This is a genomic window from Chloroflexus islandicus (assembly GCF_001650695.1).
GTDB classification, from domain to species: Bacteria; Chloroflexota; Chloroflexia; order Chloroflexales; family Chloroflexaceae; genus Chloroflexus; species Chloroflexus islandicus.
The window spans coordinates 57,672-103,579 of sequence record NZ_LWQS01000034.1 but is presented as its reverse complement, the minus strand read 5'-3'; the positions used below and the strand labels follow the sequence as shown (position 1 = coordinate 103,579).

Below are 45,908 nucleotides of genomic sequence, written 5' to 3'. Positions count from 1 at the left end.
TCTGGCGCAGTTCGATGATCTGGTCGCGCAACGAGGCCGCTTTCTCAAAGGCTAGATCTTTCGCGGCCTGCTTCATCTGCTTCTCAAGGTCTTTGATCAGTTTCAGCACCTCATCACGCGGCAGGCTCACCGGCACCGCCGTGGTGGGGGTGGTCACGTACTCACCGCGCTCTTCGGCCATCTTGCGGATGCGGTCGGTGAGGTCGCGCACGCCTTTGGCGATGCCTTGCGGCGTGATGCCGTGACGTAGGTTGTGGGCCATCTGAATGTCGCGGCGGCGCTGCGTTTCGCGGATAGCGGCCTCCATCGAGCGGGTGATGGTGTCGGCGTACATAATCACCTTGCCTTCGATGTGGCGCGCCGCCCGCCCGATGATCTGGATGAGCGACGTTTCCGAGCGCAAATAGCCCTCTTTGTCGGCATCGAGGATCGCCACCAGACTGACTTCGGGCAAGTCAAGCCCTTCGCGCAGCAGATTGATCCCCACCACCACATCGTACACGCCGAGACGCAGATCGCGCAGAATCTCCACCCGCTCGATCGTGTCGATGTCGGCGTGGAGGTACATCGTGCGCACCCCCATCTCTTTCAGATAGTCGGCCAAGTCCTCGGCCATGCGCTTGGTCAAGGTGGTGACCAGCACGCGCTGCTTACGCTCAACCCGGCGCCGGATCTCACCGAGCAGGTCGTCGATCTGGCCTCTGGTCGGGCGCACCTCGATTTCGGGATCGAGCAGGCCGGTGGGACGGATGATCTGCTCGACGATCTGCTCACTCTTTTCCCGCTCGTAAGGGCCGGGAGTGGCCGAGACGTAGATCACCTGATAGACGTGCTGCTCAAACTCTTCAAACTTGAGCGGGCGGTTATCGAGGGCCGACGGCAAGCGAAAGCCGTAATCCACTAGCGTCTGCTTGCGCTGGCGGTCGCCGTTGTACATGCCGCGCAACTGCGGAATGGTAATGTGGCTCTCGTCAATAAAGATCAGCAAATCATCGGGAAAATAGTCCAGCAGCGTCCACGGCGTCTGGCCGGCGGCGCGCCCGTCGAGATGGCGCGAATAGTTCTCAATTCCGCTACAATACCCCACCTCGCTCAGCATTTCGAGGTCGTAGAGCGTGCGTTGCTTCAGCCGCTGCGCCTCAAGCAGCTTACCAGCGGCTTCCAATTCGCGCACCCGCTCGTTCAGCTCGTCTTGAATCGCGATGATCGCCTGCTGCAACTTCTCTTTGGTGGTAACGAAGTGCTTGGCGGGATAGATTTCGACTGCGGTATGTTTGAGCAACACCTCGCCGGTGAGCGGGTCAAGCTCGACAATCCGCTCAATCTCATCGCCCCAAAACTCAACTCGAATGGCAGTTTCAGCGTTGGCAGGAATAATATCGAGCGTATCGCCACGGACGCGGAACGTACCGCGTTGGAAATCCATGTCCTTGCGCTCGAACTGGAGGTCGATCAACTGGCGCAGCAGCTTATCGCGATTACGCACCTCGCCGACGCGGAGCAGAATCTTCTCTTGGCCGTAATCGTGCGGCGAACCAAGACCGTAAATCGCCGAAACTGACGCCACAATCAGGACATCGCGGCGGGTGAAGAGAGCTTGGGTTGCGGCGTGGCGCAGCCGGTCGATCTCCTCGTTGATACTGGCCTCTTTCTCGATATAGAGGTCTTTCGAGGGGACGTAAGCTTCCGGCGTATACTCATCGTAATACGAGATAAACATCTCGACCGCCGCGTCAGGCAAAAACTCGCGGAACTCGGCCCACAACTGCGAGACGAGGGTCTTGTTGTGAGCGAGGACGAGGGTGGGGCGTTGGGTCTGGGCAAAGATATGGGCCATCACGAAGGTCTTGCCGGTGCCGGTGGCACCGAGCAAGGTCTGATGGCGGTAGCCGGCGCGCAAACCGGCCACCAACTTCTCGATGGCTTGTGGTTGATCGCCGGTTGGCTGATACGGCGCTTCGATCCGGAACGGCATACGGTGCTCGCGAGTTCTGGCACTGAAGAGATAGCAACAGCGCGGGTTGCGCCGTCCGCGTCGAGGCGGGAGGGGCAACAACGCCGCGCTGCTGGTTGGGCTAGAGGTATTATACCAGAATGGCGGCGGGAGAGGGGCACAGCGCGCTGTGCCCTGCCGGGTGGTTCATAGGCGGACAGAACATCTGATCCGGCGCCCGGCCCTGAAGGGCCGGGCTAGAGTTACGAAGCCCGCTGCGCGGGCTGCTGGCCCGCACCCCCGGCCCCTCTCCCACTAGCGTTCAAGGGGGGACAGACATCCGTCCGGCGCCCGGCCCTGAAGGGCCGGGCTAGAGTTACGAAGCCCGCTGCGCGGGCTGCTGGCCCGCACCCCCGGCCCCTCTCCCACTGGCGTTCAAGGGGGGGGACAGGACATCCGTCCGGCACCCGGCCCTGAAGGGCCGGGCTAGAGTTACGAAGCCCGCTGCTCGAGCTGCTGACCCGCACCCCCCGGCCCCTCTCCCACTGGCGTTCAAGGGGGGGACAGGACATCCGTTCGGCACCCGGCCCTGAAGGGCCGGGCTAGGCTTACAAAGCCCGCTGCGCGGGCTGCTAGCCCTCACCCCTAGCCCCTCTCCCACTGGCGTTCAAGGGGGGGACAGGACATCCGTTCGGCACCCGGCCCTGAAGGGCCGGGCTAGAGTTACGAAGCCCGCTGCGCGGGCTGCTGGCCCTCACCACCAGCCCCTCTCCCACTGGCGTTCAAGGGGGGGACAGGACATCCGTTCGGCACCCGGCCCTGAAGGGCCGGGCTAGAGTTACGAAGCCCGCTGCGCGGGCTGCTGGCCCTCACCACCAGCCCCTCTCCCACTGGCGTTCAAGGGGGGACAGACATCCGTCCGGCGCCCGGCCCTGAAGGGCCGGGCTAGAGTTACGAAGCCCGCTGCGCGGGCTGCTGGCCCGCACCCCCGGCCCCTCTCCCACTGGCGTTCAAGGGGGGGACAGGACATCCGTTCGGCACCCGGCCCTGAAGGGCCGGGCTAGCGTTACGAAGCCCGCTGCGCGGGCTGCTGGCCTCACCCCCGGCCCCTCTCCCACTGGCGTTCAAGGGGGGGACAGGACATCCGTTTGGCACCCGGCCCTGAAGGGCCGGGCTAGGCTTACAAAGCCCGCTGCGCGGGCTGCTGGCCCTCACCACCAGCCCCTCTCCCACTGGCGTTCAAGGGGGGACAGACATCCGTCCGGCGCCCGGCCCTGAAGGGCCGGGCTAGAGTTACGAAGCCCGCTGCTCGAGCTGCTGGCCCGCACCACCAGCCCCTCTCCCACTGGCGTTCAAGGGGGGACAGACATCCGTTCGGCACCCGGCCCTTCAGGGCCGGGCTAGAGTTACGAAGCCCGCTGCGCGGGCTGCTGGCCCTCACCCCCGGCCCCTCTCCCACTAGCGTTCAAGGGGGGACAGACATCCGTCCGGCGCCCGGCCCTTCAGGGCCGGGCTAGGCTTACGAAGCCCGCTGCGCGGGCTGCTGGCCCTCACCACCAGCCCCTCTCCCACTGGCGTTCAAGGGGGGGACAGACATCCGTCCGGCACCCGGCCCTGAAGGGCCGGGCTAGGCTTACAAAGCCCGCTGCGCGGGCTGCTGGCCCGTACCCCCGGCCCCTCTCCCACTGGCGTTCAAGAGGGGGACAGACATCCGTCCGGCACCCGGCCCTGAAGGGCCGGGCTAGAGTTACGAAGCCCGCTGCGCGGGCTGCTGGCCCGCACCCCCGGCCCCTCTCCCACTGGCGTTCAAGGGGGGACAGACATCCGTCCGGCGCCCGGCCCTTCAGGGCCGGGCTAGGCTTACAAAGCCCGCTGCGCGGGCTGCTGGCCCTCACCACCAGCCCCTCTCCCACTGGCGTTCAAGGGGGGACAGACATCCGTCCGGCACCCGGCCCTGAAGGGCCGGGCTAGAGTTACGAAGCCCGCTGCGCGGGCTGCTGGCCCTCACCCCCGGCCCCTCTCCCACTGGCGTTCAAGGGGGGACAGACATCCGTCCGGCGCCCGGCCCTGAAGGGCCGGGCTAGGCTTACAAAGCCCGCTGCGCGGGCTGCTGGCCCTCACCACCAGCCCCTCTCCCACTGGCGCGGGAGAGGGGAGCGGAGGGTCAAGCGTCGAGGCATCGCATTGCGATCAACGATTACAATCGATCACTTGTTCTGCCCTTCCCTCAACGCCGAGCGGGGGGCACAGCGCGCTGTGCCCCCACGTGAGACCGTTTACCGCAACTCGAAGGTGATTTGGACGGTGGCGCTGTAGGTTTGCTGGCCGGGTTGCACCGGCGGCGCCGAGCGGGAGGCAGGTGCGCCGTAGGCGTCAGCCATCATCGGCACCGGGATAGGGCTAGCGCCAAAGTTCTCGGTGATGAACAGCACCCGGCCCAGCGACGTGCCGCTCGCGCGCGCCATTTGCTCGGCCCGTGCCCGCGCATTGGCGACCGCCGCCTCGCGCGCCTGCGCCATCACCGCTTCCGTGTCGCTCACACCGAAGCTCACGCCGTACAGCCGGTTCGCGCCCACTTGTACCACTTGATCGATCAGATCACCGGCCTGCGCGATATTGCGGATGGTCACGTTGACCATATTGCTGACGGTGTAGCCGATAATATTCTGGCCTTGCTCATCGTAGAACGGATAGATGTTAATGCCGGTAGTCTGAATGTCTTTCGCCTCGACGCCCAACTGGCGGATGCGATCGATGATCGCCTGCGCCTGCGCGCTATTCTGGGCCAACGCCTCTTGGGTCGTCGGCGCTTTGGTCTCGACGCCGATCGTGATAATGGCGATGTCCGGTTCCACCTTCACTTCGCCGGTGCCGATGACCACAATCTGCGGCATATTGCTCACGCCGGGTTGGGCTGTAGCGGTTTGGGTAGGGCGGAGCAGACCGACGGCGGCCAAGGCCAACACAGCAATCAAAGCTGTAAAGGCGAGAATGGTAGTGAGAAGACGGTTTTCCATAGTGGTATCTCCTTAGGCATTTGTTTTACGTCTCAGTAGAGAGACGGCGATGCCGGGAAAATGGTTCCGCGACATGTAGCGCCGCACAGCGGTGGGTCGCTAGAGCCGCACGGCAGTGCAGTTGGACAGTTCAAGGGCGGACAGAACACATGAGCGTAGATGTAGGTTATAGCTTTGCGATGAGCTGGTTTGCCCTCACCCCCAGCCCCTCTCCCACTGGCGTTGAGGGATAGACAGAACATGTGTGCGGCTACTTCCATTGATCGCTGTGCGATGCTTCAAAGCCCGGCGCTCCGCTCCCCTCTCCCGCCGTTAGGTGGGAGAGGGGCCGGCGGTGAGAGCCAGCAGCCCGCGCAGTGGGCTTCGTAACCATAGCCCGGCCCTTTAGGGCCGGGTACCGGACTGAACCTGCTGGCGCGGGAGAGGGGAGCAGAGCTACACTTTGAGGCGATCAACGGGTGTCATCGACAACATTTCTGTCCGCCCCGCAAGGTTGGACAGAGGGTGGTGCGTTCAGCGGGTGAGAATCGTGAACCTCCGGCGCCACACCCGCCAGAACATAGCCGCTTCAAACGGGCCAACAATGAGGAAGGCGAGCCACACGCCCCACAACGCTGGCGCCCACCACGTCACAATGACCAGCGCCAGCGCGACGCAGACCCAGATCGCAGTGCCGCTAATGGCGAGCGGCGAGAGAGTATCGCCCAACCCGCGCAGCGCGCCGCCGATGGCAAAGGTCAAGGCCCACGCCGGTTGGGTGAGAGCAACTACACGCACCGCCGCCGCGCCATCGGCGACCAACTGCGGATCGCGGTTGAAGATGCTGACCAGCCCTTCGGCAAAGATAAGGAACAACACCCCGAGACCACCCATCCAGATGATCGTCCAGCGCAACGCGATCATCGCTACCGCATTGGCTTCAGCGGGACGCTGCGCGCCGATAGCTTGGCCGACCAGCGCGGTCGCCGCTAGCCCAAAGCCGATACCGGGCAAAAACGAGAGCGAGAGGACATTGATGGCGACCCGGTGGGCGGCCAACGGCACCGTGCCCAGCGTCGCCACCACCGGCGTCAGCGAAGCGATCGCACCGATCACCAACACCTCTTCGAGCGCCGCCGGCATCCCGATCCGCAACACATCGCGCAAGACGCCGATCCGCGGCCACCACATGCCGCCGCCGCCAGCGCGCACGCCATTGCGTCCATACCAGAGCACCCCTACCAGCAGTGCGGCGCCGATCAAGCGGGCAATGACCGATCCCCACGCACTGCCCACTGCGCCGAGCGCCGGCAGGCCGAGCCAGCCGAAGATCAGTGCTGCACTGGCAATCACATTGACCACATTGGCGAAGGCAGTGACCAGCATCGGCGTGCGCGAATCACCCACCCCGCGCAAGACGCCGCCGATCAGATACATCATAGTCAGGGTGGTGATGGTGCTCATCGTCACCGCTAGATAATCGATCCCGACTTGGCTCACATCGGGCGCCAGCCCAAACAGGTCGATCAAGGCGGGGGTGAGCGGCAGGCCGATAGCGGTGAGCGGCAGGCCGATCAAGATGCTCCAGAGCAACCCTTGGCGGGCCACCGCGCTCGCCTCAGCGAGCTTCCCGCCGCCGTAGGCTTGGGCAACCAGCACGGCCACCCCGACCGATAACGCGCTAAGGGCGGCGGTGGTGACGAAGATGACCTGCAAAGCGGCGCCGACGCCGGCCAGCGCCACTGCGCCAAGCGACGCGACGAGGATGGTGTCAACCACACCGAGCATGGTTTGCAGCAAGTTTTCGCCGATCACCGGCCATGCCAGCCGCAACACCCGCTTTTCGAGCTGCGAGCGTGAAGGAGGCGGGGTGAGCGTTTCAGCGGTAAGGGTGTCTGAGTGCATAAGGTAGAGAGCGACGCATGCGCCGCGCTGATGGGTGTTGGCCACGTGTATTCTAACCGAAGTTGGGGGAGGTGTGGGGAGAAAACTGCCGCACTCTATGATTGCGGAATAACGTGCTTAGCTCAGCTCATGCCAGTTTTATCATCTGCTGCAATTGGGCCATACACACGCGCCGCTCCTTCCTTTCCCAGCCAACGCTCAGCAAGGCGGCGCTGCAATTCGCTTTCTGAAGCATGTGGATAACGACGGCGGAGATCACTCAACGCAAGGAGCTTGAGCGTTTCGTTTAGTTCATCAATTGCTTTGAGCTTCTGCCAAGGTGGTGCGGTGCGCCAATATTCAATTTATCGATGAGTGGCGTAGGGTCATTAGAATCGGTTATAACCTATGATCCTTGATTTCATGCTTGATCGTGAGCATAGCTAAGCATTTCAGGCAACAGCGACCTAGAACTGCACCGTTTGTTGCTCGACGTGAGCGTACAACTGGTCAATAATCGCCTGCACATTGATCGTAGCCGCTAGGGCGTGAGCGATGTGAATATACCGTACTGGATCGTTCATCGTGCGTCCCTTGCGATCCTTGAGATACTTTTCTAACACTTGATAACCGCCGATCCGATATTCCCATACCTCTGGTTTGATGCCTTCAAAGTATTTATCACGATTAATGGCAACACGCTGTTGCGACGGATCATAGCGCACAAACTCTATCTGGTCGCTGCCTTGACCTTGATACTTCACGCCTTGCGCTGGCGGTGGCGTGCGCAGCAAGTGCAGTTCAATCAACGTTTGCCCTTGCGCGGCTATGGCCTGAAAGAGCTTACCGTCGGATGTAAAAGGGATGCGCGGAAAATCCGTTCGCAGTTCTTCAGCGTAGTTCTGCCGGTAGGTTGGACTGTAGCAGATAGCATAGACATACGCCAGCACCTGCTCTGGCGCCGGTGTGAAGCCGTAGGCGGCGGTTAGTGTAGGCAAGAGCCAATCGGCGAAGTTGGCCTGCTTGGCGGTGTGGAACATCGCTGGGTTCGTTGCTGAGGGGTAGAGGTAGAGGGGGAAACAGTAGTCAATCGTCTTAAGCGAGACTGCAACATGCTCAATAGGAGTCCTTGCAAGAAAAACGTGTTGCCACGAGCCGGTATGCTCAACTCGACGCGGTAATACCAATGCCACATTCTCCCCTGCCAGCATGTGCCGCATCACTTCAGCGCGGGGGCGTTCAATCACTGCTTCGTGGTAAAAGATAGAGCGCACATCAAATGGACGGTAGAGGATGGGATGGATTTTGGTTTGCCAGTGGGGATCGGCTTGCACACGCTTGCGCGCCGTCGCCAATGACCATCCAGCCTTGTCTTTCAAACCATACGCCTGCGCCAAGATATCGTCCGGCAGCCCCTGTATGTTTTGGAATTGCAGTATCCGACTCTTAAGCTCCGTTTCATCGAAGGCAATCGCAAAAGCATCTCGCGCCGTGACAATCCCCACGCTATTGACGGGAAATAGCTCATTGATGCGCGGCCACGAAAGATAGGCTTGGAGATTGGCTGTTTGGCGCGGGACAAAGAAATAGTAAGGAGCTTGCGGCGTAATACATCGGTAATCTGTGGTATCGAGGGTATGCGTTTCTAACCATTCGTATTTCTGTTCACGCAGGCCGTAGAGGTCGGCATGGTAGACCCCACCCCCTTGCCCCCTCCCCGTCGACGGGGAGGGGGGAATGCTCGTCCCCGTCGACGGAGAGGGTGCGTGCCCCTCCCCCGTTAACGGGGGAGGGGTTAGGGGTGGGGGTTCCTCCGCAATCGCCTCACTAATCACCTGAATGACTCCCTCGACGTTTGCCAGCACATCATCGTTAGTAAAGCGCAGCACGCGATAACCCAGATGTTCAAGCACAGACTGCCGCCACGCATCGTATTCCTGCTGCGTCTCGTGAATTGGGCCATCTACTTCAATAATAAGACGCGGCTCACGGGCGTAGAAATCGACGATGAAACGGTCAATGCAGTGCTGGCGGCGAAATTTGACGCCCAATTGCCCATGGCGCAGACGCTGCCAGAGCGTATCTTCAGCAAGAGTGGGATTCTTGCGCAACTCACGCGCGTGGGGGCCAGTGTATCGCCATACCTCAGCCGGAGTTTGCCACTGATACTGTTGCTGGTTGGAAGGAGTACGGCGGTCGTATTTCACGAAGATACCGATAGCCACTCCTTGCCGGATGTCGAAGACATTTTCATCGGGGCCGCCATCAGGTGCGGTTTCACGCTTCAGACTGTTGCCGTGCAGATCGAGCAGGTAGATTTCATCGAAGGTGGTGAGCAGACTCTGGCGCATGCCGCGAAAGGTGGGATTATCAAGATAGCCGTGATTGGTAATCATCGCAACGATGCCGCGGCCAGCTTTGTGGATCTTCCATTGGGCGAAACGCAGAAACTTAACGTAATCATCTTGCAGCCACTTGGGATTCTTCTCGCCAAGCGGCTGACCGTCTACCGTATAGTAGCTTGGAGCGCCATCGAGGTCGGTTTTGAGCAGTTGTTCAGTCCAATCATTCTGATTGGCGGAAATGCCGGAGTAGGGCGGGTTGCCAAGAATCACAAGAATCGTATCGTCATTCTTCACCTGCGCGGCTTGGTGACTCTCTTCAGAGAGTGAAGAGAGACCGGGGATCTGGGTTTGTTGCAGGTCTTCCATCTCAAGCGTGTTGGTGAGAAAGAATTGGAAGCGTTGGTCGGATTGTAATGGCATGCCTAGCGCATCGAGTAAAAAGCCGATTTTCATGTGGCCAATGGCGTATGGCGCCATAAGTAACTCAAAGGCAAAAAAATGGGGCAAAATATGGTTACGAAGCAAGTTGGCTTTGACCCCTGCGCCGTATTTCGCCACAAACTCGTTTACAGCAAGCTGGATAGCTGCGGCAGGAAAGGTAAGCGTGCCGGCGGCAGGGTCGAGCAGCTTGACATTCTCGTCGGCAAGGCCATCGACGAAGCCGAAGCGCGTCTGCAGCAGTTCGTGAACTGCGCGCACGATATAATTCACTACAGGTTGGGGTGTGTAATAGACGCCGCGCCGTTCGCGGGTGGCGGGATCGTATTCAGCCAAAAAGGTCTCATAGAAGTGTAGGATCGGATCGGCGCCTTTCCCTTGGTTATAGTAAGTTGCTAAGATTTTTTGTACATTAGCAGCGTTCAAAACGGCAGCGATGTCATCAATAATAACCTGCATTTGCAGCGGGGGGGTCTTTAGCGAGATGTAATTGAAAACATCGAGCAGAATGCCAATCGTAGCGGGGATGTATGAGTGAGCCAATTTACGGTTGAAACCACTTTGATCGCGAGACCAAGCAGCAAACAGCCCGTAGGTGATCGTTTGCGCATAGAGATCGGCAAACTGCTCTTCGGTCAGTCCAGCTATCAGGTATTGCTGAAACGCAGTGTAGAAGCCATACAAAACACCCTTTTTCTGTGATAATTGTGCGGCCAGTTCAGGACGGATCACTTCATCACGCAGAAAACGGGTGCGCCGCGCAAGCTCCTTTGCAAGCGCTTCAGGTGTCTCAATAGACGGCAAAGCAAAAGCAAAAAAATTTGTCAGCAGGCGATCGAGAGCTGCACCCTGTTGCGCGGGTGTAACGGGGTGCTCCAGTGTAGCTTCCTCTATCGAGCTGCCGTTGCGGTACAGGTGAAACTTATAGAAATCAGTGAGGATAAGGTTGGGAAAGGTGTGCAAGTAGCGTTGGAGTTGCGTCGATCTCTCTGCCTGTTTAAGGTTAGTGCCCGGCGCTTTTGCTTCGATATACCCGATAACCTTATACGAATCGTCCCAGACTCGAAAATCGGGATTGCCACCCTCGGTAGGCTTGGGTAGGATGGTTACATGAATGGGGCGTTGTATCTCCTTGGCAGTATCGAGCAGTAACTTTTCAAGGATAGTATAGTAGCTCTCTTCACGCGCATCACTGCGTTGCGTTAGCTGGGCAATATCGCTTACGTATGAAGCAAGCCTGTTTGATTGGGTTGTCACGATGAACTCCTTTGTGGTCGCTTGCTACGGTCTGCGCGCGTTGATCGCGACAAAAGAATATCTCTATAACATTCTGCAAGTGGAAACTCTTTCCGCTGCAGATCAGATTCTTATAGTGTGTTCTTGGATGTATCGCTAGTCGAGTAGCTGAAGATGCGTCACAAGCGTAGCACGCAGACCTTAACCTGTCAATGCGGCACAGTAAGTTCCTTTTCACTGCCAGCCTCCTCTCACCCCGTCGCTCTACCGCTCAATCAGCATTCCGGCGGATCGCATGTTTGGCCGCTTTCCCGTACAATACTCAGAAGACAGCGAATGGGTTGAGGAGGTTTGCATGGAGCATGTTGATACCCTGCTCACCGGCGGCACCGTCGTGACGATGGATGAGGAGTGGCGAATCTTTGCCGACGGCGCCGTCGCGATTCGCGATGGGGTGATCGTGGCGGTGGGGCCGAGCGCCGAGCTGGCCGCCCGGTACACCGCCGCAGAGACGATCGATTGCCGGGATTGTGCGATTATTCCCGGTCTGATCAACGGTCACGCTCACGTGCCGATGAGTCTTTTACGCGGGTTGGTGGCCGACCAGCAGCTTGATGTCTGGCTGTTTGGCTATATGTTTCCGGTGGAAAGCCAGTTTGTCGATCCCGACTTCAGCTATACTGGCACGCTGCTCAGTTGCGCCGAGATGATCCGCGGCGGCACGACGACCTTCGTCGATATGTACTATTTCGAGGAAGAAGTTGCCCGCGCCGCCGATGAGGCCGGGATGCGAGCGATTTGCGGGCAGACGGTGATGCGCTTGCCGACGCCTGATGCCGATTCGTTCGATGCCGGGATCGAGCGGGCGCGCCGGTTTATGGCCGAGTGGCGCGGCCACCCACGGATTATCGCCACGGTAGCGCCTCACGCGCCGTACACCTGCACCGACGACATCTATCGCCAAGCCTCGGCGCTTTGCGCTGAGTTTGGCGCGCCGCTGATCACCCACTTGTCTGAGACGGCGCGGGAAGTGGAGGAGAGCATTCGCGACCGCGAAGTGACGCCGATCCGCTACGCCAAGCGGGTCGGCGCATTTGATGTGCCCTGCATCGCTGCCCACTGCGTCCATGCTACCGAAGACGACATGCGGCTCTTGCGCGAAGCGCGCGCCGGCGCGGTGCCCTGCCCGACCAGCAACCTCAAACTGGCCAGCGGCGTCGCGCCCTTCCGCCGTATGATCGAGACTGGGGTGCGGGTGGGGTTAGGCACCGATGGCCCGGCCAGCAACGACGATCAAGATATGTTTACCGAGATTCAGTTGGCGGCGCTGCTGCCGAAAGGCTTGAGCGGCGATCCGACGGCGGTGCCGGCCCGCGAAGCCTTTGCGCTAGCGACCTGCTGGGGTGCGCGCGCTGTCCATCTCGATCACCTGATCGGCTCGCTGGTGGTGGGCAAACGGGCCGATATTGCCGTGGTCGAACTGCGCCGGCTGCACAGCGCGCCGCGCTACACCTACGCTGCCGACGCAATCTATTCGCACCTTGTCTACAGCAGCCGGGCCGCCGATGTGCGCGATGTGCTGGTTGACGGCAAACTGCTGCTGCGCGATCGCCACCTGCAGACGCTCGATGAAGAGGCGATCATTGCCCGTGCGCAGGCGATTGCCGCCCGTATCAACGAGTTTCTCGCCACTCGCGAGCGCAATCTGCTGGCCAAGATTCTGGCGCTGGGAGGCGTGCAGCAGGCCGAGATCTTCGAGATTCAGGTCAAGGCCCGCCTGCAACCGGCGGATGTCGAGCGGGTGCTGGCCCTTTTGCGCAATCCGGCGATCACGATCACCAAGACCAGCGAGCGCACCCAGTACGATACCTACTTTGTCTTTGCCAACGGCGAACGGATCCGCATCCGCGAAGATCACCGCACCGATCCGGGGGCGCGCCCGCAACCCAAGTACACGCTCACGCTGATGGCCGAAGCGCGGCGGGTCGATCATCCCAAGGCGATGATGCTCTCGCGGGCGCGCTATACGGCTCCCGCCGACCACACCGTGCGCTTCTACCGCGAATACTTCCAGCCCGACCGGATCGAAGAGATCGAGAAGCGGCGGCGGCGCTGGCGCATTCTCTACAAAGACCACGACTTCGCGATCAACCTCGATACGCTGGCCGGCCAGCCCGATCCCGGCCCCTTCCTCGAAATCAAGAGCCGGACGTGGAGCCGGCGCGATGCCGAGCGACGCGCCGAGTTGATCAGCGAATTGCTCGAATTGGCCGGCATTTCCGATGAGGCGCTGGTGTTGCAAGAGTATGTGGAGCTGGCGGCATGAAACATCCCGGCATCTACTTGATCGGGCTGACCGGCGGCATTGCCTGTGGCAAGAGCACGGTGCTGGCGATGCTGGCAGCGCTAGGTGCGCGCACGATTGACGCCGACCGCGTGACCCACCGGTTGCAACAACCGGGCACGCCGGTCTATCAGGCGATTGTCAACACCTTCGGCCCGCAGATTGTGACCACCCCCGGCGGCGCGATCGACCGGCGCAAACTTGGCGCGGTCGTCTTCAACGATCCAGAGGCGCTCAAACGGCTGGAAGCGATTGTCCATCCGGCAGTGCGGGCTGAAATCCGCCGGTTTCTCGACGAAGTGGCCGGGGCGGGCAAGTATGCCACGCGCCTGCGCCCGGTCGAACGCCCGATTGTGGTGATCGACGCGATTAAGCTGATCGAGTCGGGTTGGGCCGATGAGTGTGATCAGGTGTGGGTAGTGACATGCCCGCCCGAACAACAGATTGACCGGCTGATGACGACCCGGGGTATGTCGTTGGCCGAAGCCCAAGCCCGTGTGGCGGCTCAGCCGCCGCAAGAGAGCCGGTTTAGCCGGGCGCACGTGATCATCGACAACAGCGGTTCGCAAGCGCAGACGCGGGCGCAGGTCGAAGCGGCGTGGCAACAGGCGTTGATCGCCAGTCACGGCGCATAGCGAATCCGGCGCCGCTCTTCGATTACGCCGCCGTCGGCCATAGTCACACGCAGGCGAATTGTGTAATCGCCTGCCGGCCAGCCGCCGGCATTCCACATCCCCAATAAGCCATCCTCGACCGGCTGGCTGCTCTGGCCGAGCACCTGCCAGCCGGTCGGGTCGGCGCCTTGGCCGATATCGAGAATGAACGGGCCGCGCGCAGTGCCCTTGACGAAGAGCAACGTGTTCGTGACAACACTGCTCTCAGCGAGATCGAGCAGGGCGATCGCGCGATCCGGTTCGCGCGGCGGCGGGCAGTACTCGGTGGGCGCGGTGCGACCATTGCGCTTCGCCCATTCAGCTACCTCGGTCGGGTAAACCGGGAAGCTTACCGTCCGCACCTCTTCCGGCGGCGTGTAGGGTGCGGCCAGACACGAACCATCACCGCCAACGCGATACGTTTCGTATGTCATCGCGCTCACCGGTCCGGTACCGGCCATAAAGCGTTCGCTAATCACCTGCGAGCATTCCGGAACCGGCGACCCACCTGTCTCAGCGCAAACTGGCAGCTCGACGATCCCTTGCGGCGGGGTAAAGGGTTGGGCCGGGCGGTTGGCGTGGTAGCGCAGCATCAACTCGCGCCAGATCAAGCCGGCCCCATTCGCGCCGGCCACCTCGGCCATTGGCCGGCTATCGTTATTGCCGACCCAGACGCCGATGACCACCGCATCGGTATAGCCAACCGCCCACGAATCGCGGTAATCGTTGCTGGTACCGGTCTTGACCGCTGCCGGAATGTTGGGTAGCTCCATCACATTATTGCGCCCGAACACCAGCCGGCGAGCGGCATTGTCGCTCAGGATATCGGTAATGAGAAAGGCAACCTGCTCGCTCTGCGGGCCGAGCAATGGCTTGCCGGGTTGGGGCTGCCACGACTCAATCATCTCGCCACGACTGTTGGTGACGCGCAAGATGGCTACCGGACGCACCTGCCTGCCGCCGGCGCGCAAGCCGGCATACGCACCGGTCAATTCGAGCAGGCGCACCTCGTTGCTGCCCAACGCCATCGCCAAACTATAGCGGTTGGGGTCGGTAAACGTCGTAATCCCAAACTCGCTCATCAGATTGACAAAGTTCTCAACCCCAACAAACTCCAGCGCCCTCACCGCCGGAATATTGAGCGAATTGGCCAGCGCCAAGCGCAACCGCACCGGCCCGCGAAAGCGGCCATCGTAATTGCGCGGCTGGTAGGTTGTGCCATTCACCTGCCAGCTTGATGGCACATCCCACAATATGGTCGCCGGCGTCCATCCGCGCTGCAAGGCCGCAGCGTAGACAAACGGCTTCAGCGCCGAACCGGGTTGGCGAGGCGACATCGTCACGTTGACCTGACCATCGGGCGCGTTGTAATCAACGCTGCCCACCATCGCCAAAATCCGGCCATCGGGCGACAGCATCACCACGCCGGCGTTGCTAGCATCGCGCGCGCGCAGCTCAGCGATCTTGGCCCGCGCCACCTCCTCGGCTTGGGTCTGCCAGTACGGATCGAGGGTGGTAATCACCCGCAACCCACCCCGGTTGACCATCTCCTCGCCGAACCGCTGCACCAACAAGTCATAGACATAAAAGGTAAAATGCGGCGCTTGAATGGTCGTCGCCGGCGGCACCAACCGGATCGGCTCGGCAAAGATCGAATCGGCTTCGGCGGCGCTGATAAAACCGGCGGCCACCATCTGATTGAGCACAATGCGTTGGCGGGCGCGAGCCAGCGGCAAATTCTCGAACGGATTGTAGTTAGAGGGCGATTGGGGCAAGCCAGCCAACAACGTTGCCTCGCCGCGGGTCAGTTGCCAGACATGCTTGCCGAAATACCGCTGCGCCGCCGCTTCCACTCCATAGGCCTGCGCGCCGTAGTAGACCTCGTTGAGGTAGAGGGACAAAATCTGATCTTTGCTATACTCCTGCCCAACCCGAATTGCCAAAATCGCCTCGCGAATCTTGCGTTCAATCGACTGCTGCTGTGCCTCTTCGGGGGTGAGCAAAATGGCCCGCACCAACTGCATGGTTATCGTACTCGCACCAGAGACGGTCTGGCCAGCGGTGACATTCTGCCAAAACGCGCGGGCAATGCTAGGCAGATCGACGCCGGGGTTAGTATAGAAATTCGCATCTTCCACCGCCACCGTCGCATCGCGCAAGATTTGGGGAATGCGGTCAAGCGCCACCGGCACGCGCACACCGGGGCCAATCACCTCGTAGAGCAGGGTACTGCCGTCGCGGGCATAGATGCGCGTATTCTCAAAGCTGCGGTGCTGGTCGATCAACTCAGGCGGCGGCAGATCGCGGCCATAGTAGAGGTAGAGCGCGATCACACCGGCAACTCCCAACACGATCAGCATGAGTAGACTGAATACGAGCCGGTTCAGCCAGCGCCACAGCGCCGATAGGCGACGGCGCGGCGATGGTGGCGGTGCAGGGCGGCGAAAGCGAGGCAATGGCGGGCGTGGACGGCGGGACATAGGCGATGGATGATGTAAGCGCCAAAAGAGTCACGTGTTCGTTGCTATCCATACTATAGCGCGTTTTAGGGCGGGATGGATATCACAAAATTGTTGTAAAACGGTTGATATTACGTCCGTTCGCGGAAAAAACCGGTCGCGTTCCCACCGGGTGGGATGCATCCGTTGATCGGCCACGATGCAGGGGGTGGCCGATGAACCAGATGTGGACGGGCGAATGATGGGTTTGTGATCCGGCGACGTATTTGTAGAGACGCACGGCCGTGCGTCTCTACGATAACGTTAATCGGGGATTATTACCGTTCACGGTAAAACCGGTCGCGTTCCCACCGGGCGGGATTATTGCGGATATACGCCATAATTCGTTGATACGCTATATCGTGGCGAATAATGTGATCGTGAAACCGGGGTTGCCAAACGGGCACGCCGGGGGTGTGGCGGTAGGCGTTGATGCGGGTGGTGGTGGCCGATTTGAAACCGGCCACGAATGATGAAACGGATTTGGGTGGGCGGGTTGCGGGGGAATTACCATTCGGCGGCGACGCACGGCCGTGGGGTAGAGACGCGCGGCTGTGCGGGGGAGACGCACGGCCGTGCGTCTCTACGGGTTCGATAATGCGTATGATGGCGTGGATGTGGTTTGGCATAATGACGTACACGTCACACGCCAATTCGGCGCGGATGGTAAACGATCGTTCCCATTCTGCGCAGGCGATTTCACCTAACGGCGACAAGTGCATCTGGCCGCGCTGTACACAACCGAACAGATGCTGGCGGTGCGCCGTGCAGAAGGTGATGAAGTAGCTCCCCGGCGCGGCGTAATCCCACCACACGGCGCGAGCTGATGGGATGCGGTAGCGGTTTTGGTAAAGAATGTCGGTTTGCGCTGGCATGGTTGTGGTTTGATCGAAAACGAGTCCTCTATAGATCAAACTGTTTGACCAGCGCAAAAGATGCGCAGCTTTTCTAATTAATCGCTCGTAAGGTGTTATTCCATTCCTCACCCCATCTCCCTTATCGCCGCCATCACCGCCGGCCATGCCGCGCTATGCGGCGTGGTCAGCTCAAAGTGGCCGCATTGCGGCAGGATGGTCAGATGGGCAGGGTCGCCAGCTTGGCGGGCCGCGGCCACGAAGGCGGTGACGTAGGCTGCCGGTACGATCAGGTCGTCACTCCCTACGAGGTGATAGTGAGGGACGCCGAGCGGCAAGCGCATGTGCGGCGAGGCTTCGGCGTAGCGGTGCGGATCGTGATCGACCAGTTCGGCGCAGGCCGTGCCGCAGGCGGTGGCGGTTACGCCTTGGGCGAGATCGGCGACGGCGGCGAGCGCAACCACGCCGTGGATCGGTAACGGGTTGGCGGCGGCGAGGGGACTGGTAGCCGGCAGCGTGGGTCGTGCTGCTAGCCAGAGGGCGAGATGGCCGCCAGCGGAATGGCCAACCGCAATCACCCGCGCGAGGTTCAGGGGGTACGTGCCGGCTAACACTCGCAGATGGTCAACCCCGGCGGCGACATCGTGAAACGTCTGTGGCCAGCCGCCGCCGTTGCCCAACCGGCGATACTCAAGGCTCCACACGGCATAGCCGGCGGCGCGCAACGCGGCGCAGCACTCGCCGAGCGGCGCAAGGTCGTAGGCGGCTTGCCAGCAGCCGCCGTGGATCAGCACAATCACCGGCGCCGGCTGCGGTGAGTTGGGCAGATAGAGATCACCGAATTGGTCGGGGTGGCTGCCGTAAGCGAGGCGTGCGTCGGGTGGTACGGCAGGTTGGGCAAGGTAGTCGGCAACGGTGAGCATAGGTCGTCTCTCATTATGATAATGATACGGGTAAACCTCGGTCAGGCGTCGCTCTCCAATTGTCATTGCGAGCCGAGCGGAGCGAGGCGAAGCAATTTCCCACGAGCACGGAAGATACCCGCTCAGGCATTCTTGCCGCTGAAGCGGGAGATTGCTTCGGTCGGGCGGCACCCAGCTCGGCTGGGTGCCGACCCTCCCGCGCAATGACAGGGAGAGCACGCCCTCTCGAATATGGAGTGCGGCAGTTTGACTGCCGCACTCCATACCGCAATGCGCAGATGCGCTGCGAATACGGTTCGGTGCGTTTGGTCGCGCTCTCCAATTGTCATTGCGAGCCGCCGCTTTCTTAATGTCATTGCGAGCCGAGCGGAGCGAGGCGAAGCAATCCCCCACGAGCACGGAAGATACCCGCTCAGGCATTCTTGCCGCTGAAGCGGGAGATTGCTTCGGGGGCTGTGCCCCCTCGCAAGGACAGGGAGAGAAGGTAAAACCGCGTTTAGAGAAACTGCCCTAGAAAACCGTCCAGCGAGCCGTTGTAGTAGACATGCACCACCTGATTGAAGGTGATCCGGCTCACCGCATCCCATACCTCGTCGGGGTCGCTGCTGTAGGCGACGAGCATGGCCTGTTCGGGTCGTTCTTCGTCTTCGCCGGGAGGGATGACGAGCGCGAGCCATTGGTTGGGGTAGCGCTGTTCGATCAGCGCCACCGGTTCTACCTTGCCGCGCTCGACCATGCCGGTGTAGGGGCAACCACAGCCGCAATCCGGCCCGCAACTGCTGTGGTCGCCGGCGCCGCAACTCGGGTTGGTGCCGCCGTGCAAGGCACTGGTGAGGTTAATAACGACTGGCATAGCGTCTTGCGCTTATCCTTACGGCCCGATCCGCTCCATGCCTCCCATGTACGGGCGCAGCACTTCGGGGATCACAATACTGCCGTCTTCCTGCTGGTAGTTTTCCATAATCGCGATGATGGTGCGCGGCAAGCCGAGGCCCGATCCGTTCAGCGTGTGGAGGAACTCTGGCTTGGCTCCCGGTTCGGGCCGGTAGCGTAGGTTGGCGCGGCGGGCTTGAAACGCCTCGACGTTCGAGCACGAGCTGACTTCGAGCCATTCACCCACTCCCGGCGCCCATACCTCGATGTCGTAGGTTTTGGTCGAACCGAAGCCAAGATCGGCAGTGCAGAGCAGTTTGGTGCGGAACGGCAAGCCCAACAATCGCGCGCACTCTTCGGCGTCGCGGCGCAGCTTTTCCAGCGCCTGATAGCTCTCTTCGGGCTTGACGAACATGTACATCTCGACCTTATCGAACTGGTGGCCGCGCTTGATCCCGCGCACATCACGCCCGGCGCTGAGCTGTTCCTTGCGGAAACAGGGGGTGTAGGCGGCGTGATAGATCGGCAACTGGCTCGCTTCGAGAATCTCGTCGGCGTAGAGGCTGGTAATCGGCACTTCTGCCGTCGGCACCAGCCACAAACCCGACTCTTCATCGCGGTAGAGGTTGTCACGGAATTTGGGCAATTGGCCGGAGGCCCACAACACCGATTCTTTAACTACAAACGGCGTGTAGACCTCTTGGTAGCCTTGTTGCAGATGGAGATCGAGCAGCCATTGGATGACGGCCCGTTGCAGGCGCGCGCCGGCGCCGCGCATGACATAAAAGCGCGAACCGGCCAGCTTGACGCCGCGCTCGAAGTCGAGAATGCCCAGCGCCTCACCCAGTTCCCAGTGCGGGCGGGCGGGGAAGGGCAATTGCCGCGCTTCACCCTCTTGGTAGATGACCACGTTATCGTTTTCATCAACCCCATCGGGCACATCAGGGTGCGGCAGATTGCGAATCTCAAGCATCGCGGCCCGTTGTTGCTCTTCGACCTCGGCCAGTTGGCGATCAAGCGCCGCGATTTCATCGCCGAGCTGGCGCATCGCCTCGATCTTAGCCTGTCGCTCGGCAGCGTCTTTCATAGCGCCGATCTGCTTCGAGACGGCGTTGCGTTCGGCTTTGCGCGTCTCAACCTCGTAGATCAAACGGCGGCGCTGCTCGTCGAAGGCCAGCACCTGATCGATAATTGCGCCATCAACACCGCAGCGGGCCAGTTGGCGCTTCACTTCGTCGGGCTGCTCGCGGATAAGTTTAATGTCAAGCATGGTTTTCTGCCGTATGCAATGCGCAAGTGCGCGGCGGTTCGTGCTGTAGTGGCAATTATACCACGGTGTGAGCGGCTGTATCCCCTTGAAATGCGGTGTTTACGGCAGACTGCCGGGGACGCGGGAAGTAACCGGCTATCATTTCTGCGCTCTCTATAGACAAGGTTGGTCGTTAGTGGCGTAGGGAGGACGGGAGCATTGGCTGTCTCCCGCCTCCCCACCTCTCCAATCCCGTTATCCCCCAAGCCGGCTATAGCGCCAATCAACCGGCTGGCCGTTGGCGTAGGGCATCACGCCGTGGAACGGGCGCGGGTCGTTGTCGAAAACGAGTGGCAGAAAGAAGCGGTCGCCGGGCCAGAGCGGCAGTTCCATCACCCGCGCAATCGGCACCCATTCGAGCGTGCCTTCGACATTGGCCGCCGGTGGCGTGCCGCTAAAGCGGGTGATGACGAAAATAAACGCAAACCAGTCTTCGCCGTTTTTGCCGAAACCCGGCCAGCTCACCGTGCCGCGCAACGTTAATTCGAGCGCAGTGATGCCGGCCTCTTCGCGCAGCTCGCGCTGCATCCCGGCGACGATCTCTTCGTCGCGTTCGAGTTTACCGCCAAGCCCGTTGTATTTGCCCAGATGCTGGTCGCCGGGGCGAGCGTTGCGATGCACCATCAGCACTGTTTGGCGGTCGGGTGAAAGCACGTAGCCGAGGGTAGCAAGAATGGGTGTATAAGGCATAGTTGACCTCGATGACAAGTGAACGCAAAGACGCGAAGTGATTCAAACGCAAAGACGCACAGTTTTGTAAACGCAAAGACGCGAAGGACGCAGAGGGCGCAAAGGTTTTTGGATAGTGTACAAGCATAAGCACGGTAGGTAAACAACCTCTAACAAATCTCTGCGTTCTTGGCGTCCTTTGCGCCTTTGCGTTTCGATCTCTGCGCCTTTGCCTGCTCTGCGCCTTTGCGTTACCACGCTCGATAGAGATTGCGTTCGCCGCGCCGCACTTCGGCGATCCGGCGCGCGCTGCCGGCGTCGACCCCGGCGGGCAGACGATCAGGGTGAAAAAATTGGGCATCACAGATTTCGATGTCGCCGCGGGGCGGCGCCGGCGGGCCATCAGCCACCGCAGTAAAGACGATCACATAATCGCTGAGCCCGTGAGCCACGTAGTGAAACACCCCGTGCAGACCAGTCACCGTCACCGGGCAGCCGCTCTCTTCGAGCGCCTCGCGGCGGGCCGCTTCCGCCGGCGCTTCACCGTGATCGATCGCACCGCCGGGCAATCCCCACGGTTTCGCCCCGCCACGGTGACGCACCAGCAAAAATTCATCGCCACGTTGCACAATCACCCGCACCCCGATTGCGCGCGGGCGGAAGAGAACATGCTGCGCCAATCGCAAGCGGATGAAGAGATTATACGCTCCGGTGAGGATGATTTCGCGCAAGGGGTGGATCATTGCCGCCGTTAACCTGTTCAGCCGGAGGGTCGTTCCGCCGTTAGCAAGCGCATCATAGCATGGGCATACCTTGGCCGCAAATCGGCGCCGCGATGGTGGTGCGAGAGGCTAGAGCAATGCTCTGCACGTGCATGTTCGCAGGTGTTTCTCTAGGCGAGAGTTGCATGAAATACGCCTTTACAATGAGGAAAATCTCCCCATCCGCATCCCTGCCAAAACTCACAAGACAAACGAGGGTAGATGTGGTTTGATGAGTAAAGGTATCAATTTGCCCTACGTCTTGGCAGGAGGAACTATGACCTTTGCCTACAACCAACAGCAATGGAATGCCTTAGGTCAGCTTGATCCGTTCTGGGCGATGACCGGTATGTCCGGTTGGGAATTAGACGAGTTCTTTCAGACGGGCCGGCATCAGGTAGCGCAGTTGCACCAAGAGATGCAACGTCTCGGTTATCCGCGCCGGTTTCAGCGCGTGCTCGATTTCGGTTGCGGGATCGGGCGGGTGGCGCCGGCGCTGCGCGAGCATTTCGCCGAGTATATCGGTCTCGATGTCGCCGAAAGTCTCATTCTCAAAGCACGCGAATTGCATCGCGATTTGCCTCATGCCCAGTTTCTGGTCAATACGGCTAGCCGGCTCGATCTGCCCGATAACAGCATTGACCTGATCTTTTCCTTTGGCGTCTTCCAGCACATTCCCGATCAGCAAGCGATCCTGCACCTCTTCAGCGAGTTTGCGCGGGTGTTAGCGCCGGGCGGATTGATCTTTACGAACGTTTGCCACCATATTCACTGGCCATACCGCTTGCAACTACGCCGCCGCGCCTACACTGCCCTCAAGCGTTTAGGCTTCCCTGATCACGCACTCTATTACCGCTTTAAGCTGTACCCGCAGTCGGTGCATTCAATTCCGCTCCGCCTTTTGTATGCGCACCTGCAAACGCTCCCCTTGCACGTGCGGGTGATGCGCCCGCAGTCATCGCTCGATGCCCCGCACCAGTTATGGGAATATGCGCTGACCAAGGAGGAGATTTCATAGAAAACGCTAATACACCGCTAATCTGTTTCTAATCATGACCCTCTATCTTCCCGAACGTGAGCGGATCTCCGCGGCAGATTGTGCAGTTGCCATCACAAGGGGAGGTAGACGATGCGTGCGTTTCGCATCATCAGCTTGCTCGTGATGTTGGCGCTGATCGCCGTTGTGGGCGCAGCGCCGGCGCTGGCCCAAGAGAACCAGCGTGATCTCTTTTTCTACACCCGTTACCCGGCCCAAGAAGCCACGGTTGGCGATGTTGTCACCGTTAAACTCACCCTCGGCACCGATACCACGCCGCAGATCGTGCGCCTTGGCATGCGTGAAGCGCCAAGCGGCTGGAATGTCACTTTCCGCGGCGATGGGCGCGTGATCCAAGCGGCCTATGTTGAGCCGAATAACAATGCGACCTTTGATCTGCGGATCGAGCCGCCGTCAGATGTGAAGGCCGGTTCGTACCGGATGGTGGCGGTAGCAACCGGGGTGAACCAAGAGGTGGCGTTGCCGATCGAGTTGACGCTGAAGGCCAAGACGGTGAACCCCGCTGGTCTGACCTTCAAAGTCGATCTGCCGACGTTGCGCGGTGCGCCTTCGACCACCTTCCGCTACAACGTGACCCTCAAGAATGAGAGTAGTGAAGAGGTGCCGGTGAGCTTGCTGGCCGAAGCGCCGCGCGGCTTCCAAGTCGATTTCAAGCTGTCGGGCCAGAGCATTACCAGCGTGCCGTTTGGCCCCAACGAGTCGAAGAACCTCAGCGTGGAAGTGCGCGCGCTCAATACGGACGTGCCTGCCGGTACGTATGAAATCGGTATTTTGGCCCGTGGCGGCGATTTGCAAGCGACCACCCGCCTTGTGGCCGATATTACTGGCCAACCGCAGTTGTTGCTGACCACGCCTGATGGCCGGCTATCCGGCGAAGCGCGGATCGGTGAAAAGACCGATGTGAAGCTGATTGTGCGCAATACCGGCAGCGCGCCGGCCCGCAACATCGAACTGAGCGCCTCGCCGCCGGTTGGGTGGACGGTTGAGTTCGAGCCGAAGCAGATTCCTGAGTTAGCCAACGGCCAACTGGTCGAAGTCACCGCGAAGGTGCAGCCATCGAATCAGGCCATCGCCGGCGACTATCTCGTCACCTTTACTGCCCGTCCGGCTGAGGCGGCGGTAGCTACCAGCGAATTCCGGTTTACGGTGTTAACCTCGACGATTTGGGGGTTGGTTGGGATTGCCCTGATTGCGGTGGCGGTGGTTGGCGTCGGCGTGGCGGTGATGCGGTTTGGCCGCCGATAACGTAGAGCCGCACGGCTGTGCGTTACGGTGGTAAAGACACACGGCTGTGCGTTACGGTGGTGGAGCCGCACGCCGTGCGGCTCTACAGATAACGGGGAAACGATTATGACCGACGTGGTGATTGAATGCCGTGATTTGACCAAACAATACGGCGCGTTTACCGCCGTCGATCACCTCAACCTGACCGTGCGCAAGGGCGAGATTTTCGGCCTGTTGGGGCCGAACGGCGCCGGTAAGACGACCACCATTCTGATGCTGCTGGGCCTGACCGAGCCAACCAGCGGTAGTGTGAAGGTGTTGGGGCTTGACCCGGCTCGCCAGCCGCTCAGCGTCAAGGCGCGGGTTGGCTATCTGCCCGATCAGGTCGGTTTCTACGATCACCTGACCGCGCGCGAGAACCTGCATTACATCGCTAAGCTCAATGGCATCCGCGAGCCAGAGCTGAGCAAGCGCATCAACGAGGCGCTCGATCAGGTCGGGTTGAGCAACGTGGCCGACCGGCGGGTTAAGACCTTCTCGCGCGGTATGCGCCAGCGGTTGGGGGTGGCCGAGATTTTGATCAAGCAGCCGCAACTGATCATCATGGACGAGCCGACGCTGGCGCTTGACCCGGAAGCGGTGCGCGAATTTCTCGATCTCATCCGCCAGCTTAAGGCGAGCGGCATCACCATCTTGCTCTCGTCGCACTTGCTGCAACAGGTGCAGGCGGTTTGTGATCGGGTCGGTCTCTTCCACCAAGGGCGCATGGTGCTGGAAGGCACGGTCGGCGAGCTGGCCCAGCGCGTACTTGGCGGCGCTTACCGCATTCACGTTGAAGCCGAAGGAGGCGATGCGGTGGCGGCGGCGTTGCGCGCCTTGCCCGATGTGGTACAAGTGTCGGCGAACGGCTCCCGGTACAACGTCGAAGCGCGCGCCGATCTGCGCGCCGAGATTGCTCGCAAGGTGATTGAGGCGGGTGGCAAGTTGCTTGGTCTGAGCGTAGACACACCCAGCCTCGATGAGGTGTATGCGCGCTACTTCCAGAAAGGAGCGGCCTATGCAGCACGCGCGTAGCCTAGCGCCCGCGCGCCAGCGCGAAGGGTCGCCGTGGACGGGGTTGTGGGCGGTGGTGGCCAAAGAGATGGCCGATTACCTGACCAGCGCCCGCATGATGATCCTTGAGGCGCTGATCTTGCTCACCGCCTTTGGCACTGTCTACGCTGCGTCGCAGAATCTGCGCGCCGGCGCCGGTACGAGCGATGATTTCCTCTTCTTGCGCCTCTTTACCACGGCCCGCGAGCCGCTGCCGGCCTTTGTCGGCTTCCTTGGCTTGCTGGTGCCGTTGCTTGCAATTGCGCTGGCGTTTGACTCGATCAACGGTGAGTTCAACCAGCGCACGCTCTCGAAGGTTTTGGCGCAGCCGATCTACCGCGATGCCCTGCTGTTGGGCAAATTCTTGGCCGGCTTGGGCACGCTGGCTTTGGCCCTGACCGCGATCTGGCTGCTGATCATCGGCATGGGTCTGCTGCAATTGGGCGTGCCGCCGAGCGGTGAAGAGACGGTGCGCATGCTCTGGTTCTTGCTGATCACCATCTTCTACGGCGGAATCTGGTTGGCGCTGGCGATGCTCTTCTCGATCATCTTCCGCCAACCGGCTACGGCGGCGTTAGCTGCGATTGCGGTCTGGCTCTTCTTCACCGTCTTCTGGGGCATCATCGCCAGCCTGCTAGCCCGCACGCTGCAACCGGCGCCGCCGGGTGATACGCAGGCGCTGATCAACCAGATTCAACTGGAACTGCTGCTCACCCGGCTGTCGCCGAACACCCTCTTCTCAGAGGTGGCGCTGGCGATGCTCAACCCGGCGGTGCGCGCCTTGGGGATTGTACTGCCCATCCAGTTGCACAATGCTATCCCCGGCACGCCACTGCCGGCTGGGCAAAGCATCTTGCTGACGTGGCCGCACGCCACCGGCCTGATCGCGGCGACGATCGTGCTGTTCGCCATCGGTTATATCCTCTTCCAACGCCAAGAGGTGCGGGCGTAAGGGGTGGAATGCTGGGGCGAACAATCCTTCGCCCCAGCATTCCATCTCCAGCCCTATCCCACAATCCCCCCAATCGTCGTACAATACAAATAGCTATTGTCGGGCTCTGCCTTGGATGAAGGAGAGATAGGCAGCGATGAACAACGTATTGGCGATTGCGCTGGGGGCGGCGATTGGCGCCAACCTCCGCTACGGCATTGGGTTGTGGGCGGCCCAACGCCTAGGCACGGCGTGGCCGTACGGCACCTTCATCATCAACCTGTTGGGCTGTCTGCTGATTGGCATGTTGCTGACCCTTGCCGCCAACCGGCTGACGCTCAGCGAACCGGTGCGGCTGATGTTGGTGACGGGCTTGCTCGGCGGGTTCACCACCTTCTCGACGTTTGGCTACGAGAGCTTTACCCTCTTTAACGCCGGCAACTGGCTGGCGGCGGCGGGGTATGTCGGCGGAAGCGTGGTGGGTGGCCTGATTGCCGTGGTGATTGGGGTCGGGCTTGGGCGCTGGATTGGTGGGTAAGGAGTTTGGCGCAGGATAGTAGGTGAGGGCGACGCTAGGCGTCGCCCTTGCCGCCTTGAAAGGAGGTCTCCAATGGAGCAGGCCGTGACACAGCAGCTCTGGATCTATATCGATGAGGGTGATAGCCAGCAGGGGCGCACTATTGCCTCGCGGATTGTCGATACCCTCCGGGCTGCCGGTGCGCCGGGAGTGACCGTTTTGCGCGGAGTGGGGGGCTACGGCACCCACGGCGTGTTTCATAGCGATCTGCTGGTTGATATTCCGAGCCGGTTACCATTGATCGTCACGTGCATTGACCGCACTGATCGCTTGCAACGAGTGCTGCCCAAGCTGAGCGAGATTGTGCAAGAGGGCTTGATCGTGCTGTCGCCGGTGCAAGTCGTGAAAGTAGGCCGGCGTGCCGGCGGGCTTTTTCCCTCTCACTTGACCGTCGCCGATGTGATGAATCACGATGTGGTTTCAGTGACGGTGGATACGCCGGTTGGCGAGTTGGTGCGGTTACTGCTCGAACGCGGCTTGCGGGCGATGCCGGTCGTGGATGGGCAGCGCAAGGTGGTGGGGATTGTCACCGACGCCGATTTGTTGCAGCGTGGCGTCAGCCAGTTGCCGCTGCACTTGCAGCAGTTATTGCCGGGTGACGAACGGGCGGCGCAATTAGCAGCGATGGCGGCGCGTCCGGAAAAGGCTGGCGATGTGATGACACCAAACCCACATACCATCCCGGTGACAGCTTCGTTGGCGCAAGCGGCGTTGGTGATGGCCGAGCACGATCACAAGCGGTTGCCGGTGGTGGATAACGAAGGCCGGCTGGTGGGGATGCTCAGCCGGTCGGATGTGTTACAAACGGTTGCCAACAACTTCGCGACCAGCGCTGATACGGCGCCAGCCGATCTCAGCACGGCTAAGACGGTGGGTGAAGTGATGAACCGCGATGTGCCAACCGTCACGCCTGAGACGCCGTTGATCGAGACGCTCGATCGGATTTTATCGACGCCGCGCCGGCGCGCCGTGGTGATCGACAAAGACAGGCGTGTGATTGGCATCATCAGCGATGGCGACATTCTGCGCCGGGCAATGCGACCGGTGGCGCCGGGCTTGTTGCAACGCTTCGCAATCTGGATCAGTGGCGGCGCGCGCCCGCCTGAGCTAGAGCTGGCGCTCAAGAATCAAACCGCCGCCAGTGTCATGACGAGTCCGGTGATTACGGTGACGCCAGATACCCCGATTGCAGCCGCGGTTGAGCAGACGATCGCGCACAGGATCAAGCGGTTGCCGGTGGTTGATAACGACGGCCGGTTAGTAGGGATGGTTGGACGAGCCGCATTGTTGGGGGCGTTGTTAGGTAGCGGGCGGTAGGGACAAGGAAAGGGGCGCAGCATCGCTGCGCCCCTCCTGTTGCCTTTACCGTTGTCTCTACGCCAATGCGGGGCTTTCTTCGACCTTCTCTTGGTCAATTTCGCGCTGTGAGCGCAACCGCAGTTGATCCTCGTGGGTATCGACGATCACCGTATCGCCATCTTGGAACTGCCCAGAGAGCAACCCTTCGGCCAGCGGGTCTTCGATCAGGTTGGTGATCACCCGGCGGAGCGGTCGCGCGCCGAAGGCCGGGTCGTAGCCGCGGCGAGCAAGGAACTCAAGCGCGTCCGGCTGCACGACCAGCTTGATCTGGTGCTCATCGAGCTGCGTCTGCACCCGCTTGAGCATCAGTTGGGTGATCGACTGAATCTCTTCACTGGTCAGCGGATGGAAGATGATCGTCGCGTCAATGCGGTTGAGGAACTCAGGCCGGAAGAGCATTCTGAGCGCCTCATCAACCTTGCGCCGCATATCGGTCTGATCAATCTCGTTGGCATTGCCGCCGAAGCCGATCCGTGACGCGCGGCGGATGTGCTCGGTGCCGACGTTGCTGGTCATGATGATGATGGTGTTGCGGAAGTCAACCCGCCGGCCCTTGCCATCGGTCAGGTGGCCATCTTCGAGCACTTGCAGCAAGAGATTGAAGGCATCGGGGTGCGCCTTCTCGATCTCATCGAACAGCACCACGCTGTACGGCTTGCGGCGGACGGCGTCGGTCAGTTGGCCGCCTTCGCCATAGCCGATATAGCCGGGCGGCGAGCCGACCAGCCGCGAGGTGGTGTGGCGCTCTTGGAACTCGGACATATCAATCTTGATCAGCGCCTCTTCGGTGCCGAACATAAACTCGGCCAGCGCCTTGGCCAGCTCAGTCTTGCCGACGCCGGTCGGGCCAAGGAAGATAAAGCTCCCGATCGGGCGCTTGGGGTCTTTGAGGCCGGCGCGCGCGCGGCGCACTGCCTTCGAGATAGTGACAATCGCCTCGTGCTGGCCGACGATCCGGCTGTGGAGGAACTCCTCCATGTGCATGAGGCGCTGGGTCTCGTTACCGGTCAAGCGCGTCACCGGCACACCCGTCCACATCCCGACCACTTCCGCGATATCCTCTTCGGTCACGTAAGGCCGGTCGTAGCGTTCATCGCTGCGGGTGCCGAGTTCGGCCTCAATCTCTTGGATGCGCTGGAGCATGCGCTCTTCGCGCTCGCGCAGATTGTCGGCCAGCTCAAGCTGCTGATCTTCCAGCGCCGCCTCGCGCTCTTTGCGCAGGGCTTCGAGACCGCGCAGAGCATCGCGCAGGCGCGGCGGGGTAGCCGAGCGATACATGCGCACGCGCGAAGCCGCTTCGTCGATCAAGTCGATCGCCTTATCCGGCAACTGGCGGTCGGGCACATAGCGGGCCGACAGCACCGCCGCAGCGCGGATCGCCTCGTCGCTGATCTGCAACTGGTGGAAATCCTCGTAGCGCGACTTGATCCCGCGCAAGATCTGGATCGTATCCTCGATCGACGGTTCATCGACCATGACCGGCTGGAAGCGCCGTTCGAGGGCGGCGTCGCGTTCGATATACTTGCGATACTCATCGAGCGTGGTCGCGCCGATCGTCTGCAACTCGCCGCGCGAGAGGGCTGGCTTGAGGATGTTGGCCGCGTCGAGCGTGCCTTCCGCACCGCCGGCGCCGATGATGGTGTGGAACTCGTCGATAAAGAGGATGCAGCGCGACTCTTTGATCTCGTCGATCACGCGCTTGAGCCGCTCTTCAAACTGGCCGCGGTACTTGGTGCCGGCGACCAGCGCCCCCATATCGAGCGTCACCACCCGCTTGCCCTTGATGCTATCGGGCACATCGCCTTGGACAATCCGCTGGGCCAAGCCCTCGACGATCGCCGTCTTGCCGACGCCGGGTTCGCCGATCAGGGCCGGATTATTCTTCGTGCGGCGCGAGAGAATCTGGATAACGCGCTCGATCTCGTGCTGGCGGCCAATGATCGGATCGAGCCGGCCCTGTTCGGCCATCTCGGTCAGATCGGTGCCGAGCGCATCGAGGTACGGCGTCTTCGACTGGCGTTGGGCCGGCGGCGTGCCGGGAGTAGCTGCAGCGCGCGTTTCGCTGCTGGCGCCGGCGGTGCCATGGCGCAGGGTGCGCATCACCTGATTACGCACCTGCTCGAGCGACACACCCAGAATATCGAGCACACCGGTGGCGACGCCTTCGCCATTGCGCACCAACCCCAGCAACAGGTGTTCGGTGCCGATATAGTGATGGTTGAGGCGATTCGCCTCTTCAATCGCGTACTTAATCACCTTCTGGGCGCGGGCCGTTAGTTCTTGGTCAGTGACCATCGTGCTCTCGCCGGGGCCAACGATAAACTCAACCGCACTGCGCGCCTGCGGCAGCTTCACCCCCAGCTCATCGAGCACACGGGCCGCAATCCCTTCGCTTTCGCGGATCAGCCCCAGCAAAATATGCTCGGTGCCGATGTATGGATGGTTAAACGCGCGCGCCTCTTCGGCGGCTAATTGCAACACCTGCTTGGCGCGCTTGGTAAATTTGCTGTACAGATCAGACATACTCTTCTCCACCTGCTAGACTGGAGGAAACGACTATTGGGCCTGACAGACCGGGGAATCCGAATATTGCCCTCCCGTGCCGTTGCGCTTGGTTGAGAGCGCCATCTCGACCAAGCAACGGCAGGGGCTAGCCATCATCCTCCGCTTCTGCGCCGCTCTCGGACGGCTCGTGTTGGAGCCGCAGACTCAATCCCATCCGCTTCCGCGCCGGATCGATCCGGATAATCCGGGCCTGCACCACTTGCCCTTCGCTCAACACCTCGCGGGGGTGCTGGATTCGCTCATCACCCATCTCTGAAATGTGGATGAGACCCTCTACCCCATCCTCGATCCGGGCAAACGCGCCGAACGAGGTGAGTTGCGTGATCGTCCCTTCGACGATCTGGCCCAACTGGTACCGTTCAGCCACCTTCGTCCACGGCTCGCTCTGGGTGCGCTTAATCGACAACGCGATCCGCTTGCGCTCGTGGTCGATGCTCAGGATCGACACCTTCACCTTGCTGCCGACCTTGAGCACCTCGGCGGGATGTTTCACCCGCGACCACGAAATCTCGGAGAGGTGAACGAGGCCATCGGCGCCGCCAATATCGACAAAGGCGCCAAAATCGCACACCGACGAAACGATGCCTTCGCGCACATCGCCCTCGCGCAACGACGACAGCAACTCATCCTTCTTCGACTCGCGGGTTTCAGCGAGCGCCTGCCGTTCCGACAAGATCAGGCGGTTGCGGTTACGATTAATCTCGATGACCTTCAACGGCAATTCGACATTAACCAGCCGGGCCATTTCGGATTGCTTCTGCGTTTCCGAGCTGCGGCTGATGCTCGACACTTGTGACGCAGGCACAAACCCGCGCACGCCGTCGAGATCGACCAGCAGGCCGCCCTTGTTGTAGTTCTTGACGCGGGCGTAGATAATCTCGCCCCGCTCGTAACATTCTTGCAACGCGCGCCAGCTCTTCTCTTGCCGAGCCTTGTCGATCGACAGGATCGCGCGGCCTTCCTTGTCTTCGGATTGGACGACGAAAACAAGTACCGGATCACCCACCTTCAACGCAGCGCGATCCTCTTCACTGAGCGTCTGCATCTCGCGGCTGGGGATGACGCCTTCGGCTTTAGCGCCAATATCGACGAGGATTTCGTCGCGGTCGATCCGCATGATCCGCCCATCAACCGTATCGCCGTGTTTGAGGTTGCGATACGCATGAGCCGGATCGCGCAGAATTTCCTCCATCAGCGCCTGATCGCCGCGATCGAGCAGATCGTTCAGATCAGGTTGGCGAACTTCGTCGTGATCGTTTGAATTATTGCCGGCATGATTCAACTCTTCCATGAAAGATCCCTGCGCAGAAGCGGCGGCGCGCCATTCGACGGGGCTTGGTCGGAGCGATACGTAGCAATATTATACGCCGGGCAGATTTAAAACGCAAGGATCATGATACTATTCCGCTTTCTGATGCAGGCAGGTATCGCCGAGCGCGAGGGCGTAACTGCGTGCCGGCGTCGTAAAGCGCACTGCGCTGAGGGGGAGCAGGCCGGCGCTGCGGAGGTAAAAATAGGCCTCTTCGGCGCAGGTGAGGGTGCCGGGTGCGGTTTGATGGATAAGGGTTGCGGCTTGCTCAAGCGGTTCGCCGATGGTGTGCAACCCGATCAGCGGCACGACTGCCACCCGGCCATGGCCACTGCTCAGGGCCATCGGCGGTATGGGTAAGCCAGCGGCTTCAGCGCGAGCTATGATGTTGGTCGCCGCCGCCACGGCGCTCCGTAACGGATCGGCTTCACTGGCAAGAGCGCCGCAGATGAGCAGCACAGCGTTGTCGCGCCACTGGAGCAAGGCCTGTTGGCGTTCGACTGGTTCGCTGATCAGATGGGTTCGGGCTCGCAGTTCGTCGAGTTCGTTGGCAAGATGAAGTTGGCCGACTGCTAAGACGGCGATAGGGGTGATGTGGCCATCGACCGGCGGATGGAGGTTGAGCGGATTGATTTGGCGCAGCGCCGGTTGGGCCGGCTGTAATCGTTGCCGGTGCTGCTCGGTGCGCCATTGGTGCAACAGCCGGTTGACGGCATGGCAAACTTCACCCCACGCGCCAGTGCCAACTTCGAGTTTGGCGTCGAGGGGAGCGTGGTGGAGATGATGGGCCAAAGCGCGCATCGCGCGCGCGAGCCGGTAACGTTCCCAGAGCAGCGCAAGCACGCTGCCGGCTAGGGCGATGATAGCGAGCGCAGGGGCAACCAACGCGCTGGCTAACGCGAAGATGCTGAGTATCAAGATAAGCAATATAGTCGGTGCATACATCCAGCGGCCCATCATCCACCCCGTTTTGCCCGCTTTGACTTGCGTTGTTTGCAGCGTACCATAGGGGCTGAGGTATGCAGATTGTGCGTAGATTACAGATTGGCGAAAGCGCGCTCGTTCACACGTGTCAGTGCGAGCCGCCGAAGGCGGCGAAGCAATCTCCCGCGAGCATGGGAGATACCCGCTCAGGGATCACTTGCGCTGAAGCGGGGGATTGCTTCGGGGGTTGCGCCCCCTCGCAATGACAACCGGTGAGGGGAGATTGCTTAGGTCGGGCGCCACCCAGCGTTGCTGGGTAGCGCCGCTCCCTCGCAATGACAATTGAACCTGTCCTTGCGAGCCGCCGGAGGCGGCGCAGCAATCTCCTGCGAGGACGGGAGATGTTCACTCAGGGATCACTTGCGCTGAAGCGGGAGATTGCTTCGGGGGCTGCGCCCCCTCGCAATGACAACCGGTGAGGGGGGATTGCGTTGGGGCTGCGCCCCCTCGCAATGACAACCGGTGAGGGGGGATTGCTTCGGTCGGGCGGCCCCCGCGTGGCTGGGGGCCGCCGCTCCCTCGCAATGACAAGCGGAACGCGCCGCACTGTGCCGGTGTTAAGCCGTATACCGCACCAGCTCATCGTCCTCGTGACGATGAATAGCGCCATCGGCTACCAGCAACTCGAGGTGGGCGATCGTTTCGGCAATCGCAAACCGCGCCTCGTGGGGGGTGAAACGCTCGACGGCGAAGACGCGCTGCGCGACGGCGAAGGCTGTTTCTGCGCCATTGCGCACCGCTTCCAACATGGCAGCCAACCGTTCGTGGTGATGCGCTTGCAATTCGGTCACCCGCTCGGCCCACGTTGTGATCGTCTTGCCGTGGCCGGGTAGCGCCAGCTCGACATCGAGCGTGGCTAGTTCGCTCAGCGAGGCGAGATATTTGCGCAACGGATCCGGCTCGCTTTCCGGCCAGATGCCGATATGCGGCGTGATCTTGAGCAACACTTGATCGCCAACCAGCGCCAGCCGGTCGTCTGGGGAGTAAAATACTAATTGGCCGTCGCTGTGGCCGGGGGCATGGATCGCGAGAAAGCGCCGCTCTCCCATCGTGAGCCATGTGCCCGCCGGCAGCGGCGTGAGCGGCGGATGCGGCCGGGTGGCGGCGCGTAAGGCTGCGATTGCGCCGACGACCTGTTGCACGAGATCGGCGGGCATGCCGTGACGGAGAAAATGGCGTAAACTAGGATCGTCATGGTCGGCGCGGTGCATCCACACCTCTTCGGCCAGTTCGATCTCGCGTGGCGCCAGCAGCACGCGCGCTCCCGAACGCTCGTGCAGCCAGCCGGCCATGCCGAAGTGGTCGGGATGAAAATGGGTGAGGACGATGGTGTGGATCTGGCGCGGTTCGATGTCGAGTTCGGCGAAAGCCGCTTGCCAACCGGCTTCGCCGGCCGGAGTGTGCAAACCGGTATCGACTACCGTCCAGCCCTGCGCATCGCGCAGCAAATAGACGTTAACATGGTTGAGGGCGAAAGGGAGCGGCAAGCGTAATTGGTACAGATGAGGGAGCAGCGCGGTGATCATAAGGCAGTTCCTGTGAGTGAGCGCAATGCGCCGGCGAACAGCTATCTGCATTATAATACCGCGAGGATGTAGACAATACCACATTTGATGTATGGAACATTTTGAAGCTCATACCAACCAACCGCCGGCATGGCGCTTGCCGGCGATCATCGGCGGCATTGTGGTGCTGGCTGGCGTGTTTGCCTTCGTGATCACCGGAACCGGCGCACCGGCGCCGGCTGCTGCGCCGACGGTGGCGCCGACCGTTGAGGCGGCGGCTGGCCATGGCGATTTCAGCAACAGTCCGCCCGCGCCGGCGATTTCGGTCGCCGATGCGCAACAGCGCTGGCAAGCCGGCCAAGTAATTTTTGTCGATATGCGTTCGGGTGAGGCCTACCAAGCTGCGCATTTGCCCGGCGCGCTCAGTTTGGCCTCACCCGATCTCAACCAGCGACTGGCGGCTTTGCCTCCCGGCTGGGTGATCATCACCTACGGCGATGCTAGCCGGCCAGAGGCGGGCCAGCGCGGAGCGCAGATCTTTCGTGATCTTGGCTACGGGCCGGTCGCCGCGCTTGAAGGCGGGATTGAAGCGTGGCAGGCGGCCAACCTGCCGGTGGAGCGACCATGATCGATTTGCATATCCATACCAACGCCACACCCCACCATGCGACGTGGACGCCGGTGGCGTTGGCGGTGGCGGCGGCGGCGCGCGGCTTGACGATGATTGCCGTGACCGATCACAATACGACGGCGAATGTGATTACCACCGCGATGGCCGGGATGCACTACGGTGTGCAGGTGGTGAGCGGGGTCGAGATTGATAGCGCCTTTAACGGCAAGCTCTGGCATACGCTGGTGTATGGCGTTGATCCGGAAGCGCCGGCCCTGCTTGATCTGTGCGCTGAGGTTGTCAATCGGAATGCGGCCGATGCGGCGCAATTGCTGCGTGATCTGGCGGCAGCCGGCTTTCGATTGCCCGGCCTCAGCGATCGCGATCGTCCGCCGACAGTGGCTGATGTCGCGCTGGCATTGGCGCGCAACAATGACTTGCCCGGCCGGGTGGCCGGCGAAGGCGACGAAGAGGCCGGGATGCGCTTCATCCTCACCCACTTCGCTGCGGCGTACCGGCCGTTGAGTGTTGACGAGATTATCAGCGTTGCGCACGACCTCGGCGGGTTGGCGGTACTGGCCCATCCGGGCCGCGCTAAAGGCATCTATGCCATTCCAGCCACTGATGATGACATTGCCGCTTTGGCGGCGGCGGGTCTGGATGGAATCGAGGTCTATTACCCAACCCATGACGCCGCTACCCGCGCGCGGTTGCTGGCGGCGGCGCAGCGGCATAACCTGCTCGTCTCCGGCGGCAGCGACTCGCACCATCCCCAGCAGGATTTGGCCACGTGGCCGGCCAAGGATCTGACGATTGTGGCCCGGCTGCAACGGTAATGCGAGCGTAAAGAGATGGCTGTGGCTTATGGGGATGCAGCGCTGCTGCATCCCTATATGCTGCATATCCTTGCGATCATAAGCATACGCGCTGCTTGCGCAGGACGAAGCCTGTTGAGTGATGGACTCCGCCAAAGCGGGAGATTGTTTCGGGTGCGTTGCACCCTCGCAATGACAACAGGCCAAAGTGGGAGATTGCTTCGGGCGCGGTGCGCCCTCGCAATGACAGCAGGCCGTACCGCCTTCGAGTGCTTGTAGTCTTGACGCCGCCTGAGAAGTCTCATGTTCCTTTACCACACCGCCTAGCCTGCACTCTGAGCGGGAGATTGCTGAGGTAGCAGCTATGATGAACATTCAGTCGATTGTTGCCCACCTGCCAGTTCACCACCAAGCTGAAGTGGCTGAACTGGCCGTCCGGTATGGCATGCCGCGCCATCGCCACGTCGTGCTGGCCGATGGCGTCTTCGATCCGCTGATCAAGACCGATCGGGTCGGGGAAGTCGGGATGGTCGTGCGCCGGCGCGACGGCGGCATCTTGGTAGCGCGCAAAACGTATTATCCGCCAGAGATATTCCGGCTGCTGACCGGCGGCGTCGGGCCGGGGGAACCTATTGCCAGCGCGCTCGCACGGGAAGTCGCCGAAGAGACGAGCCTCACAGTCCAGATCAGCCGGTTTTTGAGCGTTATCACCTACGCAACGCCGGATCTCATGTCGCGCCGGTTTGTGAGTTACGTGTTTCTGCTCGATGAAATAGGCGGCGCCTTGCACGTCGCCGACCCGGCAGAACAGGTGGCCGAGATGCGCACCGTGTTGCCGGCCGAGTTACCAGTGCTGGCCGCCCGCTTGCGGCAACTGTCTGACCGGACTGATCCGGCGATTAGCGGCAAATGGGCCAGTTGGGGCCAATTTCGCGCCGTGATGCACGAAGAAGTGGGTGCGTTATTGGAGGCCGGATAAGAAAGGGGCGATAGATGCCTTAACCCTCTCCTACATGTCCTCTTCGCACTTGACATGCCAGCCCTTCCATGTAATACTGCACACAATTGCTAAGATTTGTGTAGATTTGTGAGGGATGGCATGCTGCAAACAAGTGGTCTCTGGTTGGCGCTGGCAACATTTCTCAGCATCTGGTGGGGGCATGTCGGGGTTCGTTGGCTTGAGGCCAAGAGCGCCGACATTCGCCCGCCGATGGTTGCGTTGATCATCGCCGGTCTTATCCTCAACGTTGCTGCCCTCTTCGCGCCGAATGTCACCATCGGCGGCGTGTGCAGCGTGGTTGGGATCGCGCTGTGGTGGGATGCGTTTGAGCTAGTGCGGCAAGACCGGCGAGTGCGCCACGGCCATGCGCCGGCGAACCCTAACAACCCCCGCCATGCCCGTTATCTGGCTGAGGGCAAGGCGACACTCCACGACCCGCTCGATCGCGAGCCGAGCGATCCGTTCGTTGATACGCAGCCAACGGCGCACCGCAAACCCGAAATCGCCTCGTAGCACTGCATGGATTAGCAGCACATATCACTGAGGTCATCGCTATGATGTGGGAAGGTCTGGCAATCGGTCTCTTTAGCCTTGGCATTATCGGCTTTGGCTTCTTTTGGGTCATTCGCATGGAGTACCATCTCGGCTACCTGTGGTGGCCGTATCCCTTACTCTTTGGAGTCGGCATCATCGTGCTCTCGCTGTTGGTGGCGGATGCGGGTTGGTCGGCGTTGCTCGGCGTGACCGGCGCTTCGTTTATCTGGGGGGCCACCGAGCTCAAAGAGCAAGCCGTGCGGGCCGATTTGGGGTGGTTCCCGCGCAATCCGAAGCCCAAGCCGTTGCCGCCGTTTGCGAGCGTCATTCGCAAAATCAAAGCGCCCCACCTGTAAATGGAGAGGCGCAGAGGGGGCAAAGGCGCAAAGGATTTTAACGCAAAGACGCAGAGAACGCGAAGAGCGCAGAGGGTTAGGGGTGTTGTCCTCTGCGCCCTCTGCGTTTTCTGTGGTACGATAGTTCAATGGAGCGGATATCATCGAAGACATGACCGAGCTTGCCGCCCAGAAAGCCGCTTTGCGGGCCGCAATGATGGCGCGCCGCGATGCGCTGCCCGATCGTGATCGGCGCAGTGCGCAGATCTGCGCCTTGGTGCAGCAACTGCCGGCATTTCTGGCGGCGACGGCTATTCATTGCTATATGCCAATGCGATCCGAGGTTGATACGAGACCGCTGATCGCGGCGGCGTTAGCTGCCGGCAAAGCAGTGGCTGTGCCGGTGGTGGCCGGTCAGCGCCGGCTCGAGCATAGCTGGATCGACAGCCTTGCCGAAACCGAATGGGTGCGCGGAAGGTTTGGCACGCTCCAGCCGCGCCAGATCCGTCCGGCCCAACCCGGTGCGTGGTCGTTGACCATCGTACCGCTGCTGGCGTTTGATCACGATCTGTACCGGCTGGGGTATGGCGGTGGTTTTTACGATGCGTTGCTGGCCACCGCACCTACCATTGCGGTTGGCGTCGCTTTTGCCGTGCAGGAAGTGGCGCACTTGCCGCGCGAGCCGCATGATATCCGGCTTGATCTGGTTGTCTGCGAGGATGGGATCAGAGGGGCCGAGCAGGGGAGCGCGCGTTCTGGCTCTGCTGGCCGGTAGCGGATTCTTATCTGGCGCCGATCCCTGCTCTGCGGTATGATATGAGGAAGAGGGTCAAAGTTCCGTTTGCATCGCTTGTTCGCCAACCCCGATGGCATTCCACGGAAATCTGCACGTTGCCCCGCCCGCCTTTGGCAGCGATCCTGATCGGCTGCCGTTTGTAATGTCTAAGGAGTCTTGAACCATGCGCGCCACCGATTTGCCGATGATTATTCAGGGTGGCATGGGCGCCGCCGTTTCTGATTGGCGACTGGCGCGAGCTGTAGCAGCTTGCGGCCAGCTCGGCGTTGTTTCCGGCACCGGTATCGATACGATCCTGATCCGGCGCCTGCAAGATGGCGACCCTGATGGCGCAATGCGGCGGGCCATGGCGCATTTTCCCGTTCCCGGCGTAGCCGAGCGCGTGCTGGAGGCCTATTTCCGGCCGGAAGGCCGCGCGCCTGATGAGCCATACGCGCTGCTGCCGATGTACAACCTGAAGGTGAGTAAAGAGCGGCAACAGGTGGCGATGCTGGCGGCTTTTGTTGAGGTGTGGCTGGCCAAAGAGGGGCATGATCGCCCGATTGGCATGAATTTACTGACCAAGATTCAGTTGCCCAATTTGGCCCTGCTTTATGGGGCGCTGCTGGCCGGGGTGGATGTGATCATTATGGGGGCCGGCATTCCGCGTGAAATCCCGGCGGCGCTCGATGCGTTGGCGGCTAACCAGCCGGCCCGCCTGACGGCAGAGATTGAGGGTGACGATGGCGCGCCGCCAACGTACATTACCTTCGAGCCGGCGGAGCATTGGCCGGGTGAGCCGCCGGCGTTGCGCCGGCCACTGTTTTTGCCGATTGTGGCCAGTGTGACATTGGCGACGATGTTTGCGCGCAAGATTGCCGGTGTCGATGGGTTGGTGATCGAGGGGCCGACCGCCGGCGGGCACAATGCGCCGCCGCGGGGTGAGTTGCAGCTCAACGAGCGCGGCGAGCCGATCTATGGGCCGCGCGATCTAGTTGATCCCACCAAGATCGCTGCGCTTGGCCTGCCGTTTTGGCTGGCCGGCGGCACGGCTTCGCCGGAAGGGTTGGCGGCGGCCCGCGCTGCTGGCGCGATGGGCATTCAGGTGGGCACGCTCTTTGCCTTCTGCACTGACTCGGGCTTGGCTGACCCGCTGCGCCGTTCGGTGCTCGAAGCGGCGGCCCGTGATGCGGTGGATGTCTTTACCGACCCGCGCGCCTCGCCGACCGGGTATCCGTTCAAGGTGGTACGTTGGGATACCGACCCAGCGCAAGGGGTGCCGCGCCAGCGGATCTGCGATCTTGGGTATTTGCGCACGATGTATCGCACGCCGAAGGGAACGATCGGCTATCGTTGCGCGAGCGAACCGGTGGCGACCTTCGTCAAGAAGGGCGGCGATCTGGCCGAGACGGAAGGCCGGCGCTGTTTGTGCAATGCACTGATGGCCAATATTGGGGTGGGGCAGGCGCGCGCCGATATTGGCGCCGAGCCGCCGCTGCTGACGAGCGGCGATGATCTGGTGCGGCTGCGCACGATCTTCGACCTAACGCAGGGCTATTCGGCGGCTGATGTGATCGCTTATCTGCTCGGCGAACGTCCGGCGATGCTCTCCTTCCCGGCGGCGCAACCGGCCGAGCCGGTTACGGCGCCCACGACAAGCCCGCATCGGCGTTGATAGTGAAATTGGTTGAAATGCGGCGTGGCGGCTCAATTTGAAAGCCTTCATCGGTGGCCGTCACGCCGGCCAGATAGAGGTCGAACCCGCGCCCGCCCGGCGGAATGGCGAGAAAAGCCAGCATTGCGCCGTCGGGTGAAAAGACCGGCGCGCGCGCCGTGCCGAGATCGGTCAAACGCACCGCCGATCCGCCAGTGACCGGCATGGCATAGAGATCACTTCCCCCGTTGATGCCAACTGCAAACACTAGCCAGCGCCCGTTGGGACTCAGGGCCGGATCGTAGGCTGGAACCGGCGCTCCCGGTAAGGGGGCAGCTTGGCCGCCGGCAATCCGGTACAGTTGTTGTTGCCCGTCACTGCCGAGCGGGGTGCGCACCGCGATCAGATCGCCCGATGGCAACACGGCGATACGGCCAAGCTGCGCATTCGGATCGGCGAAGACGGGTTGGCGCTGGCCGGTGAGGTCATAGCGGAAGATGGCCAGCGGCGCATCAGCCGGCGGATCACCCGCCGGCGGCGCAGCTTGGGCCGCAGCGAGCACCCCGCTGCCATCGGGCAACCACGTTGGATACAGTGCCCACATAGCGGCATAGACCCGCTCGAGACTGCCGGGAGGCGCCGCTGGGTCGTTACGGGTAAGTTGGGCAATGGTCGCGCCCGCGCTATCAGCGACGATCACATCACTGGCCCCGGCGCGCGGCACAACGTAAGCGATCCGTTCGCCAGCCGGATCAAACACCGCTTGCGTCGCCGGCGGCGCAATCACTTGGCGGGCTGTGCGTCCTTCCCACAACCAGATACCGCCGCTGTGACTAAACAAGAGCCTGCCCGGCAGTTCGTCACCGCGCAGGGTGGCCGGTGCGGTTGGCGTCGCCGGTGCGGTTGGTGCGGCGCAGGCGGTGATAAGGAGCAAAAGCAGGATCAGGAAACGCTTCATAGCACCAAGAAATCGTTACTCTTCGACGCGGCGGCGGCGGAGCCACGCCAACAGGCGTTGCGGCCACCGGCGCGCGCTAGGCGGCGGTTGCTGGATCAGGTCATCGGGCAGGTCGGGCGGCAAGAGCGCGCGCAAAGCAGATGGCACCACTGAAAAGCGCATCGGGGTCGTCCCGATGGGATCGCCATCAACCTGTACCGGTAAGGGCGGGCGGGTGATCACCTCGACGGTATGGGCGCGGTAGTAAGCGATGTCGGGATTGAGGCTGAAGCGGCGGCGCAAGATCGCGATGAGATGGCCGATGGCGTTAATCCCATTATCGCCTTTAATCACGCACACGTCGAGCAAGCCGTCATCAATGCTCGCGCGGTGGGTAATCTTGACCAGCCCGCCGTACAGTTGCGAATTACCGATCACAATCATCAACACTCGCGCCTTGATCGGGCGACCGTCGAGCAAGATGCGAGCGCGGGTGCCGCGAATCCGCATCACCTCTTCGATGCCGCGCGCCACATACGCCAAGGCGCCAAACCGGCGCTTTTCGTCGGGGCGGACATTTGCCGTAATCGCGGCGTCAAACCCAATCCCGGCCATCAACAGAAAGTAGCGGTCGCCAGCGCGGCCTAGATCAATCGTGCGCGGCGACCATGCCAGCATTGTTTGCGCGGCAGCGCGGGGTTGGAGGGGTAAACCCAATTCGCGCGCCCACACATTCATCGTGCCCAGCGGCAACGTGGCCAGCATGGTCTGGCTCCCGACGAGACCATTCACAACCTCATTGATCGTACCATCGCCGCCGGCGGCGACCACTAACTCATAGCCGTTGGCAGCGGCTTGCCGGGCAAGGCAACGGCCATCGCCGGGGCCGTTGGTCGGCTGCAAATCAACCGTCCATCCCTGTTCCCGCCAGACCTGAGCGGCTGCCTCAAGTTCGGCTTCCAACTGCCCGGCGTGGCCGGCGGTTGGGTTAAAGACAATCAAAGTGCGCATGCAAGTGTGCTCTCTGTGTATCAGGCTATGGTCAGTATAGCAGAATCCCTGCGCGGCGCTATTGCCAGCCGGCAACGCATGGTACAATAGGCGGGCGAAGGAGGGAGATGCCGATGAGCCAGTTGCAGCCAGAACCAATTGCGCCAGCGCCGGAGGAGCCGGCCCCGTTGGTGATCGCCGGCCCGCGCAGTGTTGATGATGATGAGCGCGAATGTCCCGTTTGTCAGGCGCAGATGCGCCTCTGGGCCGGATTTTATCGCTGCCGGCACTGTGGCTTTAAGGAGAGCTGCTGTTTCTGAATTGACACGCCGCCGTCTTTCCAGTACCATAACCGCTACGCAAACCGCTACACAGGCGGCGATCAACGACCGGGCAGACGCATGAACCAGTATGTAGCGCAATTTCTCGCTTATATGGCCGATGAACGCAATATGTCGGCCAATACAACCGCAGCGTATCGAACCGATCTCGATCAGTTGTGCAGCTTCTTGCAGGATCGCGGGATCGAACGCTGGGCCGATGTTGACGCCGAGGCGATGATGGCCTTTGTGCTCAACCTCAAAGAGAAAAAGTACGCCAACTCGACGGTTGCGCGCCGGTTAGCGGCGGTGAAGTCGTTCTTCGCCTTTTTGCGGGAACGGAACCTCATTAGCCACGATCCAGCCGAGCACCTCGATGCGCCGCGCGTCGATCGCTTCCCGCCGCGGGCGATTTCCCAGCATCAGGTTGATGAGTTGCTGGAGTTGCCGCTGCAAAACGGCACCCCTGAAGGTTTGCGCGATAAGGCGATGCTCGAAGTGCTGTACGCAACCGGGATGCGCGTCAGCGAGTTGGTCGCGCTGAATGTTGATGATGTCGCCTTTGATGCCAAAACCGTGCGCTGTTTGGGCCGGCAAGGCCGCGAACGCACTGTGCCGTTGAGCGATCCGGCGGTGACGGCGCTGGAAGAGTATCTCGATATCGCGCGCCCGCAGTTGGCTCGCCAAACGAGCAGCGATGATGAAGCGCTCTTCCTCAATCATCGCGGCAAGCGGTTGACCCGGCAAGGCTTTTGGCTCATTCTCAAGAGTTATGCCGAACAGGTGGGCATGCATGATTTGACGCCGCATATGTTGCGCCATTCCTTTGCCGCCCACCAGTTGCGCAGCGGGGTTGATTTGCGCGAGTTGCAAGAACGGTTGGGCCACGCCTCGATTGCGACCACGCAGATTTATACTCATCTGGCCGGAGAAACGCCGCCGTCGAATGCGGCCAATAACGGCCATGCCCATCATTCGTAACGCTGCGCTGCCGTGCAGGGTTATCGCAGCAAAGCTGAGTAGGCTCGTGTGAGGTGGTTGCGCACCCTGCTGGCCTGTGCTATACTCGTTTTGGCGATGAACCGGAGGAGTACGTCGCGATGAGCGCCCAGCGAGCCGGGGATGGTGCGAGCCCGGCGGCTCAGAATGGCGGAACGGCGCCGGGGAGCCGGAATTGGCGTTGAGGTGAGCGGCTCGCGCCGCTAACCGGGGTGGAACCGCGCGTCAGGTGTGATGCGTCCCCGGGCGACATGTTCGCCCGGTTTTTTATTGTGTGCGAAGGAGGAATCGCTGTGCCGGCTACATCACTCGACCAGATTGTGGCGCTGGCCAAGCGCCGCGGCTTTATCTTCCCCAGCAGCGAGATTTATGGCGGGTTGCAGGGGGTGTATGATTACGGCCCGCTCGGGGTTGAATTGAAAAACAACATCATCGCCGATTGGTGGCGCACGAATGTTTACGAGCGCGATGATATGGAGGGGTTAGATGCCGCGATCTTGATGAACCGGCTGGTCTGGAAGTACTCTGGTCACGAGGAGACCTTCAACGATCCGCTGGTTGATTGCCGCGTGTGTAAGATGCGCTGGCGCGCCGACCACATCCACGGCGTTTGCCCCAATTGCGGTTCGCGCGATCTGACCGAGCCGCGCCCGTTTAACATGATGTTCCGCACCCAGATCGGGCCGGTGGCCGATAGCGGCTCGTTCGCGTATCTGCGCCCCGAAACTGCGCAGGGCATTTTTGTGAATTTTGCCAATGTACTGACGACGACGGCTCGCAAGCTGCCGTTTGGGATTGCTCAAGTCGGCAAGGCGTTTCGCAACGAGATCAACCCGCGCAACTTCCTCTTCCGGGTGCGCGAGTTCGAGCAGATGGAGATCGAGTATTTCGTGATGCCCGGCGCCGATGAAGAGTGGCACCAGCGCTGGCTTGAGTCCCGGTTGGCATGGTGGGAGCAGATCGGTATTCCGCGCAGCCGGATCACGATCTACGATGTGCCCGCCGATGAGCTGGCCCACTACTCGAAACGCACCTTCGATCTGATGTACGACTATCCCAATATCGGCGTGCAAGAGATTGAGGGGATCGCCAATCGCACCGACTACGATCTTGGCTCGCACAGCAAAGATCAAGACCAGCTCAATTTAACCGCGCGCGTCAATCGCAACGAGGATAGCATTGCCCGCCTGACCTACTTCGATCAGGCTAGTGGCCGGCACGTGGTGCCGTATGTGATCGAGCCGTCGGCAGGGGTGGGGCGCGCGATGTTAGCCGTGCTGTGCGAGGGGTATGCCGAAGAGCTGACCAAGGCCTTGCCGGCTGACAAGCTGGCCGTGGTTGGCGAAGCGCTGCAATCGTTCCTCAAGTCGGTGGGTCGCAGCGAAAAGATCAGCGCCGAAGCGCGCGATGCGATTCTGGCGCGGGGTGAAGAACTCGGCCAAGCGTTGGCCGAGCGGTTGCCGGAAGTCGAGCAGTTATTGGCGATGCCGGGAGTGGATCAGATTGAGGTGGGCAAGAAACTGCGCGGCCAAGCCCAACCGCTGATCGACGAGCATTACCGCACGGTGTTGCGGCTCAAGCCGCGGCTGGCCCCGATCAAAGCGGCGGTCTTCCCGCTCAAGCGCAACCACGACCAACTGGTCGCCACCGCCAAAGAGGTGCGCCGCCGGTTGCAGCTTGGCGGCGACATGCGCACCGTCTACGACGACACCGGCGCGATCGGCAAACTCTACCGCCGGCAAGACGAGATCGGCACGCCGTTCTGCATTACGGTCGATTTCGACACGATCGGGCAGGGCAAAGATCCGGCCTTGGCCGAAACCGTTACGGTGCGCGATCGCGATACGATGGCCCAAGAGCGGGTGCCGATCGCCGAACTTGAAGCATATCTCCGCGAGAAGCTCCGCGCATAGTCACTTGTAGCGCCGCACAGCAGTGCGGCGTCAAGGCAGTGCGGCGCTACAAGAGCCAATGGTACACCGCGGTCTGGCCGGTGTTGTCGGTAATCTGCACTGCTAACCGGCGGCTCGCGCTGATGCCCGCCGGGTTGTAATAGCTAAATTGCCGCCATGCGCGCGGGCCGAGATCGCTCGCAAGGGTGGCTGCATGCCACGGTCCGTCGTCAAGCGCTAACGCTACGCGGGCAATACCCTGCCCTGCCGACCATGCCACTCCGCGCAGCGGTTGATGATTATCGCCTTGGAGAACCTCACTAAGGTTGAACAGCCGGCAATCAATGGCTAACGAACCATCGCCGTGCGCTGCGGGCGGCGCTGCTTCGGCTGAGAGCAGCGTGATCCGCTCGATCCATTTCATCCAGTACGCGCCGGCCCAGCCGGGCACAACCAACCGTACCGGTCCGCCGTGCAGCGTCGGCAGCGGCTGGCCGTTGACCGCATACGCTAGCATCGCATCGTGCCAGAGCTTAGCAAGGGGAACATAGCGTACCAGCGGCTGCTCGCCATAGCTCCAACAGGCGGCAAAGGCCGCCTGCGGCTTGACGCCGGCGGCTTCCAGCAAGAGGGCAACCGGAACGCCAATCCACTCGGCGTTGGCAATCGCTGCGTAGCGGTCGTTGCCGTCGTCGCGCCCAATGAGCACGGCAAAGAAGCTGCTGACC

At 61.3% G+C, this 45,908-nt stretch carries 35 protein-coding genes, 1 tRNA gene and 1 pseudogene (1 of these 37 only partly in view); 19 read left to right on the top strand and 18 right to left on the bottom strand.

What is annotated here, in order from left to right; translation table 11 throughout:
• From uvrB to A6A03_RS20580, 4 genes are all read right to left on the bottom strand, one after another.
• Positions 1 to 1,975: excinuclease ABC subunit UvrB (gene uvrB / locus A6A03_RS03125; RefSeq protein WP_066783480.1), on the bottom strand; the 1,975-nt coding region annotated here is incomplete at its 3' end.
• A gap of 2,234 nt (positions 1,976 to 4,209) precedes the next feature.
• Entirely contained in the window at positions 4,210 to 4,950 is a 741-nt protein-coding gene (locus A6A03_RS03120; protein WP_066783479.1) for an SIMPL domain-containing protein, read from the bottom strand.
• 513 nt (positions 4,951 to 5,463) lie between these two features.
• Entirely contained in the window at positions 5,464 to 6,879 is a 1,416-nt protein-coding gene (locus tag A6A03_RS03115; protein WP_245668799.1) for an MATE family efflux transporter, read from the bottom strand.
• 401 nt (positions 6,880 to 7,280) lie between these two features.
• Positions 7,281 to 10,853: a type ISP restriction/modification enzyme gene (locus A6A03_RS20580; protein WP_066783477.1), complete on the bottom strand. Its 3,573-nt coding sequence runs from the start codon at positions 10,851 to 10,853 to the stop codon at positions 7,281 to 7,283.
• A 334-nt stretch (positions 10,854 to 11,187) separates the two neighbouring features.
• On the opposite strand from A6A03_RS20580, the gene A6A03_RS03105 reads away from it, so the two are divergent.
• Together A6A03_RS03105 and coaE are read left to right on the top strand one after the other, a co-directional pair.
• Complete coding sequence (locus tag A6A03_RS03105; protein ID WP_066783476.1) at positions 11,188 to 13,158, top strand: amidohydrolase family protein; 1,971 nt, start codon at positions 11,188 to 11,190, stop codon at positions 13,156 to 13,158.
• Positions 13,155 to 13,811: a dephospho-CoA kinase gene (coaE, locus tag A6A03_RS03100; protein WP_066783475.1), complete on the top strand. Its 657-nt coding sequence runs from the start codon at positions 13,155 to 13,157 to the stop codon at positions 13,809 to 13,811. Before A6A03_RS03105 ends, coaE begins: the two co-directional genes overlap by 4 nt.
• Here coaE and A6A03_RS03095 read toward each other — a convergent pair.
• The 4 genes from A6A03_RS03095 to A6A03_RS03080 all read right to left on the bottom strand — a co-directional run bounded on the left by A6A03_RS03095 (position 13,799) and on the right by A6A03_RS03080 (position 18,957).
• Positions 13,799 to 16,309 carry a transglycosylase domain-containing protein gene (locus A6A03_RS03095; RefSeq protein ID WP_066783473.1) on the bottom strand — a complete coding sequence of 837 codons (2,511 nt, stop codon included), beginning with the start codon at positions 16,307 to 16,309 and terminating at the stop codon, positions 13,799 to 13,801. The genes coaE and A6A03_RS03095 overlap by 13 nt on opposite strands.
• Before the next feature lie 296 nt (positions 16,310 to 16,605).
• Complete coding sequence (locus A6A03_RS03090; protein ID WP_082908906.1) at positions 16,606 to 17,202, bottom strand: transposase; 597 nt, start codon at positions 17,200 to 17,202, stop codon at positions 16,606 to 16,608.
• 107 nt (positions 17,203 to 17,309) lie between these two features.
• Positions 17,310 to 18,104, bottom strand: coding sequence for an alpha/beta hydrolase (locus tag A6A03_RS03085; RefSeq protein ID WP_066783471.1), 795 nt, complete (start codon positions 18,102 to 18,104; stop codon positions 17,310 to 17,312).
• Positions 18,105 to 18,600: 496 nt separating this feature from the next.
• A complete protein-coding gene (locus tag A6A03_RS03080; protein ID WP_066783469.1) occupies positions 18,601 to 18,957 on the bottom strand; it encodes a hypothetical protein in 357 nt (118 codons plus the stop codon).
• Positions 18,958 to 19,143: 186 nt separating this feature from the next.
• Here A6A03_RS03080 and A6A03_RS20260 point away from each other — a divergent pair.
• Positions 19,144 to 19,234, top strand: a tRNA-Phe gene (locus A6A03_RS20260).
• A 752-nt stretch (positions 19,235 to 19,986) separates the two neighbouring features.
• Here A6A03_RS20260 and A6A03_RS21085 read toward each other — a convergent pair.
• The 3 genes and pseudogenes from A6A03_RS21085 to A6A03_RS03065 all read right to left on the bottom strand — a co-directional run.
• A pseudogene (locus A6A03_RS21085) lies at positions 19,987 to 20,247 on the bottom strand (serine--tRNA ligase); the annotation flags it as partial.
• Between the two features lie 234 nt (positions 20,248 to 20,481).
• On the bottom strand, positions 20,482 to 20,976 hold the full coding sequence (locus tag A6A03_RS03070; RefSeq protein ID WP_066783465.1) for an NUDIX hydrolase: 495 nt from the start codon (positions 20,974 to 20,976) through the stop codon (positions 20,482 to 20,484).
• 230 nt (positions 20,977 to 21,206) lie between these two features.
• Entirely contained in the window at positions 21,207 to 21,698 is a 492-nt protein-coding gene (locus tag A6A03_RS03065; RefSeq protein ID WP_066783463.1) for an NUDIX domain-containing protein, read from the bottom strand.
• Positions 21,699 to 21,993: 295 nt separating this feature from the next.
• Here A6A03_RS03065 and A6A03_RS03060 point away from each other — a divergent pair, with 295 nt between their 5' ends.
• The 6 genes from A6A03_RS03060 to A6A03_RS03035 all read left to right on the top strand — a co-directional run bounded on the left by A6A03_RS03060 (position 21,994) and on the right by A6A03_RS03035 (position 27,914).
• Positions 21,994 to 22,734 (top strand): class I SAM-dependent methyltransferase, encoded by a 741-nt coding sequence (locus tag A6A03_RS03060; protein WP_066783461.1) that lies wholly within the window; start codon positions 21,994 to 21,996, stop codon positions 22,732 to 22,734.
• A gap of 111 nt (positions 22,735 to 22,845) precedes the next feature.
• Entirely contained in the window at positions 22,846 to 24,018 is a 1,173-nt protein-coding gene (locus A6A03_RS03055) for a COG1470 family protein (protein WP_066783459.1), read from the top strand.
• 105 nt (positions 24,019 to 24,123) lie between these two features.
• Positions 24,124 to 25,071 (top strand): ABC transporter ATP-binding protein, encoded by a 948-nt coding sequence (locus A6A03_RS03050; RefSeq protein WP_066783457.1) that lies wholly within the window; start codon positions 24,124 to 24,126, stop codon positions 25,069 to 25,071.
• Positions 25,055 to 26,041 (top strand): ABC transporter permease, encoded by a 987-nt coding sequence (locus A6A03_RS03045; RefSeq protein ID WP_066783456.1) that lies wholly within the window; start codon positions 25,055 to 25,057, stop codon positions 26,039 to 26,041. Before A6A03_RS03050 ends, A6A03_RS03045 begins: the two co-directional genes overlap by 17 nt.
• Before the next feature lie 136 nt (positions 26,042 to 26,177).
• Positions 26,178 to 26,558 carry a fluoride efflux transporter CrcB gene (gene crcB / locus A6A03_RS03040; RefSeq protein ID WP_066783454.1) on the top strand — a complete coding sequence of 127 codons (381 nt, stop codon included), beginning with the start codon at positions 26,178 to 26,180 and terminating at the stop codon, positions 26,556 to 26,558.
• Between the two features lie 72 nt (positions 26,559 to 26,630).
• The gene (locus A6A03_RS03035) at positions 26,631 to 27,914 is read left to right on the top strand and encodes a DUF190 domain-containing protein (protein ID WP_066783452.1); all 1,284 of its coding nucleotides are present in this window, start codon (positions 26,631 to 26,633) and stop codon (positions 27,912 to 27,914) included.
• Between the two features lie 57 nt (positions 27,915 to 27,971).
• On the opposite strand, the gene A6A03_RS03030 is transcribed toward A6A03_RS03035, so the two are convergent.
• The 4 genes from A6A03_RS03030 to A6A03_RS03015 all read right to left on the bottom strand — a co-directional run bounded on the left by A6A03_RS03030 (position 27,972) and on the right by A6A03_RS03015 (position 34,340).
• The gene (locus A6A03_RS03030; protein WP_066783450.1) at positions 27,972 to 30,479 is read right to left on the bottom strand and encodes an ATP-dependent Clp protease ATP-binding subunit; all 2,508 of its coding nucleotides are present in this window, start codon (positions 30,477 to 30,479) and stop codon (positions 27,972 to 27,974) included.
• A 127-nt stretch (positions 30,480 to 30,606) separates the two neighbouring features.
• Positions 30,607 to 31,812 carry a 30S ribosomal protein S1 gene (gene rpsA, locus A6A03_RS03025; RefSeq protein WP_066783448.1) on the bottom strand — a complete coding sequence of 402 codons (1,206 nt, stop codon included), beginning with the start codon at positions 31,810 to 31,812 and terminating at the stop codon, positions 30,607 to 30,609.
• A gap of 108 nt (positions 31,813 to 31,920) precedes the next feature.
• On the bottom strand, positions 31,921 to 32,775 hold the full coding sequence (locus A6A03_RS03020; RefSeq protein WP_245668796.1) for a DUF3329 domain-containing protein: 855 nt from the start codon (positions 32,773 to 32,775) through the stop codon (positions 31,921 to 31,923).
• Between the two features lie 596 nt (positions 32,776 to 33,371).
• On the bottom strand, positions 33,372 to 34,340 hold the full coding sequence (locus tag A6A03_RS03015; RefSeq protein ID WP_066783442.1) for an MBL fold metallo-hydrolase: 969 nt from the start codon (positions 34,338 to 34,340) through the stop codon (positions 33,372 to 33,374).
• 91 nt (positions 34,341 to 34,431) lie between these two features.
• Here A6A03_RS03015 and A6A03_RS03010 point away from each other — a divergent pair, with 91 nt between their 5' ends.
• The 7 genes from A6A03_RS03010 (at position 34,432) to A6A03_RS02980 (ending at position 40,063) form a co-directional block, all read left to right on the top strand.
• A complete protein-coding gene (locus A6A03_RS03010; protein ID WP_066783441.1) occupies positions 34,432 to 34,947 on the top strand; it encodes a rhodanese-like domain-containing protein in 516 nt (171 codons plus the stop codon).
• Positions 34,944 to 35,765, top strand: a complete 822-nt coding sequence (locus A6A03_RS03005; RefSeq protein WP_066783440.1) for a PHP domain-containing protein — start codon at positions 34,944 to 34,946, stop codon at positions 35,763 to 35,765. Before A6A03_RS03010 ends, A6A03_RS03005 begins: the two co-directional genes overlap by 4 nt.
• 343 nt (positions 35,766 to 36,108) lie before the next feature.
• On the top strand, positions 36,109 to 36,723 hold the full coding sequence (locus A6A03_RS03000; protein WP_245668795.1) for an NUDIX hydrolase: 615 nt from the start codon (positions 36,109 to 36,111) through the stop codon (positions 36,721 to 36,723).
• A gap of 120 nt (positions 36,724 to 36,843) precedes the next feature.
• Positions 36,844 to 37,257, top strand: coding sequence for a DUF4491 family protein (locus A6A03_RS02995; RefSeq protein WP_066783438.1), 414 nt, complete (start codon positions 36,844 to 36,846; stop codon positions 37,255 to 37,257).
• Positions 37,258 to 37,298: 41 nt separating this feature from the next.
• Complete coding sequence (locus tag A6A03_RS02990) at positions 37,299 to 37,634, top strand: DUF4491 family protein (RefSeq protein WP_066783435.1); 336 nt, start codon at positions 37,299 to 37,301, stop codon at positions 37,632 to 37,634.
• A gap of 151 nt (positions 37,635 to 37,785) precedes the next feature.
• Positions 37,786 to 38,388, top strand: a complete 603-nt coding sequence (locus tag A6A03_RS02985; RefSeq protein ID WP_066783434.1) for a 5-formyltetrahydrofolate cyclo-ligase — start codon at positions 37,786 to 37,788, stop codon at positions 38,386 to 38,388.
• Between the two features lie 184 nt (positions 38,389 to 38,572).
• Positions 38,573 to 40,063, top strand: a complete 1,491-nt coding sequence (locus A6A03_RS02980; RefSeq protein WP_066783430.1) for a nitronate monooxygenase — start codon at positions 38,573 to 38,575, stop codon at positions 40,061 to 40,063.
• Here A6A03_RS02980 and A6A03_RS02975 read toward each other — a convergent pair.
• Entirely contained in the window at positions 40,029 to 41,000 is a 972-nt protein-coding gene (locus A6A03_RS02975; protein ID WP_066783428.1) for a TolB-like translocation protein, read from the bottom strand. The genes A6A03_RS02980 and A6A03_RS02975 overlap by 35 nt on opposite strands.
• Positions 41,001 to 41,015: 15 nt before the next feature.
• Positions 41,016 to 41,990, bottom strand: a complete 975-nt coding sequence (locus A6A03_RS02970) for a diacylglycerol/lipid kinase family protein (protein WP_066783425.1) — start codon at positions 41,988 to 41,990, stop codon at positions 41,016 to 41,018.
• Positions 41,991 to 42,097: 107 nt separating this feature from the next.
• On the opposite strand from A6A03_RS02970, the gene A6A03_RS02965 reads away from it, so the two are divergent.
• The 3 genes from A6A03_RS02965 (at position 42,098) to A6A03_RS02955 (ending at position 45,201) form a co-directional block, all read left to right on the top strand.
• Entirely contained in the window at positions 42,098 to 42,289 is a 192-nt protein-coding gene (locus tag A6A03_RS02965) for a hypothetical protein (protein WP_082908905.1), read from the top strand.
• A gap of 81 nt (positions 42,290 to 42,370) precedes the next feature.
• On the top strand, positions 42,371 to 43,270 hold the full coding sequence (locus A6A03_RS02960; protein ID WP_066783422.1) for a tyrosine recombinase: 900 nt from the start codon (positions 42,371 to 42,373) through the stop codon (positions 43,268 to 43,270).
• A 311-nt stretch (positions 43,271 to 43,581) separates the two neighbouring features.
• A complete protein-coding gene (locus A6A03_RS02955) occupies positions 43,582 to 45,201 on the top strand; it encodes a glycine--tRNA ligase (protein WP_066783421.1) in 1,620 nt (539 codons plus the stop codon).
• 46 nt (positions 45,202 to 45,247) lie between these two features.
• Here A6A03_RS02955 and A6A03_RS02950 read toward each other — a convergent pair whose 3' ends face one another.
• Positions 45,248 to 45,908, bottom strand: the 3' portion of a protein-coding gene (locus A6A03_RS02950; protein WP_066783420.1) for a molybdopterin-dependent oxidoreductase. It continues 260 nt past the right edge of the window; only the last 661 of its 921 coding nucleotides appear in the window; its start codon lies off the right edge, out of view; it ends in the stop codon at positions 45,248 to 45,250.

Coding starts and splice junctions, on each gene's coding strand:
- A6A03_RS02985 (WP_066783434.1), top strand. CDS start 37,786: ATGACCGAGCTTGCCGCCCAGAAAGCCGCTTTGCGGGCCGCAATGATG.
- A6A03_RS03060 (WP_066783461.1), top strand. CDS start 21,994: ATGACCTTTGCCTACAACCAACAGCAATGGAATGCCTTAGGTCAGCTT.
- A6A03_RS03010 (WP_066783441.1), top strand. CDS start 34,432: ATGGAACATTTTGAAGCTCATACCAACCAACCGCCGGCATGGCGCTTG.
- A6A03_RS03050 (WP_066783457.1), top strand. CDS start 24,124: ATGACCGACGTGGTGATTGAATGCCGTGATTTGACCAAACAATACGGC.
- A6A03_RS02990 (WP_066783435.1), top strand. CDS start 37,299: ATGATGTGGGAAGGTCTGGCAATCGGTCTCTTTAGCCTTGGCATTATC.
- A6A03_RS03045 (WP_066783456.1), top strand. CDS start 25,055: ATGCAGCACGCGCGTAGCCTAGCGCCCGCGCGCCAGCGCGAAGGGTCG.
- A6A03_RS03095 (WP_066783473.1), bottom strand. CDS start 16,309: ATGTCCCGCCGTCCACGCCCGCCATTGCCTCGCTTTCGCCGCCCTGCA.
- crcB (WP_066783454.1), top strand. CDS start 26,178: ATGAACAACGTATTGGCGATTGCGCTGGGGGCGGCGATTGGCGCCAAC.
- A6A03_RS03020 (WP_245668796.1), bottom strand. CDS start 32,775: ATGTATGCACCGACTATATTGCTTATCTTGATACTCAGCATCTTCGCG.
- A6A03_RS03085 (WP_066783471.1), bottom strand. CDS start 18,104: ATGCTCACCGTTGCCGACTACCTTGCCCAACCTGCCGTACCACCCGAC.
- A6A03_RS03005 (WP_066783440.1), top strand. CDS start 34,944: ATGATCGATTTGCATATCCATACCAACGCCACACCCCACCATGCGACG.
- A6A03_RS03055 (WP_066783459.1), top strand. CDS start 22,846: ATGCGTGCGTTTCGCATCATCAGCTTGCTCGTGATGTTGGCGCTGATC.
- rpsA (WP_066783448.1), bottom strand. CDS start 31,812: ATGGAAGAGTTGAATCATGCCGGCAATAATTCAAACGATCACGACGAA.
- A6A03_RS03105 (WP_066783476.1), top strand. CDS start 11,188: ATGGAGCATGTTGATACCCTGCTCACCGGCGGCACCGTCGTGACGATG.
- A6A03_RS02980 (WP_066783430.1), top strand. CDS start 38,573: ATGCGCGCCACCGATTTGCCGATGATTATTCAGGGTGGCATGGGCGCC.
- A6A03_RS03080 (WP_066783469.1), bottom strand. CDS start 18,957: ATGCCAGTCGTTATTAACCTCACCAGTGCCTTGCACGGCGGCACCAAC.
- A6A03_RS03090 (WP_082908906.1), bottom strand. CDS start 17,202: ATGCCAGCGCAAACCGACATTCTTTACCAAAACCGCTACCGCATCCCA.
- A6A03_RS02965 (WP_082908905.1), top strand. CDS start 42,098: ATGCCGATGAGCCAGTTGCAGCCAGAACCAATTGCGCCAGCGCCGGAG.
- A6A03_RS02995 (WP_066783438.1), top strand. CDS start 36,844: ATGCTGCAAACAAGTGGTCTCTGGTTGGCGCTGGCAACATTTCTCAGC.
- A6A03_RS03035 (WP_066783452.1), top strand. CDS start 26,631: ATGGAGCAGGCCGTGACACAGCAGCTCTGGATCTATATCGATGAGGGT.
- A6A03_RS03030 (WP_066783450.1), bottom strand. CDS start 30,479: ATGTCTGATCTGTACAGCAAATTTACCAAGCGCGCCAAGCAGGTGTTG.
- A6A03_RS02975 (WP_066783428.1), bottom strand. CDS start 41,000: ATGAAGCGTTTCCTGATCCTGCTTTTGCTCCTTATCACCGCCTGCGCC.
- A6A03_RS02960 (WP_066783422.1), top strand. CDS start 42,371: ATGAACCAGTATGTAGCGCAATTTCTCGCTTATATGGCCGATGAACGC.
- A6A03_RS02970 (WP_066783425.1), bottom strand. CDS start 41,990: ATGCGCACTTTGATTGTCTTTAACCCAACCGCCGGCCACGCCGGGCAG.
- A6A03_RS03065 (WP_066783463.1), bottom strand. CDS start 21,698: ATGATCCACCCCTTGCGCGAAATCATCCTCACCGGAGCGTATAATCTC.
- A6A03_RS03070 (WP_066783465.1), bottom strand. CDS start 20,976: ATGCCTTATACACCCATTCTTGCTACCCTCGGCTACGTGCTTTCACCC.
- coaE (WP_066783475.1), top strand. CDS start 13,155: ATGAAACATCCCGGCATCTACTTGATCGGGCTGACCGGCGGCATTGCC.
- A6A03_RS03000 (WP_245668795.1), top strand. CDS start 36,109: ATGATGAACATTCAGTCGATTGTTGCCCACCTGCCAGTTCACCACCAA.
- A6A03_RS03120 (WP_066783479.1), bottom strand. CDS start 4,950: ATGGAAAACCGTCTTCTCACTACCATTCTCGCCTTTACAGCTTTGATT.
- A6A03_RS03015 (WP_066783442.1), bottom strand. CDS start 34,340: ATGATCACCGCGCTGCTCCCTCATCTGTACCAATTACGCTTGCCGCTC.